Origin of the sequence: Hydrogenophaga sp. 2FB, from assembly GCF_005503365.1 — a bacterium.
Classification (GTDB): Bacteria; Pseudomonadota; Gammaproteobacteria; order Burkholderiales; family Burkholderiaceae_C; genus Hydrogenophaga.
In genome coordinates this window covers 1-57,162 of the sequence record NZ_SCML01000018.1, presented here as the reverse complement: position 1 = coordinate 57,162, position 57,162 = coordinate 1, and the positions used below count along the sequence as shown (strand labels likewise).

The window sequence follows — 57,162 nt, the reverse complement described above, 5'->3', positions numbered from 1 at the left end:
TGTCCAGCCGGTGGTCCACGCCCTCACCGCGCAGGTGCACGCCCGCGCCGTCGAGCAGCATGATCACGCGGTCCACGCCCGGGAAGGCCGAGAACGGCCCGGCTGCGGCGATGGTGGCGATGCTCACGCGCCAGTCGAAAGCGCCCAGGCCCGCACCGGGCGGTTGGCAGGCGATTTCGCGCGTGGTGCCGCCGCCGTTCTTCCACGGCATGGCGGGAAGGTCGGCCAGGCTGAAGCGCTGGAGCCTTGCTGGCGCGGCACACACCGAGGCAAGCCGGGGCGCGTTCATCACTTCACCATCGGCAGCTTCAGGCCTTGCTTTCTGGCCGTGGCGATGGCGATGTCGTAACCGGCATCGGCGTGGCGCATCACGCCCGAGCCGCTGTCGTTCACCAGCACACGCGCCAGGCGCTCGGCGGCGGCGTCGGTGCCGTCGGCCACGATCACCATGCCGGCGTGCTGCGAATACCCCATGCCCACGCCACCGCCGTGGTGCAGGCTGACCCAGGTGGCACCGCCAGCAGTGTTGAGCAAGGCGTTGAGCAGCGGCCAGTCGGAGACGGCGTCGGTGCCGTCCTTCATGCTTTCGGTCTCGCGGTTGGGGCTGGCCACCGAGCCGGTGTCGAGGTGGTCGCGGCCGATGACGATCGGGGCCTTGAGTTCCCCGTTCTTCACCATCTCGTTGAAGGCCAGACCGGCGCGGTGACGCTCGCCCAGGCCGAGCCAGCAGATGCGCGCCGGCAGGCCCTGGAAGGCGATGCGCTCGCGCGCCATGTCGAGCCAGCGGTGCGTGTGCTTGTTGTCGGGGAACAGCTCCTTGATCTTCGCGTCGGTCTTGTAGATGTCTTCCGGGTCGCCGGAGAGCGCCACCCAGCGGAACGGGCCCTTGCCCTCGCAGAACAGCGGGCGGATGTAGGCCGGCACGAAGCCGGGGAAGTCGAAGGCGTTTGCCACGCCTTCGTCGAACGCGACCTGGCGGATGTTGTTGCCGTAGTCCACCGTGGGAATGCCCATGGCCTGGAAGTCAAGCATGGCCTGTACGTGCACGGCGCAGCTCCTGGCGGCGGCCTGGGTCAGTGCGGCGTGTTGCGTAGGGTCTTGTTGCGCGGCCTTCCACTGCGCCACGCTCCAGCCCGCTGGCAGGTAGCCATTGATCAGGTCGTGGGCCGAAGTCTGGTCGGTCACCAGGTCGGGCTTGATGGCGCCCGCCTTGGCGCGGCGCACCAGCTCGGGCACGAGCTCGGCGGCGTTGCCCAGCAGGGCGATGGACACGGCTTCCTTCGCGGCGCAGTGCTGCTGGATCAACTCCAGGGCATGGTCCATGTCGCGTGCCTGCTTGTCCACGTAGCGTGTGCGCAGGCGAAAGTCGATGCTGCTCTGCTGGCATTCGATGTTCAGCGACACCGCGCCGGCCAGCGTCGCGGCCAGCGGCTGCGCACCACCCATCCCGCCCAGGCCGGCCGTGAGAATCCACTTGCCGGCCAGGCTGTTGTTGTAGTGCTGGCGACCGGCTTCGACAAAGGTCTCGAACGTGCCCTGCACGATGCCCTGGCTGCCGATGTAGATCCAGCTGCCGGCGGTCATCTGACCGTACATGAACAGGCCCTTGCGATCGAGCTCGTTGAAGTGTTCCCAATTGGCCCATTTGGGCACGAGGTTGGAGTTGGCGATCAGCACGCGCGGCGCGTTGGCGTGGGTCTTGAACACGCCAACCGGCTTGCCGGACTGCACCAGCAGCGATTCGTCGTCTTCCAGTTCCTTGAGCGAAGCCAGGATCTGGTCGAAGCAGTCCCAGTCGCGCGCGGCGCGGCCGATGCCGCCGTACACCACCAGGGCCTGCGGGTTCTCGGCGACCTCGGGGTCGAGGTTGTTCTGGACCATGCGGTAGGCGGCTTCGGTGAGCCAGCTCTTGCAGCTCAGCTCGGTGCCGCGCGGCGCACGGATGACGCGGCTGGCGTCAAAGCGGGGATCGGCGGGCATGATTTTTTCGGGAGCGTTCATCACAAGGTCTCCTGTGCAATGGGTTTGATGGACGGATCAGGAATGGCTGGGCAGGATGTCCAGCAGGACGGCGGGCAGGTCGGCCTTGAGCGCCCACAGGCGCGCGGCTTCGATGTCGGGGGCCAGGTAACGATCGCTTTCGAGGAAGGCGATTTTTTGGCGCAGCTTGCCGAATTCGGCTTCCACCAGCGGTGAGCTTTTCAGGTTTCTTTTCAGCTCGATACCCTGGGCGGCGGCCATGGCTTCGATGCCGACCACGACCGCCGTGTTGTTGACCATCTCGCCCAGGCGGCGCGCCGCGAAGGTGGCCATGGACACATGGTCTTCCTGGTTGGCCGAGGTCGGCAGGCTGTCCACGCTGGCCGGATGCGCCAGTGACTTGTTTTCAGACGCCAGTGCGGCGGCCGTGACCTGCGCAATCATGAAGCCGGAGTTCAGGCCGCCGTCGCGCACCAGGAAGGGCGCAAGGCCTGACAGTCCCGTGTCCAGCAGCAGGGCGATGCGACGCTCGGCAATCGCCCCGATTTCGCTGATGGCGAGGGCCATGATGTCGGCGGCAAAGGCCACCGGCTCGGCATGGAAGTTGCCACCCGAGATGACCTCACCGGTGTCGGTGAAGACCAGCGGGTTGTCCGATGCGGCATTGGCCTCGATGCGCAGCACGCGCGCGGCGTGCGTGAGGTTGTCCAGACAGGCGCCCATGACCTGCGGGATGCAGCGCACCGAATAGGGGTCTTGCACCCGGCCGCAGTCGGCGTGCGAAGGCACGATTTCGCTGCCTTCGAGCAGGGCGCGCACGGCGCCGGCGACGGCCATCTGGCCGGGCTGACCGCGCGCCGCGTGAATGCGCGCGTCAAAGGGTTTGATCGACCCCTGAATCGCTTCAAGCGACAGCGCGCCCGACATCAGGGCCGAGGCAAACACGTCCTCGGCGCCAAACAGGCCCGTCAGCGCCAATGCGGTGGACACCTGTGTGCCGTTGAGCAGCGCCAGCCCTTCCTTGGGACCCAGCACGAAGGGCGTCAAGCCGATGCGGCGCATGGCTTCGGCGCCGCTCACCACCTCGCCACTGGCGGTGGTGGCCTCGCCCTCGCCGATCAGCACGCAGGCCATGTGGGCCAATGGTGCCAGGTCGCCCGAGGCGCCGACCGAGCCCTTGGCCGGGATGCGCGGCATCAAGCCGGCGTTGAACAGCGCCAGCAGCGCGTCGGCCAGCTCGGGCCGCACACCCGAATGGCCGCGCGCCAGGCTCACGGCCTTGGTGGCCAGCACCAGTCGCACCACGTGGGCCGCCAGCGGCTCGCCGGTGCCCACGCTGTGCGAGAGCACCAGGTTGCGCTGCAGGTCGGCCAGGTGGTCGGCTGCGATGCGCGTGCTGGCGAGCTTGCCAAAGCCGGTGTTGATGCCGTAGACGACCTCGTCGTTGTCAAGGATGCGCTGCACCACGGCCTGCGAGTGGGCCATGTCGCCCCGCACGGCAGGATGGAGCGCCAGGCGCACACCGCCGGCCTGGATGCGGCGCAGCATGCCCAGGTCCACCTGGCCAGGCGTGAGGACCAGGTCGGCGGCACCGGTCGATGGGTGGGGCGAAGCAAAGGAAGACATGGGAACCTTTTGGAAAGAAGACAGCGCAAAGGGCTGGAAGGGCATCTTCTATAATGTATAGACAATAAAAAACCGTGACAAGTGGCCTGGAGAACGCAAGCGCTTGCGCAGCCGAGCAGAGGTCCGGCGCCCTTGGGTATCAGCCCAGGAAGAGATCGGCCAGGCGGTCATTGCCCGCCGCCTGTGCACTGGTTCCCTGGTAGGCAATCGTGCCGGCGGTCATGACCACGACGTCGTCCACAGCCTGCAACGCGCGCTGGATGTTCTGCTCCACCAGCAGCACGGTCATGCCCTCGCGTTTGAGCACCTTGAGCGTCTCGAAGATCTGGTCCACGACCGACGGCATGAGGCCGAGTGACAGCTCGTCGATCAGGAGCATCTTGGGCTCCGCCATGAGCGCGCGGCCGATCGCCAGCATCTGCTGCTCGCCGCCGCTCATGAGTCCCGCGCGCTGGCGGCGGCGCTCGGCCAGGCGAGGAAACATGGCGAAGACACGCTCCTCGGAGCGGCGCGCCTGCGCCTGGGTGCGGGTGTAGCCGCCCACGACGAGGTTCTCGGCCACGGTCAGGTCGGGAAAGAGACGCCGCCCCTCAGGCGCTATCGCGACCCCGCAACGGGTGCGATCCGCGGGGGGCATGGCGGTGATGTCGTGCCCGTCCAGCAGGATGCTGCCACCCCGCGTCTGCACACGGCCCACGATGGACATCATCGTGGACGTCTTGCCCGCGCCGTTGGGGCCCAGCAGTGCCGTGATATGGCCGCGGTGCACGGTCAGGTCGATGCCGTGCACCGCCTCCATCAAGCCGTATCCGCAGCGCAATGCTTTCAACTCAAGCATGGGCTTCTCCCAGGTACGCCCGCCGAACGTCGGGCCGCGCCATCACCTCGCTGGGGTCTCCGTGCGCCAGCAGTTGCCCGGCGTCGAGGACCAGCAACCGCTTCGCGATGCGCAACACCTCGCCCAGGTTGTGCTCCACCAGCAGCAGGGTGAGACCGTCGCTGTTGAGGCCTTGCAGCAAATCCGAGAACCGCTCGGCCTCGTGGTAGTTCAGTCCCGCCAAGGGCTCATCCAGCAACAGCAGTCGTGGCTGAAGCGCAAGCGCCATCGCCACCTGCAGCCGCTTGAGGTATCCCAAGGGCACGCTGCGCGCTGCCTTGTCGGCCGCGTCGGCAATGCCCACACTGCGCAGGCCCTCGTAGGCGCGCTCGCGGGCCCTGCTGGCGTCGACCTTCGCCAGCGCCACCCAGGGACGCCGCGTGAGGTCGTGGCCGGCGGCCAGGGTGACGTTGTCCAGCAGCGTCATCTCGCGAAACGGCCGCACGATCTGATGGGTCAGGACGCAGCCGAGCCGCGCACGTCGATGGATGGGCATGCGCGTCACATCGTGGTTCTCGAAGTGCACCGCCCCTGCGTGCGGAGCGAGAACGCCCGTCAGCAGGCGCAAGAGCGTGGTCTTGCCCGCGCCGTTCGGGCCGACCAGGCCGACGAGCTCCCCCTGCGCCACGCTCAACGACACATTGTTCACGGCCGTCATGCCGCCAAAGCGGATGGTGAGTCCCCGCGCTTCAAGCATGGCGCCCTCCTTTCGCACGCGCCCAGGCCGTGAAGCCGGCAAGCCCCTTCGGACCGAAGCGCATGACCAGCAACAGCAGCGCGCCATACACCAGCAGCTTGTAGTCGTTGACAGCGCGAAACATCTCCGGCATCAGGGTCAGGAGAATCGCACCCGTTGCCGCGCCCATCGTGGAGCCCACGCCCCCGATGGCCACCATCGCCAGCACCGAGATCGACACGACGAACCCGAACGCGTCCGGGACGATCAGCTGTGTCACGTGGGCATACACGCCACCGGCGAAACCGGCGGCGGCGGTGCCCATGAAGAATGCGGCGATCTTGTACATGGGTACGTCGATGCCAATGGTCTGGGCCTGCAGCTCGTCCTGAGCGACGCCGTCGAATGCGCGCCCCATCCAGCTGCGCCGAACGTGCAGGCTGCACGCGATCAGCACGCACGCCCCCGCGATGGCCAGCCAGGCATAGCCGCTCTTGGACAGCGGTGACGGGATGCGCGATATCCCCATTTCACCGCCCAGCCACTCCAGCTTGCGGGCGGTGCCGACGAACACGAAGCCCAACCCCATCGTGACGATGGCAAGGAAGTCTTCACGCACCCGCAGTGCGGCAAAGCCCGTGACAATGCCCAGGACGCCCGCCAGCGCGGTGCCCGCGGCCAACGCCGCGGCGAACGGCCAGCCCGCCACCGACAACATGGCCGCGCTGTAGGCGCCAACGCCATAGAACGCGGCATGGCCCAGACTGACCTGGCCGCAAAAGCCGGTGATCAGGTTCAGCCCCACGGCCAGAACGACGTTCAGCGCCGCGAATGTCGCCACCGATATGTAGTAGTCCATTGCACTCGTTCAGAAACAGGGGTTAGCGCGCCTTGCCCAGCAGACCGTGTGGTCGCACCAACAGCATGGCGATCATGAAAGCGAAGGCCACCGCGTCGCGGTCCATGACCTTGTCCAGCGTGACCGTTCCCAGGGCCTCGATCAGCCCGAACAGCAGGCTCGCCACCAGCGTCCCGGCCACATTGCCCAGCCCACCGAGCACGATGATCGCCAGGCCCTTGTAGGCGATGAGTCCTCCCATGCCCGGCTCGACGAGGTTGTTCAGCATGCCAACGAGCAGGCCCGCCAGTCCGGCCAACGCCGAGGCAACGACGAAGGTTGCCATGCGCACCCGGATCGGGTTGACGCCAAAGTTCTCGGCCATCTGTGGGTCGCTGACGGTGGCGCGCAGCCCGATGCCGAGCCGGGTGCGCGCGGCCAGCCAGGCCAGGACGGCGATCGTCACCAGCGCGCTGACGACCAACGCGATCTGCACCGCGTTGAGCATCACGCCGCCCAGCTGAATCTGGGCGTCGAACCACGGGTTGTTGTCGAACGACAGGCCGTAGGGACCGAACAGCAGGCGAAAGCCGTCTTCCATGCCGATCAACAGACCGATGGACGCGACCAGGGGCACGAACGGCGGCCGATCGAGGATGGGCTCGTAGATCACCCGGTAGATCAAGGGCCCGGCCAGGCCGGCCGAACCGACCGCGGCCAGGATGGCCAGCGCGATGCTTCCCGTCTGATTGGCCACCAGCAGGCCGCAGTAGGCGCCGAGCGTGAACACCGTGGCTTGCGCGACGTGCAGGATGCGAAGCAGCCCGTAAACAAGCGTCAGGCCCAGAGCCATCATCGCGTAGGTGCACCCCCACACAAGGCCGATGACGAGAAGGTCGAGGTAGTACATGCGTGGGTTCCTGCTTGCCCTGGGGTTCTCCTTCAGTTGGCCGGTGGTGCGAGCAGCACCGGGTCGTCGATGACGGCCAGGCGGTGGAACTCCCCACCCTTGATGACCTGAATCTGCGCGGCCTTGTACACCTCGCGCGCCGGATTCATGGTGATCGACCCGGTGGCGGTCGCCAGGCTCCTGGTTGCGGCGATGGCGTCGCGCAGTTTGGCGGGATCGTTGATGCCGACGCGGCGGATCGCATCGGCCAGCACGTTGACCGCGGTATGCGTGCTCGCGGCGACCATTTCCGCACCGACGTTGTACTTGCCCTTGTAGTCATCGATGAACTTCTTCATCGCCGGGTTGGTGCTGTCCCTGTCCAGGGTGGTGGCGATGATCACGCCTTCCGCGGCAGCCTTGGCCACGCTGATGAAGTTCATGGTGTCGAAGCCCTCGGTACCCACAATCGGGGCCCGCACGCCCGAGGCGCGCAACTGCGCAACCAGAGGCCCGCCGTTGAAGAAGTAGCCGGAGACGAAGATGACTTCAGGGTCGTCCTTCTTCACGCTGGCCACCAGCGATCCGAATTGGCGGTCGCCCATGCCGTAGCTGTATTCGCTGGCGATGGTCAGCCCCAGCGGCGCCGCCTGCTCCTTGATGCCGGCCGCCAGCGATTGACCAAAGTCGTTGTTCAGGGAGACGACCGTCAAGCGCTTCTTCTTGAGCACATCGGCCACAAGCTTGGCCACGGCACGCCCTTGCACCTCCCCCGTGAGCGTGGTGCGAAACACGTAGTCACCTGCGCGCGTGATGTCGGGATGGATCGCGTAAGCGGCGATGTAGGGAATCTTCGCGCCCTGGAAGACACCAGCGGCTGCGCGCGTCGGTCCGGAATAGCTGCCGGAGATGACGGCCTTGATGCCGTCTCCAATGAACTTGTTCGCCAGCGGTATGGCTTGCGCAGGCTGTGTCTGGTCGTCGGCAACCACCAGTTCAAGCTTGCGTCCGTTCACGCCTCCGGCGGCGTTGATCTGCTCGACCGCCAGCTCGGCCCCCTGCAGGGCTGTCTTGCCGTCCGACGCGGCAGGGCCTGTGAGGGGTGCCTGAAAACCGATGCGAATGGCTTGCGACCATGCCGACCCTCCCGCGAGCGCGGCGCTCAACGAGGCCATCAGGACGAAAAAAAACCGAAGAGAAAAGCATTTCATGTTTGCACCTTTTGCCATCAGTTCTGGCGGTAGACCAAGGGAAATTCGGGGGCATCGAACGGCGCCCCGTCGGGCAAGTCGATGTGCGGGAAGGGGGGTGAGGTCTGCCCACCGCGCACCGCCCAGCGCGCGTCGTCACCGACCCAGCGGGTGGACACGACCCGACGCCCGACGGCCGACTGGTTGGCCGGCGCGCCGTGAACAGTGCGGAAGTTGAAGGCGATGGCATCGCCCGGCCTCATGTCCCAACCACGGAGGTCGAATGCCGCGCGGTCGGCGTCGATGTCGGGCAGCTCGGCGAAGTGGCTTTCCGCGTACAGCGCCGACCCGTCAAACCGCTGAGGCTCGAAATCGGTCTTGCTCCATCCGTGCGAGCCCGCCACGCACTCCATGCAGACCTGGCGGGCCACCGGATCCAGAGGCGTCCAGAAGCTGACACTCTGCCGCCCCTCGACACAGTAGTACGGCTGGTCCTGGTGCCACGGTGTCACCAGGCTGGTGCCCGGGCGCTTGACGAGGATGTGGTCATGGAAGAAGCGCGCCGTGCGCGAGCGCATCAGTTGCGCGGCGACCATGCCGGCAGGGGACTCATGGACGAACGCGCGCAGCCCGGGAAAGCGCTCGAAGTTGCAGTAGTCCTGAAAGAACGGCGCGGAGCCGTCGTCCGACTGGTACGAGCGCTCCAGTGGACTGGGATCGGCCAAGGCGGCTTCCACCGACTCCGCCAATGGCTTCACCCATTCGGCGAACACGCCTCGCAGGAGCACGACGCCGTCCTTCTGAAACTGCTCGACCAACTGGTCATCGATCTTGAACATCTCTGGTTTCCTTCTCTATGAAAACGGCGCGCTCTCCACAAGCGCGCCCTTGCAAGCAGGCGATGGGCCGATCACGGGTGTGATGCAAGCCGCGTTCGAATTCGGGCGAGTCTATATGTATATACAAACTCAAAAATAGGGGGAAACCCTTTTTTAAAATCGAGGGGGACGGGCGGTCGGATCTGCTCCGGTGAGAAGGCTTGTTTCAGAGTGGAAACGAGCCAGAAACGTGAAATCGTGTGGCCGGCATGGCGCTGTTTTTCGCGCTGAGAGAAGCCGCGGTCACACTTTGAAACTTTGTATAGATATACTCAATTTCGCGTCGACACTTCCCCCGCAGGGGCGGGCTCAGCCACACTTCCATTCCCTCACGGATGCATCAACAGGCGATGAACAAGAAGAACCCTCAATACGAACGCATCAAGGAGCACATCACCAACAAGGTGATGTCCGGGGAGTGGCCGGTCGGCTACCGCATCCCGACCGAAGAGGCCTTCGTGGAACAGTTTTCGGTCAGCCGCATGACCGTGCACCGGGCCGTGCGCGAGCTGGTCGTCGAGGGCCTGGTGCACCGTCAGCCCGGTGCGGGCACCTTTGTCACGAACGAAAGACCCAGCCTCGACCTCGTCAAAGTCGGCAACATCGCCGACGAGGTGCGCTCCCGCGGGCATGAACACGCCAGCACGGTCCAGTTGCTGCGCCAGGAACTCGCCACCGCCAGCGTGGCGAAAGCCTTGGGCTTGAGGCCTGGCGCCAAGGTTTTCCATTCGATCATCGTCCACATGGAAAACCACTGGCCTATCCAGCTGGAAGAACGCTATGTCAACCCCAAGGCCGCACCGAACTATCTCAAGCAGGATTTCACGGCCCACACGCCCAATGCCTACCTCATGACGATGGGCCCACTGGAGCGCATCGAGCACACGATCGAGGCGGTGGTGCCCAATGCGTCCACCTGCGATCTGCTGCGCATTCCACCCACCGAACCCTGTCTGTTGCTGCACCGGCGCACCTGGTCGATGGGACGGGTCGTGACACGGGCCTGGCTCACCCACCCGGGCAGCCGTTACCGCCTGGGGGCGGTTTTTGACGAAGCCGCCGCACGGTGATGGAGCCGCGCCCAGACCCGTTCCGTGATGCCTGCCCGGACCGCGGTGCGGCTATGCTTGTCCGATGACGCTGGCTGACAAACCTATCCGACCTGGCGCAATCTCGGGCACATCGACCAAGGCGCAGCCCCCTGCCGGCAAGTCGGCCATCGCGGTATCGCTGCATCAGCGGATCCTGAGCGATATCGAGCAGCGCATCCTGAGCGGCGAATGGCCTCCCGGGCACCGGATTCCGTCCGAGCACGAGTTGACCAAGCGCTATCAGTGCTCGCGCATGACCGTCAACAAGGTGCTGACGCAACTGGCGCGCGCCAGCATGGTGGAGCGGCGGCGCAAGGCCGGCAGCTTCGTCATGCACTCGCGTTCACGCTCGGCGGTGCTGGAAATCCAGGACATCCGCGCCGAGATACTTGCGCTGGGTCTGCCCTACCGCTACGAGCTGATCAGCCGCAGCAAGCGGCGCAGCCTGCGCGCCGACATGGATGCGCTGGGGCTGGACAAGGCGGGGCCGCTGATCGAACTGCGCAGCCTGCACTATGCCGGCAACGCGCCGTTCTGCCTGGAACATCGGCTGATCAACCTGGCGGCCGTGCCGCATGCGGCCGATGAATCCTTCCGGGATGAGCCACCCGGTGCCTGGCTGGTCAGCCATGTGCCCTGGACTTCGGCCGAGCACCGCATTCGGGCCGGCGCCTCGGACGCCCTGATGGCGTCCTTGCTGAAGGTGCCATCGGGCACGCCATGCCTGATCATTCAGCGCCGTACCTGGACGGGGGACAGCCCGGTCACTTTTGTTCGGCTGGCCTACCCGGGGGAAGAGCACGAGCTGGTCGCGCATTTTTCGCCCACACAGCCCGGCAGCCACAACGCCGTGTGATCGCGCCGGGCGCAGTGTCGGTTCCGAAGCCTCAGTTTCGCTGAGGCTTTTTTTGGGCGAAAAATGTCGTGACTGCGCGTCACCCTTTCCCCTTCGACAGAAGATCGATAGCGCGCAAACCCGCGCAGGTGCAAGATAGCCTCCAGCGCGATACAGAATGCGTTTGCGTGCAGACCACGCGGTTTCGGCACTTCACACGCACTCGCACTGGATCTGCACAGGTGCTTTTCAGCAAATGGAGGAGCACACCATGGTCGAACAACGCGTTGGGGTAAAGCCGCACACGGCACGCTTGGGTGACTCACCCGGTCACCAGCGCTCCACCGGCTTTCGCCTGTCGTGGCAGGTGGTCCTGCTGCTCCTGTGCGTGGTCGCCGCGATGCTGTTGCGGCGAGAGGTGCAGACCTCGTATTGGCAAGCGCGGGAACTGAGCGGCTACGCCGCCACCCTGAGGCACCACGTCGCCCCCGGTCCCGCGGACCACATCCGGTTCCCGGCCCACGGCCCGTTCGACGAACGCATGGGCTATACCGGCATTCCCGCCTACGCCACACGCCTGCAGGAGCGCGGCTTCGAGATCGCGGAGCAGTCGCGCCAGGACGACGCCCTGCGGTCCCACCTGGAGCGCGGCTGGTTTGCCCCCTACGCGGAGAAGACCCACACGGGACTGACCGTGTTCGATTGCAGCCGGGAGTCGCTGCACGCCTTTCGTTACCCCTACCGTCGCTTCGAAAGCTTCGACAGCGTGCCGCCGGTGGTGGTGCAAGCCCTGCTGTTCATCGAAAACCGCGACCTGCTCGACCCTGCGCGCCCGCAGATGAACCCGGCGGTGGACTGGGTGCGCTTCACGCGCGCCGTGCTCGCGCAGGTGGGTAGCCACATCGATGCCGACATCGACGCGCACGGCGGCAGCACGCTGGCCACGCAGATCGAGAAGTACCGCCATTCACCCGGCGGCATCACGCACGACGCGCGCGAAAAGCTGCGGCAGATGGCCTCGGCCTCGGTGCGGGCCTACCAGCAAGGCACCGACACGCTGCCGGCACGCCGGCAACTGGTGCTGGATTACCTGAACACGGTGCCCCTGTCGGCGGCGCCGCGCCACGGCGAGGTACATGGCCTGGGCGACGGTCTGTGGGTGTGGTTCGGCACCGACTTCGGGCGCGCCATGGCCTCGCTCTCGACCAATGGCGACGGCGCGGCGGAAGACCCCGCGGCGCGTGGCCGGGTGCTGCGCCAGGCGGTGGCGCTGATGATCGCCCACCGCAGGCCCTCGTGGTACCTCGCGCAAGGCCGCCAGGACCTCGACCGCGCCACCGATGCCCACCTGCGCCTGCTGACCGAAGCGGGCATCATCGACCCCGCCTGGCGCGACGCCGCGCTGCAGCAGACGCTGGTGTTCCGCGACATGGTCAAGAACCCGCCGCTGCTGCCCTCCCCCGCGAGCAAGGGCATGACCGCCGTGCGCACCAAGCTGGCCGGCCTGCTCGGCACCTCGCTCTACGGCCTGGACCGGCTCGACGCCCAGGCCAGCACCACGCTGAACGGGAAGCTTCAGGACGCCGTCAGCACCTACCTCGGCCGCCTGAGCGACCCGGCCTTCGCCCGCACGCAACAACTGATGGGCGAGCGCCTGCTGCAACCCGACACCCTGGGCGATGTGCGCTACAGCTTCACCCTGATGGAAAGCACGCCGCAGGGCAACATGGTCCGGGTGCAGACCGACACCACCCAGCAGCCGTTCGACATCAACGAAGGCAGCAAGCTCGAGCTGGGTTCCACCGCCAAGCTGCGCGTGCTGGCGACCTACCTGGAACTGGTCACCGAGTTGCACGGCAGGCTCGCGCCGCTGGAGTCCGCGGCGCTGAAGGCCACCGACGTCAGCCCGCAGGACAGCCTGAGCCGCTGGGCCGTGCAATACCTGTCGGGCCCGAACGACCGCAGCCTGGGCGCGATGCTGGAAGCGGCAATGGACCGGCGCTTTTCCGCCAGCCCGCACGAGCCGTTCTTCACCGGTGGTGGCCTGCACAGCTTCCACAACTTCAACCGCAAGGACGACGCGCGACAACCCAGCCTGCGCGAAGCCATGCAGGCCTCCATCAACCTGCCGTTCGTGCGCCTGCTGCGCGAGATCGTGCGCCACACCATGTACCAGGAATCGGGTGGCACCGCGCGGCTGCTGGAGGACAAACTCGACCCACGCCGCGACACCTACCTGGCCCTGTTCGCCGACCGCGAAGGCCAGGCCTTCCTGCGCCGCTTCTGGCGCAAGACCGACAACCGCACCCCGCAGGAACTGCGCGCCATGCTGCTGGACGGGCTGCGTCCCGGCGCCGATCGGCTGGCCGCGGTGTTCCGCTACCTGGAGCCCTCGGCATCACCCGAAGCCCTGGGCGCGTTCCTGTCGGAGCGCATGGGTGAGAAGGCGCCCGAGGCGGCGCGCGTGGCCGAGTTGCACAAGCGCTTCGCGCTCGACGCCTTCGACTTGCCGGACCGGGGTTATGTGGCCCGCGTACACCCGCTGGAACTCTGGCTGGTGGCCTACCGCCTGCAACACCCTCAAGCCACGCTAAGCGAAGCGGTCGCCGCCAGCGCCACCGAGCGCCAGGATGTCTACCGGTGGCTGTTCCGCACACGCGCGAAGAATGCGCAGGACGCGCGCATCTACACCATGCTGGAGGTGGAGGCCTTTCTGGACATCCACCGCCGGTGGGCCCGCCTGGGCTATCCCTTCGGCCAGCTCGTGCCGTCGCTGGCCACGGCCCTGGGCAGCTCCGGGGACCGGCCCGCCGCGCTGGCCGAGCTGATGGGCATCGTCGTCAATGGTGGGGTGCGTCGGCCCACACACCGCATCGCCGACCTGCGCTTCGCCCAGGGCACACCGTGGGAAACCGCGCTGCGGCCCACGCCGGTGGCGGGTGAACAGGTGATGGCGCCCGAAGTGGCCAAGACCTTGAAGAAGGCCTTGTCGGAAGTGGTGGAAGCGGGCACCGCCCGCCGGCTCGCCGGCAGTTTCCAGTCCGCCTCGGGAGACGACCTGTCGCTCGGTGGCAAGACCGGCACCGGCGACAACCGCGTGGTGGTGAACGGGCGTGGAGGCCTCGCTCTGAACCGCACCGCCACCTTCGTGTTCTACCTGGGGCCGCGGCACTTCGGCAGCGTGACCGCCTACGTGGTCGGATCGAACGCGGCCGACTACCGCTTCACCTCCGGCCTGCCGGTGCAGATCCTGCGCTCCATGGCGCCGGTGCTGATGGCCCACCTCGACGGTGGGCCGGGAAGCGGCTGTCCGCGCGAGCCCTGATGCGCCGCCGATGCTGGCGAGCGACTGCATGCGTCGCTCCACAAACGCAAACGCCCGATGCGGTGCATCGGGCGTCATGGGCCGGGGGATTCCGGACGGTCAGCGGAAGCGCGACTGCGGCACGGTCTTGAGCTCACCCTCGACCGTCGACAGGTACTTCGCGATCTCGCGCATTTCGCTATGCGTGTACTGCTTGGCGATGCCGGCCATGATGCCGTTCGAACGGCCGACCACCTTGTTGCCTTCGACCGTGTAGGCCTTGAGCGCGAAGTACAGGTAGTCGGCGTGCTGGCCGCCAATCTTGGGGTAGCTCGGGTCGATCGGCTTGCTGAAGTTGGCGCCATGGCAGGACGCGCAGGCGCCCTTTTCGATCAGCGCGGCCGCGGCCGTGCTGGCGGTGCGGGGCGCGTCGGCCGCGGTCTTGTCGGCCTGCGAGGCGTAGAAGGCACCGAGATCGGCCATGTCCTGGTCGCTCAGCGAACCGGCGATGCCGCGCATGGTCGGGTGCTTGCGGTCGCCCTTCTTGTAGGCTGTCAGCGCCGAGACGATGTACTTGTCCGACTGGCCCGAGATCATCGGCACCTTGTGGATTTCGGGGAAACTGTTCTGGTAGCCCGGAATGCCATGGCAGCCGATGCACATCTCGGCTTTCTTGTGGCCGGCTTGCACGTCACCCGTCACACCCTGGGCGTGAGCGGCCACGGTAACCGCTGAAAACGTCGCAACGGCGACAAGGGAACGGACGATCGTGGGCAACAGTTGAATCATTTTGCAAGCACAATGAATGGATCGGCAGGTGAAAAATCAACCGCCGATTATATAGACTGGGCAAACGGCCCCTCCGCCAAAGCCCTCGGCGCGCGGGCCCCTGCCGGGTCGCGAAGGTGGCCTTCTTCTGCGCGACATCCTGTCAACCTCTCCAGCAAAGCGACCATGAAATTCCAAGGCTCTGAAAACTACGTTGCCACGCAAGACCTGATGCTGGCCGTCAACGCCGCCATCACGCTCAAGCGCCCGTTGCTCGTCAAGGGCGAGCCCGGCACCGGCAAGACCATGCTGGCCGAGGAAGTGGCGACCGCCCTGAAGCTGCCGTTGCTGCAGTGGCACATCAAGAGCACCACCAAGGCGCAACAAGGCCTGTACGAGTACGACGCGGTCAGCCGCCTGCGCGATTCGCAGCTGGGCGACGAGCGCGTCAAGGACATCCACAACTACATCGTCAAGGGCGTGCTCTGGCAGGCGTTCACGGCGGACGCACCCGTCGCCCTGCTGATCGACGAAATCGACAAGGCGGACATCGAATTCCCCAACGACTTGCTGCGCGAACTCGACCGCATGGAGTTCTACTGCTACGAAACGCACGAGATGATCCGCGCCAAGCACCGCCCGCTGGTGTTCATCACCTCGAACAACGAAAAGGAACTGCCCGACGCCTTCCTGCGCCGCTGCTTCTTCCACTACATCAAGTTCCCCGAAGCCGAGACGATGCAGCGCATCGTCGACGTGCATTTCCCCAAGCTCAAGAAGGAACTGCTGGCCGCGGCCATGAAGACCTTCTACGACGTGCGCAACCTGCCCGGCCTGAAGAAAAAGCCCAGCACCTCGGAGTTGCTGGACTGGCTCAAGCTGCTGATGGCCGAAGACATTCCGCTGGAAGCCCTGCAAAGCGCCGACAGCAAGGTCAGCGTGCCGCCGCTGGTGGGCGCGCTGCTCAAGAACGAGCAGGACACCACGCTGTTCGAGAAGCTCGTCTTCATGAACCAGCGCAACCGCTGAGCCCACCATGGACAAGCAGATCCGAAACGCGCTGAAAGAAGGCCTGGCCGACGCGTCGGGCTTTGTCATCGGCTCGTTGGCCGGCTGGGCCTTGGGCAAACAACTCGGGCTGGATTTTTTCGCCGCACCCGATGCCTTCGGCTGGCGCGAGATGGCCGGGCTGGCGCTGATCGCCCTGGGCTGCGGCGTCGGCAAGATCGTGGCGCGCCGCCTGATCACGCCCCGCTCCTCCAACTGATCGCCCCGCCATGGCCTTTGTCGAGCCCGTCACCCTGCGCGCCCACGGCATTGCCCTGGTGCCGCTGTCGCTCGACCACGAGGCGGGCCTGCGCGCTGCGGCCGCCGACGGCGAACTCTGGACGCTGCGCATCACCTCGGTGCCCGAACCCGAGCAGGCGCGTGCCTACATCGAGTCGGCCCTGCAGATGCGCGCCGACGGCACGCGTTTCGCCTTCGCCGTCACCGACGAGGCCAGCGGCCAGGTGCTGGGCAGCACGAGCTACCACGACATCCTGCCGGCCGTGAAACGCGTGGAGATTGGCTACACCTGGTACGCCCGCCGCGTGCAGCGCACGCACGTCAACACCACCTGCAAGCTGCTCATGATGGGCCACGCCTTTGACACGCTGGGCTGCCACGTGGTGGGCTGGCGCACCGACAACTACAACTTCGCCTCGCAAAAGGCGATCGAACGCCTGGGCGCGAAAAAGGACGGTGTCATCCGCGGCCACGCCCTGCGCCGCGACGGCACCATCCGTGATACGGTGATGTACAGCATGCGCGCGGGTGAGTGGCCCGAGGCCAAGGCGCAACTGCTGTACCTGCGCGGCCGGCACGACTGACTCTGGGAGATCACCATGCTGATCGATTTCTTCTACACCCTGCGATCGGCCAAGCTGCCGGTCTCGGTCAAGGAATACCTCACGCTGCTCGAAGCGATGCAGGCCGACGTGGTCGGTCCACGCAACCCCGAAGCGTGCTCCATGGACGACTTCTACTTCCTCGCGCGCACCGCGCTGGTGAAGGACGAGAAGCACTACGACAAGTTCGACCGCGCCTTCGCCGCCTATTTCAAGGGCGTGGAGATGATCGCGGACTTCACCAAGCCCATTCCCGCCGACTGGCTGCGCCAGGAGATGGAGCGCATCCTCTCCGAAGAGCAGAAGGCCAACGCGCCCAAGATGGATTGGGACGAGCTCATGGAGACGCTGCGCAAGCGCCTCGAGGAGCAGAAGGAACGCCACGAGGGCGGCAGCAAATGGATCGGCACCGGCGGCACCTCGCCGTTTGGCAACAGCGGGCAGAACCCGCAGGGCGTGCGCATCGGTGGCAAAGGCGGCAACAAGAGCGCCGTGAAGGTGTGGGAGCAGCGCGCCTACCGCGACTACGACGACACGCAGGAACTGGGCACGCGCAACATCAAGGTGGCGCTGCGCCGCCTGCGCAAGTTCGCGCGCGAGGGCCACGATCTCGAGCTCGACCTGCCCGACACCATCCGCGCGACCGCGGCCAACGCCGGCTACCTGGACATCAAGATGATCCCGGAGCGGCACAACAACGTGAAGGTGCTGCTGCTCATGGACGTGGGCGGCACGATGGACGAGCACATCCAGCGCGTGGAAGAGCTGTTCTCGGCGGTCAAGAGCGAGTTCAAGCACCTGGAGTTCTACTACTTCCACAACTGCGTCTACGACTTCATGTGGAAGAACAACCGGCGCCGCTACGCCGAGAAATTCCCGACCTGGGACATCATCCGCAAGTACAACAAGGACTACAAACTGATCTTCGTCGGCGATGCCACGATGAGTCCTTACGAAATCTTGCAACCGGGCGGCAGCGTCGAATACAACAACGAAGAGGCCGGCGCGGAGTGGATTCAGCGCCTCACGCACGCGTTTCCCAAGTTTGCGTGGATCAACCCGGAACCCCAAGGGGTGTGGCAGTATCGACAGAGCATCAGTGTGATTCAGCAACTGATGGGCCAGCGCATGTACCCGCTGACCTTGAAAGGGCTGGAAGACACGATGCGCATGCTGTCGAAATAACCGCCGAATGAAATTTCCCCTTCCGGGCCGTGCCCCATGGGCATGGCCGATCCTGTTGTGCGCGAGCTTGACGACCTGGGCGTGGCCGCTCACCGCGCACGCCCAGGAGACCGCCCCCGCCCCGGTGGCGGCCGATGCGCAGGCCGACACGGACGACAGCGACGCCCCCCGCCCACGCAACGCGCAACAGCGCGCGGCCACGGCACCCCGCTTCGAGATCGACATGCAGGCCCCGGAGGCCATCGGCGCCTTTCTGCTGCGCCACATGGAGGTGCAGCGCTACCGCGAGCTGCGCAACCTCGACGCCAACGAGCTCGGGCGCCTGCTCGTGCTGGCGCCGGCGAATGTGCGCGAACTCCTGGCCACGCTGGGCCATTTTTCGCCCACGGTGGAGGTGATCGCACCACCAGGCCTGGGTGAGGCAGCCACCGACGCCGGCAATGGCGACCGAGCGCTCCGCAACGCATTTCTGGGCACCATCGTCGTGAAGGTCGAGCCCGGGCCGGTGACGCAGGTCGCGCTGGTCAACGTGTCTTTCGTGGGCGACATCGCCAACGCGCCCGAGGCTGCCGCGCAACGCGCCGACATCCAGCACGAAGCGGGTCTGATCGCCGGCTTGCCTTTCTCCCAGGCCGACTGGGACCGCACCAAGACCGCCGCCTTGCGCGCCCTGACCGCCAAGCGCTACCCGCTGGGCCGGGTGCAGAACAGCCTGGCCGACATCGACGCCGAGGCGAACCAGGCACGGCTTTACATCGAACTCGACTCCGGCAAGGCCATGCGCATGGGCGACGTCGTGGTGCAAGGCGCCGAGCGCTACGACGCCATCACCGCCCAGCGTCTGGTGCGCCTCTCCGGCCTCACCGAAGGCAGCGACTACGACCTCGAAAAGCTGCAGGACGCGCAGCGCCGCCTCGCCGAGACCGGCTACTACGACTCGGTGTTCGTCTACGCCGAACCCACCACCGACGGCGAAACGCTGCCGGTGCAGGTGCAACTGCGCGAGGCCAAGCGCCAGAAGGTGGTGATCGGCATCGGCGGCAGCACCGACAACGGCGCGCGCCTGTCGCTGGAACACACGCACAACAGCGTGCCCGGCATCGGCTGGCGCGTGGTGAGCAAGCTGCAGCTCGAACGCGACGACCAGCTCGCCAGCACCGACTGGAGCTCTACCCCCAACGACGACGGCTGGCGCAAGATCTTCGGCGGGCAACTCGCCAAGCAGATCGACGAGTTCACCACCACCAGCAGTCAGCGCCTGCGCGTGGGGCAAACGCAGTTGGGCGTCGAGTACGACCGCAGCTTCTACTTGCAGTACGACCGCGCCCACGTCAAAAGCGGCTTGCTGTCGGCCGCCGCGCAGGAGGATGCGAAGTCGTCCATCACCCTCAACTACGCCTGGACGCGGCGCCGTTTCGACGACCTGGTGTTTCCGAACCGCGGCTACGGCCTCTCGGTCGAGGTGGGCGCGGGCTACACGCTGGGCAATGACCGCCAGCCGTTCGCCCGCACGCAGGCGCGCTGGCTCACCTACTGGCCGCTGGGCGCGATCGCCCGCGCCGCCGACCCGGTGCCCGGTCAGGCGCGCGACGTGAGCGCGCCCGGGCGTCGCACCGAGCTGGGCCGGCTGGCGCTGCGCGTCGAAGGCGGCGCGGTGGTGGCGCGCGATTCGGCCCCCATTCCCGACACGCAACTCTTCATCACCGGTGGCGACAACACCGTGCGCGGCTACGGCCTGCGCGACATCGGCGTGCCGCGCGCCGACGGCACCATCGGACCCGGCCGCTACAAAGGCGTGGTGAGCCTGGAATGGCAGCGCCCGATCTGGAACAGCGACCGGCGTTCGAATTGGGAGAATGTGCTCTTCATCGACGGTGGCGCCATTGCCAACAAGGCCGGCGACCTCAAACCCGTGTGGGGCGTGGGCACTGGTATCCGCTACAACAGCCCGGTGGGCCCGCTGCAGCTGGACCTGGCCTACGGTCTGGAGGTCAAGCGCTTCCGCATCCACCTCAACGTGGGCTTCACGTTCTGACCGCGCGCATGAGCAGCACCGACCCCGACACCACCCGCCCGCCGCCCTCGCGCATCGGCCGCGTGGTGCGCTGGGTCTTCGGTGGCCTGGCCGCGCTGGTGTTGCTCGTCGTGGTGGGTGTCGGCTTCTGGGCCGCGTCGCCGGGCTCGTTGGCGCAGGCCATCGGCTGGGGCCAATCGTTCATGGCGAAACAGGGGCCAAACGCTGGCACCCTCGATGTCGCTGACGTGCAGGGCAGCCTGCTGCGCGGCGGCCAGATCGCGCGGCTGCAATGGCAGCGCGACGGCCTGAGCGTGGTGGCCACGGACACGCGCATCGGCTTGAGCAAATGGTTCTGGGCCGATGCCCTGCTCGGGCGCGGCGTGCGGCTGTCGCAGCTCGACATCGGCCGTTTGCAGATCGACGACCAGCGCCCGCCCGCGCCCGACGAGCCACCCGAACCGCTGCAACCGATCACACTGCCACTGCCGGTCACCCTGCCGTGGTCCATCGGCGAACTCGTGCTGGCCGGGGAATCGCCGCTCACGTTCAGCGGCATGAAGGGCCAGTACCGCTACCGCCCGGCCGACAGCGTCTGGAACCTCGGTGTGGCCGACGCGCACCAGTTCGATCTGGACAACGTGCAAGTCGCCGGCGGCCGCTACCAGGCCAAGGCCGTGTTGGGCGCGCAAGCCCCGATGCCGCTGCGCGTGGACGCCAGCGGCGAGGTGCAGACCACCGTGCCCGGTGGCGAGGCCGTGACACTGCAGGCCCTCGCCAACATCACCGGCACCCTGGCCACCACCGACGCCGCGCTGGACGCGACCGCCAGCGTGAAGGCCGTCGGCGGAGCGGCCCCGGCCGACGCGCCCACGCTCGATGGCAAGGCGCGCCTTCGGCCCTGGGGCGCGCAGCCGATCGAGTCGGCCGACATCACCATGGAGCGGATCGACCTGCATGCCTTCTGGCCGCAGGCGCCGGTCACGCTGCTCGGTGGCACGGTGAAGGCGCAGCCCGAGGGCGAGGCCTGGCGCGCCGAGGTCCGCTTGGCCAACGCGGGCAGCGGCCCGGCCGACCGGCAACGCCTGCCACTGGACACACTCAACGTCGACCTCGAACAACGCGGCCCACGCTGGACGCTCACGCAGCTCGACGCCCAGCTGGGCGGCGGCGCGGTGCAAGGCCAGGGCTGGTGGGAGCCCGCGAGCGGCGCGCAAGCTTCGCCGCTGGGCCAGTGGCAGGGCGACATCAAAGCGACCCGCGTCAACCCCGCGCAACTCTGGAGCAGCATCGCGCCCGCCGCGCTCGACGGCACCGTCACGGCGCGCACGGTGGACGCCAACACGCCACGCGCGGCCATCGACCTCAGCGCGCGCGTGCAGCCCTCGCGCGCGCAGCCCCGGGATGGCGCGCTGGCCGGTGTGCGGCTGCGCGAACTGGATGTGAAAGGCCGCTGGCGGCCCCACGCCGACAACGCCTCGCAAGGCGTGCTCGAACTTCGTGAAGCCCGTCTGAACGCCGCCGACGCCACGCTCGACGTCAAGGGCGCGTTCGACACCGTGGCGCGCAGCTTCGACGGCCGGGTCGCGCTGCAGCTGCCCGGCGCGCAGGCCGACTGGAAAGGCAAGACGGCGCACGCCCAGGGCCAGGGCGACCTGGACCTCAACCTCGGCGACGCGAGCCGCGTGCTCGCCTGGGTGCGCAGCCTGCAAACCCTGCCCGTGGTCGGCCCGCAGATCCGCACCGCGCTCGACAGCCAGCCCGGCCTGCAAGCCGAGGGCAGCGCCCAACTCAACGCCGATTGGCAAGGAGGCCTGGGCGTGTTCGGCTACCCGCCGCCCGCCGCCGGCGCCACCACTGCCGCGCCGCCGCGCCTGCAACTCGGCCTGAACGCGCCGCGCCTGCGCATCACGCACCAGGTTGCCACCGGCAACCCCGAGATCCCCACCGCCACACAAGACATCCACCTCAGCGCGCTCAAGCTGCAGGCCAACGGCCCGCCCGAACGCCTCGCCCTCAGCCTCGCGGGCCAGGCCGAGCAAGGCCCGTGGCGCGCCACACTCGACACGGAAGGCGTGCTGCAACTGGGCAATGCACGCCAGCCCGACATCGACACCGGCCGCCTCGAACTCGGCCGGCTGAAACTGCAGGCCACCGACAGCGCCCGCCCCGACCGCACGGTGGAATGGACGCTGGAGAGCGTGGCCGCGCTGGCCGTGCAATGGCAGGGCGCGCGCAGCGATACGCTGCAAGTGCAGGCCGACCCCGGCCAACTGCGGTTGCAACCCGTGTTCCGCCGCCGCGCCGCGCCCGCGGCCACCGCCACTGTCGCCGTCTCCGCGGCCACTGCCGCCGCGGCCGCCGCCACACCCACCGTCACCACGCCCATGACACTGGCCTGGGACCGCATCACCTGGCGCGCCGGCGCGCTGGACACGCGCGGGCGGCTCACCAGCCTGCCGCTGTCCTGGGTGGACGCGCTCGCCACGCCCCAAGGCGCGCGCCATGGGCCCTTGAGCGAATCCGGCCTGGGCGGCGACGTGGTGTTCGACGGTGCCTGGGACCTCTCCCTGCCCGCCGACGCCAACGCACCGCCACGCCTCACCGCCCAACTCCAGCGGCGCAGCGGCGACCTCTCGGTGCAGACCGATGGCAACTTCGACGAGAACACGCCGTCCACCCAGCGCCTGCAGACCGGCATCCGCACGGCACAACTCGACATCGAAACGCAAGGCAGCAACGTGCTCGCCCGCCTGCGCTGGGACAGCGAACGCCTGGGCCAGGCCAGCGCCGACATCGGCACCACGCTCAGCCCGCCCAACGCCGACCAGAGCGCCTGGCACTGGGCCGAACAAGCGCCCTTGCGCGGCACCCTCAAGGCGAGCCTGCCGCAGCTGGGCGTGTGGTCCGCGCTGGCACCACCGGGCTGGCGCGTGCGCGGTTCGCTCGGCGCCGACCTCACGCTCGGCGGCACGCGCGACAAGCCCCTGCTCAACGGCTCGCTCAACGCCGACGACCTCGCGCTGCGATCGCTCGTCAACGGCATTGCCTTCTCGCGCGGGCAGTTGCGCGCCACGCTGGCGGGCGAGCGCATCACCATCGAGCGCTTCTACCTGCAAGGCGCTGGGGGGGTGGAGAACGGCGGCACCTTGCTGGCCACGGGCAGCACCGAATGGCGCACGGTGACGGTGGATGGCCAGCCGCGCCGCCAGCCCTACATCAGCCTGCAGGCCACGGCCACGAAGCTGCGCGTGTCCAACCGCGCCGACCGCCTGCTCACGCTCTCCGGCCAGTTGCAGGCCGAGCTCGCCGGCACGGCGTTGCAGTTGCGCGGCCAGCTCACCGCCGACAGCGCCTTGTTCGTGCTGCCCGACGAATCCACGCCCAGCCTGGGCGCGGACGTGGTGGTGCGCGGCACCGAGCGGCCACTGGAAGACCCGAACGCCTTTCGCGTGCAACCCGATGTGCTGGTCGACCTGAACCTGGGCGAGAACTTCGAGGTGCGCGGCCAAGGCCTGCAGACACGCCTGAGCGGCCAACTCAACGTGCGCAGCACGCCCGCCTCCCCCGCGCCGCGCGTGATCGGCGAAGTGCGCACCGTGCGTGGCACCTACCGCGCCTACGGCCAGCGGCTCCTGATCGAAACCGGTGTGCTGCGCTTCAACGGGCCGTACGACAACCCCACGCTCGACATCACCGCCGTGCGCCCCAACACCACGCAGCGCGTGGGCGTGCTCATCAGCGGCAGCGCGCAGGTGCCGCGCGTGCGGCTGTTCTCCGACCCCGAGTTGCCCGACAGCGAGAAGCTCGCCTGGCTGGTGCTGGGCCGCCCGGCCAGTGGCGCGGGCGCGGAAGCCGCGGTGCTGCAACAGGCCGCGCTGGCGCTGCTGTCGCGCAACGGCAGCAACCTCGATGGCGGACTGGCGAGCGCGTTCGGCCTGGACGAACTGTCCTTCGCCGGCAATGCCACGAACGCGGATGGCACCACCACGGCGGCCGCGCTCACGCTGGGCAAGCGCCTGTCCAACAAGCTGTACCTCACCTACGAAGCCAGCCTGGCGGGCGCGATGGGCACGGTGTCGATGTTCTACGACCTCTCGCGCCGCGTGACGGTGCGGGCGCGGGCGGGTGAAGAGAACGCGATCGACCTGATCTTCACCACGGCGTTTGACTGACCTTCGCACCCTGCCACCTAGAATTCCCGCCGTGCGCGCCCTCTTCCTGACGTTCCTGCTGACCTTCCTGCTGCTGCCGCAGTTCGCCTTGACGGCCACGCTGCCCGATGGCGCCGCGGGGGCGCACGCCACCTTGTCATCGCACGACGCCGGCGCGCGCCACGACACCCGCTGCAACGGGCACACGAGCACATGCCTGGAGCTCGATTGCAGCACCTGCCATGCGCATGGCGCGGCCATGGCACCCACCGCCAGCGTGCCACAGTGGCTGGCGCTGGGCACCGCGCCCATCACGGCCACCGAGCGCCGCCACACCCCGCCGTGGCACGAGCGCCCCTACCGGCCGCAGTGGACCGCCCTGTCCGAGCAGGGCTGACCCGACACCACCGGCCCGCCCTGCGTCGGGCGCGCACCCCTCCCCGATCGCCACGTCCGCAGCGCACCGCCGCTGGCGGATGCCCTTCGTTTTTCCTGCTGGAAGGAATCCCTGATGTCTGTTCACGCCGCTGCCTGGCGCTGGCTCGTCGCGGCCTGGCTGATCGCGATGGCCGCGACCCTGGGCGCACTCTTCATCGGCGAAGTCATGGGCATGACGCCCTGCCTGCTGTGCTGGTACCAGCGCATCGCCATGTTCCCGCTGGCCGCCATCCTGGGCATGGCCGCGTACCTGGAAGACCGGCGCGGCGCGCTCTACGCCTTGCCGCTGGCCATCGTCGGCCTGGGCTTCGCGGCGTACCACAGCGCGCTGGTGCTGCAGTGGGTGCCCGTGTGGTGGCTGCCCTGCGGCGCCGGTCCGTCGTGCAGCAACCAGGCGCTCACCCAGCTCCACGGCGTGCAACTGCCCTTCCTGTCCCTGGTGGCTTTCCTGGCCATCACCGCCTGCCTCTGTATCCACCTTCGAAAGACCCGGCCATGAACGCCAAGAAAATCTCCATCGTCCTGCTGCTGGCCGCGCTGGCCGCCGCCTTCTTCATCGGCATGAACACCTTCCGGCAACAGGAACAGGCCGCGCAGGAAACCATTGTTCGCGCCGAAGCCACGCGGCTGGTGCGCATGCACTCGCCCGTGCTGGGGGCGCAGAACGCGCCGGTCACCGTGGTCGAGTTCTTCGACCCCGCGTGCGAAGCCTGCCGGGCCTTCTACCCCTTCGTCAAGCAGCTGTTGGCGCAGTACCCCACGCAGGTCAAGGTGGTGATCCGCTACGCGCCGTTCCACAGCGGCTCGGACCAGGTGGTCCAGTTGCTGGAAGCGGCGCGCCGCCAGGGGAAATACGAAGCGGCGCTGGAGGCCGTGTTGGCGGCCCAGCCGGTCTGGGCCGACCACCACCAGCCCCAGCCGGCGCTGGCGTGGAATGCGCTGGAAGGCCTGGGCCTGAACATGCCACAGGCCAAGGCCGACGCGCAGCGCCCCGAGATCGCGGCGGCGCTGGCGCAGGATGTGGAAGACCTGGGCGTGCTGCAGGTGAGCAAGACGCCCACCTTCTTCGTCAACGGCCGCAGCCTGCCCAGCTTCGGGCCAGAGCAGCTCGCGGCGCTGGTGGCCGATGAAGTGCGCCGGGCAACGCCCTGACGCCTGGCTGGACCGAGGTCAGGCGACCTGGGCCACCTTCGACTGGTTCGCGGCTTCCGCCACGTGCGCGCGGATCTCGCTCTCGGCCGTGGCAAAGGCCTGCGCCTTCGCTTCGTCACCCATGGCCACACCCTCGGCGCGCACGAAGCGCACGTCGGTGATGCCGAAGAAGCCGAGCACCGTCTGCAGGTAGGTTTCCTGGTGCTCCATCGCGCGGCCACCGTCGCTGGTGGAGTACACGCCGCCGCGGCTGAGCACCACGATCACGGTCTTGCCACCGGCCAGACCCACGGGGCCCTTCTCGGTGTACTTGAAGGTGCGGCCGCCTTGCGCCAGGCGGTCGATCCAGGCCTTGAGCTGGGTGGGAATGGTGAAGTTGTAGAGCGGCGCACCGATCACGACCACATCCGCCGCCAGGAACTGGCTCACCAGGGCTTCGGACAACGCGTTTTCCTGGCGCTGCGCCTCGGTGGCCGCGGCCTGGCCGGTGCGAAAACCCAGCGCGTCCGCGCTCAGGTGGGGCGGCGCGTCGGCGGCCAGGTCCAGGCGTTGCACTTGCGTGCCAGGATGGGCGGCCACCCACGAGGCCACCGTGCGGGCCGTGAGTTGGCGGGAAACGGACTGGTCACCGGTGATGGCGGAATCGACGTGAAGCAGTTGCATGGAAATCTCCAGAAGGTGGGAGCCACGCTGTGTGGCCATGGATAGATTGTGATTTCGCACCCAATTTCTGATAAGTCAGGCAATTCGCGACAGATCGTTCCATAATCAGGACAATAAATCGGCTAGAACCGCCCCCCACCATGCAAGACCTGAACGACATGCTCCTGTTTGCCGAAGTCGTCGAGCGCGGCGGTTTCGCGGCGGCCGGCCGCGCGCTGGGCATGCCGAAGTCGCGCATCTCGCGCCGCGTGGCCGCGCTGGAAGCGGAACTCGGCGTGCGCCTGCTGCAGCGCACCACCCGCAAACTCTCGCTCACCGACGTGGGCGAAACCTACCTGCGCCACTGCCAGGCGCTGCGCGAATCGGCGCAGGCCGCGGCCGATGCCGTGGCCGAGGTGCAGACCGAACCGCGCGGCACGATCCGCGTGGTGTGTCCAGTCACGCTGGCGCAAACGGTGCTGGGCGGCGTCATGCACATCTACCTCGCGCGCCATCCGCAGGTGCGTGTGGAGATGGAGGTGAACAACCGGGTGGTCGATCTCGTGAAGGAAGGCGTGGACGTGGCGCTGCGCGTGCGCCTCACGCTGGAGGAAAGCGGCAGCCTGGTCATCAAGCGGCTCGACGATGCGCGTTCCGTGCTGGTGGCCAGCCCCGCACAGCTGGCCCGCCAGGGCACACCCGTCACGCTGGAAGAAGTGAGTCGGCTCGACAGCGTGGCGATGTCCACCACCGACGGCGTCGTCAGCATCCGGCTCACCAACGCGCAGGGGCGCGAAGCCGTGCTGCGGCACACGCCGCGCTACGTTGCAGACGACCTGCTCGCCCTCAAGCTCGCGGTGCTCGGGGGGGCAGGCATGTGCTGGCTGCCCGACTACATGTGCGAAGAAGAACTGCGCAACGGCCAACTGGTGCGCGTGCTGCCCGACTGGACCACACCGGTGGGCGTGGTGCACGCGGTGTTTCCGTCGCGCCGGGGCATGTCACCGGCGGTGCGCAGCTTCCTGGATTTCCTGGGCGAGTACGTGCCCGTGTGCGGCAACCTGCAACGCAGCGCCGCGGCGTCGCGCACACAGCCCCCGACGGTCCATCCGGACGCCTTGTCGCCGTCCTAGGCTGTGCAGGAAACACAGCGCCGCCGCAATCCTCAAGCCGTCGGTTATGCCGGCACGGTCGACAGCTCAAGCTCGCGCAGCACCTCACCCACCGCCTCCACGGCACCGCCCATGCCGCGCGGCCCGAGCTGGCCCATGCAGCCGACACGGAACGTCTCGAGCGTCGTCAGCTTGCCGGGGTAAAGGATGTAGCCGCGCGCCTTCACCGCCTCGTAGAACGGCTTGAACGCGTACCGCGGGTTCGTTGGCGCGTGGAACGTGACGATGATGGGCGCCTGGATCTCGGGCCTGAGAAAGCTTTTCAGTCCCAGCGCCGCCAGACCGTCGATCAGCTCGCGGCAGTTCTGCGCGTAGCGCGCACCGCGCGCCGCGAGACCGCCTTCCTCCACGTACTGCGCCAGTGCCGCGTCGAAGGCCGCCACGATATGCGTGGGCGGCGTGAAGCGCCATTGCGTGGTCCGGTTCATGTAGACCCACTGGTCGTACAGGTCCATCGCCAGCGAGTGGGCGTTGCCCTCGCTGCGCTGCAGTGGTTCGCGCCGCACGATCACGAAGCCCATGCCCGGCGGGCCTTCGAGGCATTTGCCGGACGCGGCAACCACCGCGTCGAACGGCGTCTTGCGCGCGTCGATCTCGATCGCGCCGAAGCTGCTCATCGCGTCGATGATCAAGCCCTTGCCATGGCGCGCGACGACCAGCGCGATGTCGTGCAGCGGGTTCAGGATGCCGGTGCTGGTCTCGCAATGCACCAGCGCGACGTGGGTGATCGACGGATCCTGTTGCAGCGCGCGGTCGACATCCTCGGCGCGGACCTGCGCATCCTCGGCATAGTCGATCGTCGTGACCTTGCGGCCGAGCACCTTGCAGATCTTCGCGATGCGCTGGCAGTACGCGCCGTTGCTCGGCACCAGCACGTGGCCTTCGACGCGTGGCACCAGCGTGCCGATCGCCGCTTCGACCGAGAAGGTGCCGCTGCCCTGCATCGGCACGCATTCGTGCGTGCCCTCGCCGTGCACGATGGCGAGAAGCCCTTCGCGGAGGCGCGCCGTGATGGCGTTGAAATCGCTGTCCCACGATCCCCAGTCGCGCAGCATGCTCTGCTTGGTGCGCGCGGAGATGGTGAGTGGGCCGGGGGTGAGGAGGAACGCAGGGGTGGTCATCGAAGGTCTCCAGAAGGTGGTTTGTCGATTCAGGGATCAGCGGCGCCCGGCGGAACGCCAGGCTTGTGTCTTCAGCAGCAGCACGCGGGTCGCGAGCGAATACAACAGGCACACCGCGACGGAGGTGAGCACGATCAGGCTCGCGAGCGCGGCGGCCGGGCCGATCTCGCCGGCCCCATCGAGGTTCATGATCGCCACCGAGGCGAGCACGGTGTCGGGCGAATACAGAAACACGACACCGGACAAACTCGCCAGCGAGACGACGAAGAAGTAGCGCGCGATGTCGAGCACCGCCGGCAGGCACACCGGCAAGGTGACGCGGAAGAAGGTCTTGTAGAACGGCACCTTCAGCGACGCCGACACGGCCTCGAACTCGTTGTCGATCTGCTTGAGCGCCGTCACCGCCGTCAGGTGGCTCGAGGTGTAGTAGTGAATGATCACCGACAGCACCAGGATCGGCATCGTCGCGTAGAGGAAGTTCAGCGGGTTGTCCGGGTGGTTGAAGAACATGATGTAACCCAGGCCCAGCACCAGCCCCGGCACCGCCATCGACAGCATCGCCAGCAGGTGGATCAGCGGGCGTGCCAATTCCAGGCCGCGCGTCTTCTCCATCAGGTAGGCGCCGATGAACACGGTCAGCGATCCGAACACCGCCGCGTAGGCGCCGAGCTTCACGCTGTTGGTGTAGGCGGATGCCAGGTCGCTTTCAATCAAGGCGAACTTGTAGTGGTGCAGGGTCAGCGACAGGTCGTACGGCCAGAGCTTGATGAACGAAGTCCACAGCGCCATGCCGACGACCGACAGCAGCAGCACGCAGACGAGCACGCAGTACGCCGTCATCAGCGCGTCGAAAGTGCGGTGGGCTTTCGGCGCATACGGCACCGACCTCGCCGACAGCTGCGCCCGCAGCTTGCGGCGCACGCGCGAGTCGATCACGAACGAGAAGATCGACGGGATCAGCAGCAGCAGCCCGACCACCGCGCCGCGGCCGAAATTCTGCTGGCCCACGACCTGCTGGTAGACATCGACCGCCAGCACGTTGAAGTTGCCGCCGATCACCTTGGGCGCGCCGAAGTCGCTGATCACGTAGGTGAAAACGACGGTGCCCGCGCTGATCAGGCCGTACTTGCAGGACGGCAAGGTGATGGTGAAGAACTTGCGCAGCGTGGAGGTGCCGAGCGAGTCGGCCGCTTCGTAGAGCCGGCCGTCCGCCAGCGACAGCGCGGTCAGCAGGATCATCAGCGCGTGCGGGAAGGTGTTGTAAACCTCCGAGATGATGACGCCGGGCGCGCCGTAGATGGTGCTCAGGCCGAACCAGCCCAGCAGCGGCTTCAACACGCCCTGGTTGCCGAACCACTGGATGAAGGCGATCGCCGACAGCAGCGACGGCGCCAGCAGCGGAATCAGCGCGATCAACCGGAACGTGCCCTTCAGCGGTGCGCAGCTGCGCGTCAGCGCATAGGCAAAGATGAAGGCCATCGGCAACGAGATCAGCACCACGGTGGCGGCGACCCAGACCGAGTTCCAGATCGCGCTGAGCAGCGCCGGCGTTTTCAGGTAAGTGGCAAAGTGCACGAAGCCGATGAAGTTGCCGTTGTTGTCCTGCACCGCGCGCAGGAAGATGGCCACCATCGGCGCAAGCAGAAACACGACCAGGAAAGCCACCACCGCGAGCAGCACCCCGCGCGCGATCAGGTCGTCGCGCGACAGCCGCAGGCTCGGCGTGCCGCGTGGCGCGGGCAGACTGGCGGCGGTGCTCATTGCGCTGCTCCCTTGGCATCGAAGACACGGATGCGGTCGCTGCGCAGCGCCAGTTCGAGCCGAGCGCCGACATGCACACCCAGATCGTGCAACTGGTTCAGCGAGAAGTAGATCGCCAGCGGCTGGCCGTCGAGCTCGTCGATGCACATCTCGGCCATGCACGAGCCACCGAGGAATTCGACCTTGCTGACCCGGCCCCAGACGCGATTCGCCGCGCCCTCGAGCGCGCCTTCGACGGCGCGATCTTCCGGGCGCAGGTACAACCGCACCGATTCACCGGGCGCGTGGGTGCTGCAGTCACCGGCGCATTGCAGTTCGAGGCGGCCAACACGAAAGCGCCCGCCGCCGAGCGCCACCGCGGGCAGCACGTTGACCTTGCCGACAAAGTCGGCCACGAACGGCGTCGCCGGCCGTTCGTAGATGTCGTGCGGACTGCCGACCTGCTCGATGACGCCTTGGTTCATCACCACGATGCGGTCGGCCATCGACAGGGCTTCTTCCTGGTCGTGTGTGACCATCACCGTCGTCACGCCGAGCTGCTGCTGCAGCCGACGGATCTCGCCGCGCAGGCGGATGCGCTCCAGCGCGTCGAGCGCCGACAGCGGTTCGTCGAGCAGCAGCAGGCGCGGCGAGGTCGCCAGCGCACGGGCCAGTGCGATGCGCTGCTGCTGGCCGCCGGACAACTGGCCCGGGTACTTGTCGCCGGACGTGGCGAGGCCGACCAGCTTCAGCAGTTCGTCGACACGCGCCTTGACCTCCGCTTTCGGCCGTTTGCGGTTCACCAGTCCATAGGCGACGTTCTCCGCGATGCTCAGGTTCGGGAACAATGCGTACGACTGAAACACGATGCCGTAGTCGCGCTTGACCGGCGGCAGCCAGGAAATATCGCGCCCGTTCTGCACGATGCGCCCGCCGGTCTGCGTCTCCAGCCCGGCGATGATGCGCAGCAGCGTCGTCTTGCCGCAGCCCGACGGGCCCAGCAGGCACAGCATCTCGCCTTGGCGCACTTGCAAATCGATGTGCTGCAGGGCGACGAACTGGTTGTCGAAGCGCTTGTGCACGCCTTCGATCGCCAAAGCAGTTGCGGTGGTTGTGGTGGTGGTTTCGCGCACCGCCTCGTGGGCCAGCGCGCCTTGAAAAGCCATGTCCATAAGATCCCCTTGAAGGGGCGCGGCGGTGGTTGCCGCGCCTCGCTGCTCGATTTACTTCGGTTCGGACTTGGCGTTGTAGCGCTTGTTCCACTCGGTCAGGATGGTCTCGCGGTTCTTCGCGGACCAGCCAAAGTCGTTCTTCACCAGCATCTGCTCGTAGTTGGCCGGCATTGCGGGATTGGGCTTGTGCACGTCCTTGTGCAAGACGATCGCGAAGTTCTTCTGGTACAGCTCGTTGGCTTCCTTGCTGGCCGACCAGTCGGCGAGCTTCTTCGCCGCGTCCATGTTCTTCGAGGTCTTCATGACGGCGGTCGCCTCGATGTCCCAGCCCAGCCCTTCCTTGGGGAAGATGATGTCGATCGGCGCGCCCGTGGACTTGACCTGTACCGCGCGGGTATCGAGCGAGATGCCGATGACGAACTCACCGGCGCCAGCCTGGCGGCACGGCTTGGAGCCTGAATGCGTGTACTGCGCAATGTTCTCGTGCAGTGCGTCCATGAACTTCCAGCCTTCGGCTTCGCCGTACAGCTGCAGCCACGCGGTGACGTCGAAGTAACCGGTGCCCGACGACGCCGGGTGGGGCATGGTGATCTGGCCTTTGTAAATCGGCTTCGCCAGGTCTTTCCAGGCCTCGGGCTTGGGCAGGCCGCGCTTCTGCGCTTCGACCGTGTTGAAGCAAACCGTCGCACCCCAGACATCCATGCCGACCCAGCTTGGCGGCTTGCTGGCGTCGGAGTACTTCGGGTTGAGGTCCTTGAAGCCCTTGGGCTCGTACTCCGCCAGCATCTTCTCGTCTTTCAGGATGGCCAGGCTGCTTGCGGCCACACCCATCACCACATCGGCCTGCGGATTGGCCTTCTCGGCCATCAGCTTGGCGGTTATGACACCCGTCGAGTCCCGCACCCACTTGATCGTGATGTCGGGGTTCGCCTTCTCGAAGCCCTCCTTGTAGGCCTTGAGCTGGTCGGTTTCGAGAGCCGTGTAGACCAGCAGGTTGGTGGCGGCGGTGGCGGTGCTCGCCAGACCAGCCGCGGCGATGACGCCGGAAAGAACGCGAATCAGCAAATGTTTCATCGATGTCTCCTGGGGTTGATCCGACGTTCGAAGCATCGGTGTCGCAAATGTAGATCGCTGAATGCCGACTGTCAACTGCAAACTGTTGACAATTTGCGCTTTGCATGCTTCAATGAAGACATGGCAATCAAAACCGACGCGAATACCGCAATGATGAAAAACCCGAATCTGAGCGCACTGCAGGTGGTGCAAGCGCACTCGCTGCCCGGCCTGGTCCAGACCGAGGTCGAGCAGCTGATCCTGCGCGGCGAACTGGGCGTCGGCCAGCGCATCAACGAAAGTGATCTCGCCACCCGCTTCGGCACCAGCCGGGGCCCGGTGCGCGAGGCGCTGCGCGCGCTCGAGGAGTGCAGACTGGTGCGCTCCGAAAAGAACCGCGGCGTTTTCGTGCGCGAGATCTCGATCGCCGAGGCCGACGAAATCTACGATGTGCGCGAAGCGCTCGACGAGCTGATCGGCCGCCGCCTCGCGCAGAAGATCACCGCGCCCCAACTCGAGGCCCTGAAGGCGCTGCTGGTCGAGATGGACGACGCGACGCAGCTCAAGGACGTCAAGCGCTACCACTCGCTGAACCTGGAGTTCCACGACGCGCTGGTCGACTTCGTCGGCAACGAGCGGCTGGCCGATACCTATCGCCGGCTGACCAAGGAGCTGCTGCTGTTCCGCCTGCGCGGCTTGCAGGACGGCGGCGGCTTCGCCGTCTCCAACGCCGAACACAAGGCGGTCGTCAAGGCCATCGCGTCACGCGACCCCGAGCGTGCCGGGCGCGTGCTGCGCGAGCATGCGGCCGACAGCCGTGCCCGCATGCACAAAGCGGCCGACAAAGCCGTGGCCGGCAACGGCACCAACACCTATGCGAAATGACCAAGGAACGATCATGAAGTCACCGATCACCGTCAACAACCGAAGCTATCGCTGGATGGACCAACCGGTGGTCGTCGTCTGCGTCGACGGCTGCCAGTACGAGTACATCACCGCGGCCGTCGAGGCTGGCGTCGCGCCGTTCCTCGGGCGCCTGCTCGACGGCGCCGGCACCAGCTACCTGGCCGACTGCGTGATCCCGAGCTTCACCAATCCGAACAACCTGTCGATCGTCACCGGCACGCCACCGGCCGTGCACGGCATCTGCGGCAACTACTTCTACGACCGCGAGCGCGGCGAGGAAGTGATGATGAACGACCCGCGCTATCTGCGCGCCGGCACCATCCTCGCCGCCTTCGCCGACGCTGGCGCCAAGGTCGCGGTGATCACCGCAAAGGACAAGCTGCGCAAGCTGCTCGGCCACCAGATGAAGGGCATCTGCTTCTCGTCGGAGAAGGCCGACCAGCTGACGCTGGCCGAGAACGGCATCGAGAACATCGTCGAGCGCGTCGGCATGGCGGTGCCCTCGGTGTACAGCGCGGCGCTGTCGGAGTTCGTGTTCGTCGCCGGCGTCAAGCTGATGGAGCGCGAGCGCCCCGACCTGATGTACCTGTCGACCACCGACTACATCCAGCACAAGGCGGCGCCCGGCACACCGATCGCCAACGACTTCTACGCGATGATGGACAAGCACCTCGCGCGTCTGGACGAGCTGGGCGCGACGATCGTGCTGACGGCCGACCATGGCATGAACGCCAAACACGGCGCGGACGGCCAGCCGAACGTGATCTACCTGCAGGACGTGCTCGACGGCTGGCTCGGCAGTAAGCGTTCCCGCGTCATCCTGCCGATCACCGACCCCTACGTCGTGCACCACGGCGCGCTCGGTTCGTTCGCGCTCGTCTACCTGCCCGAGGGCAGCGACGAAGCGGCGATCCGCGAGCGCATCGCGGCACTGCCCGGCATCGAGAGCGTGCGTTCGCGCGCCGCCGCGGCCGAGCACTTCGAGCTGCCGCCGGACCGCATCGGCGATCTGGTCGTCGTCTCGCGCCAGGACACCGTGATCGGCACCAGCGTCGCGCGGCACGATCTTTCGGGGCTCGAAGTGCCGCTGCGTTCGCACGGCGGCGTGTCGGAGCAGAAGGTGCCGTTGATCGTCAACCGCAAAAGGTCGAGCGCCGACGGCGCGCGCCGCTGGCGCAACTTCGATGCCTTCGACCTCGGTCTGAACCTGTCCCGCTGAACTCCCAGGAGCATTCACCCATGTCCGCCGTTCTTGCACCGTCCCGTTCCGTGATCCACGAATCGCTGCGCATCGCCGGGGAGAAGGTCGCCCGCGACCGCGTCATCGAAATCCACCATCCGTACACCGGCGAACTCGTCGCCACGGTGCCGAAGGCGACGCTCGAGGACGTCAAGCGCGCGCTGCGCATCGCGCGCGACTACCGTTCCAGGCTCACGCGGCACGACCGCTATCGCATCCTGATGAAGGCGGGCGAGATCGTCGCGTCACGGCGCGACGAGATCGCTCACCTGATCACGCTCGAATCCGGCCTGTGCCTGAAGGATTCGACCTACGAAGTCGGCCGCGCGTCCGACGTGCTGCTGTTCGCCGCCAACCAGGCGCTGGTGGACGACGGCCAGGTGTTTTCCTGCGACCTCACCGCGCATGGCAAGAGCCGCAAGGTGTACACCTTGAAGGAACCGCTGCTCGGCGCGATCACCGCGATCACCCCGTTCAACCATCCGTTGAACCAGGTGATCCACAAGGTGGCACCGGCGGTGGCGACGAACAACCGGATCGTGCTCAAACCGAGCGAGAAGACGCCGCTGGCCGCCTATGCGTTGGCCGACATCCTGTATGAGGCCGGCCTGCCGCCGCAGATGCTGTCGGTGCTCACCGGCGACCCGGCCGAGATCGCCGACGAGCTGCTGACCAGCCCCGATGTCGACCTCGTCACCTTCACCGGCGGCGTCGCGATCGGCAAGTACATCGCCGCCAAGGCGGTCTACAAGCGCCAGATCCTGGAGCTGGGCGGTAACGACCCGATCATCGTCATGGACGACGCCGATCTTGAGGAAGCCGCCACGCTGGCCGCCGCCGGCTCGTACAAGAACTCGGGCCAGCGCTGCACCGCGGTCAAGCGCATCCTGGTGCACGAGAAGGTCGCCGACCGTTTCGTCGAGCTGCTGGTGGAAAAAACAAAAGCAATCCGGTACGGCGACCCGCTCGACCCGAAGACGGACATGGGCACGGTGATCGACGAGGCGGCCGCCATCCGCTTCGAGGCGGTGGTCAACGAAGCGATCGCCGACGGCGCCAAGCTGTTGGTGGGCAACGTTCGACGCGGCGCGCTCTACTCACCGACGGTGCTCGACCACGTGAAGCCTGAGATGACGGTGGTGCACGAAGAAACCTTTGGGCCGGTGTCGCCGGTGATCCGCTTCAAGGACCTCGACGAAGCGATCCGCATCGTCAACGGCACGGCCTATGGTCTGTCGTCGTCGCTGTGCACGAACCGGCTCGACATCATCACCCGTGTGATCCAGGAACTGCATGTCGGCAGCGTCAACGTGCGCGAGGTGCCGGGCTACCGCCTGGAGATGACCCCGTTCGGCGGTATCAAGGACTCGGGCCTGGGCTACAAGGAAGGCGTGCTCGAGGCGATGAAGAGCTTCTGCAACACCAAGACCTATTCGCTGCCATGGTGACCTTTCGCTCGACCGAGGACGGCCTGCGGTGGATCGAAACGCTGTTCGATCGGCTCGGTCACCGCGCCTACAGCGGTGAGCCGGTGACGCAGCTCGAGCACGCGCTGCAGAGCGCGGCATTCGCCGAGGCCGACGGCGCGGCCGAGCCGCTGGTGGCCGCCGCGCTGCTGCACGACATCGGCCACCTGGTCAACGACCTCGGCGAGTCGCCAAGCGAGCGCGGCATCGACGACCTGCACCAGTTCCACGGTGCAAAGTGCCTGCGCCCGCTGTTCGGCCGCGACGTGACCGAACCCATCCGCCTGCACGTGCAGGCCAAGCGCTATCTGTGCGCGGTTCGGCCCGGCTATCTGGACGCGCTGTCGGCCGACTCGCAGCGCAGCCTGCTCCTGCAAGGTGGCGTGTACGGCGCCGCGGAGGCAGAAGCCTTCGGCCAGACCGCGTATGCGGCGGACGCCGTGCGGCTGCGCCTGTGGGACGACACGGCCAAGGTGGCGGGCCTCGCGACGCCCGACCTTGCGCACTATCTGCCGCTGCTCGCGCGCTGCGCGCGGGCCACACCCGACTTCACACAGGAGATTGCACCATGCTGATCGGTATCCCGAAAGAGATCAAGAACCACGAGTACCGCGTCGGCCTGACGCCGTCGTCGGTGCGCGAGCTGACCGCTGCCGGTCACGGCGCCCTCGTCGAGCGCAACGCTGGCGCCGGCATTGGCGCGGCCGATGCCGACTACGGGCTGGCTGGCGCCACGATCGTCGACAGCGCCGAGGAGGTGTTCGCGCGCGCCGAGATGATCGTCAAGGTCAAGGAGCCGCAAGCGCTGGAACGCGCCCGCCTGCGGCCCGGCCAGGTGCTGTTCACCTACCTGCACCTCGCGCCGGACCCGCAACAATGCAAAGAGCTGGTCGACAGCGGCGCGTTCTGCATCGCCTACGAGACCGTGACACAGAACGCCGGCGGCCTTCCGCTGCTGGCGCCGATGTCCGAAGTCGCCGGCCGCATGTCGATCCAGGCTGCGGCACACAGCCTCGAACGCGCGCACGGCGGGCGCGGCATGCTGCTCGGCGGCGTACCGGGCGTCGCGTCGGCGAAGATCGTGATCCTCGGCGCCGGCGTGGTCGGCTCGAACGCCGCGCAGATGGCAGTCGGTACCGGCGCGCAGGTCGTCGTCATCGACCGCAACGTCGACGCGCTGCGCCGCATGGACCGCCTGCTCGGCGCGCGCGTGATGACCATGTTCTCGAACAGCGACAACGTCGAGGAGCAGGTGCTGTCGGCCGACGTCGTCATCGGCGGTGTGCTGATCCCGGGCGCCGCGGCGCCGAAGCTGGTGTCGCGCGAGCTGCTCGCGCGCATGAAGCCCGGCTCGGTGGTGGTCGATGTGGCGATCGACCAGGGCGGCTGCTTCGAGACCGCCAAGGCGACCACGCATGCCGAGCCAACCTATGTGGTCGACGGCGTGGTGCACTACTGCGTCGCCAACATGCCAGGCGGCGTGCCGCGCACCTCGACCTACGCGCTCAACAACGCGACCCTGCCGTTCGTGCTGGCGCTCGCCAACAAGGGCTGGAAGGCGGCACTGAGCGACGACCCGCATTTGTGCAACGGTCTCAACGTCGCCGACGGCAAGGTCACCTGCCGCGAGGTGGCGAACGACTTGCACTACACCTACCACGCGCCGCAATCCTTCCTGGCGGCCTGACCCCATGTCGCAACGCCCCTTTTGGCTCGCGCAGGCGTTGGCCGCCGAAGACGCCGCACCGGCGCCCCCATTCGACGGCGCCACGCGCGCTGGCCTGTGCATCGTCGGCGGCGGTTTCACGGGACTGTGGACCGCGATTCGCGCCAAGCAGCAGCGCCCCGAGCTCGACGTCGTCGTGCTCGAGGCCGATGTCTGTGGCGCTGGCGCCAGCGGGCGCAACGGCGGCTGCGCGCTGACCTGGTCGACCAAATTCTTCACCCTGCAGCGGCTGTTCGGCGACGCCGAGGCACGGCGTCTGGTGCGTGCGTCGGAGCAGGCCGTGCTGGACATCGAGGCCTTCTGCATCGAGCACGGCATTGAATGCGAATGGCGGCGCGACGGCACGCTGTTCACGGCCACCTCGGCGGCGCAAGTCGGCGCGTCCGACGCGGTGGTCGCCGCGCTGAACGAGCGCGGTATTAACTCCTGGCACCGCCTGCCGACCGAGGAGTTGCAGCGTCGCGCCGGCTCGGCAGCCCACCTCGAAGGCTGGTTCTCGCCGCTGTCGGCCACCGTGCAGCCAGGCAAGTTGGTACGTGGCTTGAGGCGCGTCGCGCTATCGCTGGGCGTGCGGTTGCACGAACACACGCCGATGCTCGCGCTGGAGGAGCGTTCGCCACCGGTGGTGCGCACGCCGCGCGGCACGGTGACCGCCGATCGGGTCGTGATCGCGATCAACGCCTGGATGGCATCGACCTTCCGTGAGTTCGAGCGCAACATCGCGATCGTCTCCAGCGACATGGTGATCACCGAGCCGGCGGCGCCGGCACTAGCCGCCAGCGGTCTCGACGGCGGCATCTCGGTGCTGGATTCGCGCATCTTCGTCCACTACTACCGCAGCAGCGCCGACGGCCGGTTGATGCTCGGCAAGGGCGGCAATACCTTCGCCTACGGCGGGCGCATGGCACCCGTGTTCGACCAACCATCGCCGTACCGCGATGACCTGACGCACCGCCTGCACGGCTTCATGCCTGGCCTGCGCGACATCCCGATCGCCGCCAGCTGGAACGGCGCGTCCGACCGCTCGGTGACCGGCCTGCCCTTCTTCGGCCAGCTGCGCGGCCGGGCGGACGTCTACTACGGCTTCGGGTACTCGGGCAACGGCGTTGCGCCCAGTCGCATGGGCGGCGAGGTGCTGGCCTCGCTCGCGCTCGGCCTCGACAACGAATGGACACGCAGCCCACTGGTGAGCGGCCCGCGCGGGCGTTTCCCGCCCGAACCGATCCGCTTTCTCGGCTCGATGATCGTGCGCAACGCGGTGCGTCGCAAGGAAGCCGCTGAAGATGGCGGGCGGCGGCCGCTCACGCTCGACGTCGGTCTGTCGCGCTTCGCCGCCGCCGCCGGCAAGGCGGACAAGGCTTGAGACGTGTGCCGCCGTCAGCCGCATGACGCTCACCTGGCCGGTCGCGCTGGCGGTGCTGTTCGCGGCACTGCTGCACGCGTCGTGGAACGTGATGGTCAAGCGCAGCACCGACGCACCGGCCGACCTGGCGCTGCTGACGCTCGGCGCCAGCGTGCTGGCGGCGCCCTGGCTGCTCTGGCTGCCCTTGCCCGCGCCGGCCGCCTGGCCATTTCTCATTGCGTCGAACCTGATCCATGTGGGCTACTACGCGACGCTGCTGGCGACGTACCGCCACGCCGATCTCGGCTTCGGTTATCCGATCATGCGCGGCAGCGCGCCGCTGCTGGTCGCGCTGGTGGGCGCCTTCGCGCTCGGCGAGATGCCCAGCGGCCTGGTCTGGGCGGGCATCGCGCTGATCTCCGGTGGCGTCGTCAGCCTGGCTTTTGCCCAGGGCTGGCGCGCCGGCGCCGGCCGCGCAACACTGTTCGCGCTCGCCAACGCAACGATGATCGCCGCCTACACGCTGGTCGACGCCGCTGGCGCGCGCTCGGCCGGCACCGCGATCAGCTACGTGCTCTGGATGTTCTTTCTCGAAGGGCTGCCGTTCGCCGCCTTCATGCTGTGGCGGCGCGGTCCGGCTTTTGTCGCGCATGCGCGCAAGCGCTGGCGCAGCGCGCTCGCCGGTGGTGCCTGCTCGGCCTTGTCGTACGGCATCGCGGTGTGGGCCATGACGGTGGCGCCGGTGGGCGCCGTCGCGGCGCTGCGCGAAACCTCGGTCGTCTTCGCGCTCGGCCTAGGCGTGCTGCTGCTCAAGGAACGCTTGAATTCCGGGCGTTGGCTCGGTGTGGCCGCCGTGCTCGCGGGCGCCATGGCCTTGCGCGCCTGACTTGTCCAGATCTTCTTCGGGTGACCCCATGAACCACAACTTCCCACGCCACAGCGCCACGCTCGACCACGCCGAACGCGACGAGTTCGTGCCCTTCGTCCACGAACTGGCCGCCATCGGCACGGCCATCATCCGCCGCCACTATCTGCAAGGCACGGCGATCGAACTGAAGGGCGACGACACGCCGGTGACCGCGGCCGACCGCCGGGTCGAGGAAGTGATGCGCCTGCTGATCGCGCAGCGCTATCCGGACCACGGCATCCTCGGCGAGGAATACGGCATGCAACGGCCCGACGCACGCTACCGCTGGGTGCTCGACCCGATCGACGGCACGAAGGCCTTCGTCTCCAACTGCTTCATCTTCGGCACCCTGATCTCGCTGCTGCGCGACGGCCGGCCGATCCTCGGAGCGATCGCGCATCCGCTGACCGGGCATGTGCTGGTCGGGCTGGGCGGCGGGCCGACGCTGCTCGGCGACCGCGTCATGCGCACGCGCCGCTGCGCGCGCCTTGAGGACGCGACGCTGCTGACGACCAGCCACTGGGAGATGGTCGATCACCGCGTCGGCCCGGCCTTCGAACCGCTGTCGCGGCGCGCGCGGCTGTACCGCAGCTGGGGCGACTGCCACGGCTACTTCCAGGTCGCCACCGGCGGTGCCGACCTGATGATCGACCCGGTGCTGAAGAGCTGGGACATCTGCGCGCTGGTGCCGGTGATCGAAGGCGCGGGCGGACGCGTGACCGGCATCGACGGCGGCGATCCGCTGACGGCGAGCGACCTGCTGGCCAGCGGAGACCCGTCGCTGCACGCCGAGGTGCTGCGTCTGCTGGCCACGCCGTGACGCGCCGCTGGCCATGCGTCGATGCGGCCCGCGCGCACGACGCGTCCGCGCGCGTGCCGTTCTTCATCGACGGGCACAGCGTCGGCTCGGTGGCGCGGACGCACCTGTACGCGTTGAGCGGCGCCGATGCGCTTCGCGTCGAGGCCGGCGGCGTGCACCTCACCGCGCCCCGCGACCTGCGCGACGCGCTGCTGGCCACGCTGAACGAACGCCTGCGGGACGCCGGCCTGATCCGCGGCTGGCGCGCCGAGACCTATGCGATCGTCGGCGCGAGCCACGGGTCCGAACCGCTGGCGCTGATCGAGCGTGCGGCCGCGCGCTTCTGGGGCACGTTGACCTTCGGCGCGCATGCCAACGGCTATGTCGCCGGTGGCGACGGTCGGCCGGCGCAGTTGTGGATCGCGCGCCGCGCCGCGAACAAGACCACCGATCCGGGCAAGCTCGACAACCTCATCGGCGGCGGCGTGGCTTGGGGCGAGACGCCGCTCCAGGCGCTGGTGCGCGAGGGCGATGAAGAAGCAGGACTCGATGCTGCCCTGGTGCGGCAGGCGGTCGCGGCCGGCACCGTCGACGTGTGCCGCGACGTGGCCGACGGCCTGCAGCGCGAGCGCATCTTCGTCTTCGACCTCGCGCTGCCGGCGCACGTGCGGCCGGTCAACCGGGACGGCGAGGTGGCGGAGTTCAGCCTGCTGGCCACGCGCCACGCGCTGGCACGGGCGGCGACGGCGGACGACATGACGGTTGACGCGGCGCTGGTGACGCTGGACTTCGCGCGGCGCCACGGGCTGGTCGACGGCTGAACGGCGCTCCATCCGCTACTGGCCATGGCAGACTTTTTGAGCCACAACGAGGCCTGAAAAACCGCCGTCGGTTGCTGCGACTAAAATCCACCCGCCGCGGCCATAGTTCAATGGATAGAACGGGCCCCTCCTAAGGGCCAGATAGGGGTTCGATTCCCTTTGGCCGCACCACCGTCATGGCTTGCACCACCAGCATGCCCTCGCCCCTGCCCATCAGCACACTCGTTCGGCACCTGCGAGGCCTTGGTCTGCGCGCGGAGGACGTGGTCATGGTTCACGCCTCGCTCAAGGCGGTGGGCCCGGTAGACGGCGGCGCCACCGGCATCGTGCAGGCGCTGCGCGACAGCATCGCCCCCGGTGGCACGCTCATGGCCTACGTGTCGTGGGACCGCTCGCCCTACGAAGAGACACTCAACGGCGCCACGCTCGATGCCGCGGCACGCGACGCCTGGCCCGCGTTCGACCCGCGCAACGCCGGCACCGAACGCAGCTTTGGCCTGCTCAACGCCTTCATCTGCCAGACACCGGGCGTGCTGCGCAGCGCGCATCCCGACGCCAACATGGCGGCCATCGGTGCGAAGGCGCGTGAGCTGATCGCCGACCACCCGCTGCACGAAGGCTACGGCCCGGGTTCGCCGCTGGCGCGCTTCGTGGCCCTGGGTGGCAAGGTGTTGCTGCTGGGCGCGCCGCTCGATGCGGTCACCGTGCTGCACCACGCCGAAACACTTGCGGACATTCCGGGCAAGCGCCGCGTGCGTTACGAACAGCCCGTGCTCGACGCGCAAGGGTGCAAGGTATGGCGCTTCGCCGAGGAGTTCGACACCAACGGCATCCTCGATGCCTTCGCCCAGGAAGGGGCGATGGACTCGGTGGAAACCATGGCGCGCGCCTACGTTCCACTGGGCCGCCATCGCGAGGGGCGTGTGGGCCACGCCGACTGCCACCTGTTCGATGCGCAGGACATCGTGCGCTTTGGCAAGGCCTGGCTTGAAGAGCGCTTCGGGCTCCTCAGCGCAACATCGCGTAGCCCACTCCGATCGCCGCCGCCAACCCCACCACATCGGCGAACAGCGCACACGCCAGCGCGTGCCGCGCGTGCTTCACACCCACGCTGCCGAAGTACACCGCCAACACGTAGAAGGTGGTTTCGGTCGAGCCTTGCACGATGGCCGCGAGGCGTCCGGCGAACGAATCGACACCGTGGGTCTGCATCACGTCGATCATCAGTCCGCGCGCGCCCGAGCCCGACAGGATCTTCATCAGCCCCACCGGCAAGGCCGGCAGGAAGTCGGTGTTCCAGCCCATCGCGGCCACGCCCGCGCCAATGCCCGCCATCAGGAAGTCCATGCAGCCGGCCGCGCGGAACACACCGATGGCGATCAGGATGGCGATGAGGTACGGCACGATCTGGATCGCCACGCCGAACCCTTCCTTGGCGCCGTCGATGAAGGCGTCGTACACATTCACGCGCCGCCATGCGCCGGCCAGCAAAAACAGCGCCACCACGCCCAGGATCACACCCGCGCCAGTCGCACCGGCAACGCGCGCGGCCTGCTCGGCGGGCAGCCGGGCCAAGGCGGTCACGGCCCACGCCAGCAGCCCACCGACGACCAGCACCGGCAGCAGAAAGCGCGGCCGCCACAGCGGCAGGCGCTGGCACACCGCCACGGCCAGCACGCCGGCCAGCAGCGAGATGAAGGTGACCAGCAGCACCGGCAGAAAGATGTCGGCCGCGTTGAAACCCGCGCCCAGGCCCTGCTTGAGCGCGATGCTCTGGCGGATGGCGATGACCGAGGTCGGAATCAGCGTGAGGCCGGCCGTGTTCATCACCACGAACATGATTTGCGCGTTGCTCGCGCTGCCCGGCTTCTCGGTGTTGAGCGTCTGCAGCTCGCGCATGGCGGTCAGGCCCAGCGGCGTGGCCGCGTTGTCCAGCCCCAGCAGGTTGGCCGAGATGTTCATGGTCATCGCGCCCTGCGCGGGGTGGCCCTGCGGCACGCCGGGAAACAGGCGCCGCAGCAGCGGGCCGGCGATGCGCGCGAGCAGTTCGATCATGCCGGCGCGCTCGCCCACCTTCATCAGCCCCAGCCACAGCGCCATCACACCGGCCAGGCCGAGCGAAATCTCGAAGCCCGAGCGCGCGCCGTCGAACAGCGCGGTGAGCAGCGCCTGAAGAATGCCGTCTTCCCCCAGCACCCAACGCACGATCGCGGTGGCGAACGCCACAGTGAACAAACCGATCCAGACCCAGTTCAACGCCATGGACAGCGATGGTAGCCGTTCACCGCCCATCGGCGCATGATTCGAACGGTGTCGAAATCATGCGGCTTCATACGTCATCAAGTGACCAGCGACACCATGACACGGCACGCCGGTTCATCACCCACCCTTTTCAGGAGATATCGATGTCCACACAACTCTGCGCCTACCTGTCCTACAACGGCGATTGCGCCGAAGCGATGAAGTTCTATGCCAAGTTGCTCAACGCCAAGCTGGAAGCCCTGATCACCTACGGCGAGATGCCCGGCGGCGACCCGGTGCCAGCCGAGCACGCCGGCCGCATCATGCACGCCTACCTGGTGCACCCCGACTTCGCGCTCATGGCCGGCGACGCGCCACCCGGCGTGCCCTTCTCCGGCATCCAGGGCGCGATGATGGCGATCACCTTCCCCACCGTCGCCGAGGCCACGCGCGTGTTCAACGCCCTGACCGAAGGCGGCAAGGTGACCATGCCCTTGGCTGAAACGTTCTGGGCCGACACCTTCGGCATGGTCACCGACCGCTTCGGCACGCCGTGGGGCATCAACGGTGGCCCCAGGGAGATGCCCAAGGGCTGATCACGGCCTCAGAGCTGGCCTTCGGTCAGCGTGTCGAGCTGGAAGCGGCCGCTGCGGTCCCACAGCCAGGTGTCGACGTACTGCACCCGCCCGAGACCGGGCGGCGAGGGGAACGGCGAGGCCTGTTGCACGAGGCGCGTGATCTCGGCCATCACTTCAGGCGCATGGCTGGGACCGCGCAGCCAGCGCAAGGAGCCGACGCGGCCACCCAGGTGGATCTCGATCTCCAGCACACCGATCGCATAGAGCATCGCGGGCAACTGCCCCCGGTAAATGCGATCGGGGTACTTGCGGTAGATGTGGGAAGCCGCCTCGCGGCGGTAGGCCGCGCTCGCGGGCGCCTGGCCAGGCAAGGGCCTGGAGATCGGCGAGAGGGAACAACCGGCCACGAGGGCAGAGGCCGCGGTCGCGGCAGCCAAGGTCATGAACTGGCGGCGTTCGTCTGGAACAGGAGCGTGTCGAGGGTTCATCGCGGCATTAAAGCAGTGGGCACCGTGAGGCACAAGTGCCGCAACACCCCTTTACTCAGCGCTGCCTCAAGGTCCGACTGAGCAGGATCACCGGCACCAGCCCGACCAGCACCAGGGTCAGCGCCGGCAGCGCCGCCTCACCCAGGCGCTCGTCGCGCGCCAGCTGGTAGGTCACCACGGCCAGCGTGTCGCTGTTGAAGGGGCGCAGCACCAGGGTGGCGGGCAGCTCCTTCATCACGTCCACGAACACCAGCAGCAGCGCGGCGGCGGTGGAGCGTTTGAGCAGCGGCCAGTGCACACGCGTGGCCAGGCCGAGGCCGGTGGCGCCGAGCATGCGGGCGGAGTCGTCCAGGCTGGCGGGCATGCGCGCATAACCGCTGTGCACCGACTGCAGGGCCACCGCCGTGAAGCGCACGAGATACGCCCAGACGATGCCGATCGCGGTCGCGGTGACCCAGTACCCCACGCTGGATTCGGGCCGCACCGATTGCACCCAGCCCACCGGCAACAACAGGCCGACCACGATCACGGCGCCGGGCACGGCATAACCCAGGCTGACGAGCTGCACCACACCGCGCGTCACCTTGCCTGGCCGCGCGCGTTGCGCGAACGCCAGCGCCAGCGCAATGGCGGTGGCCAGCGCGGCACCCAGGCCAGCCAGCCACAGGCTGTTGCGCGTCCATTGCACGAACGAGGTCCAGGGCAGGTCGTCCCAGCCACCGATGAGGGGACGCAGCATGAAGAGCACGGGCAGGACGAAACCGAAGGCGATCGGCACCACGCAGACCGTGATCGCGAGCGCCACGCGGCTACCCCGCAGGCGCACGGGTTGGGCTTCGGCGCTGGCGGCGCGCTGGCCGCGCAGCGTGGAAAAGCGCATGCGGCGTTGCGCGCGGTGCTCCAGCCAGAGCAGCAGCGACACGGTGGCCAGCAGGATCGTGGCCAGCTGCGCCGCGGCCATGCGGTTGTCCATGGACAGCCAGGCCTTGTAGACACCGGCGGTGAAGGTCTGGATGCCGAAATAGCTGGACACACCGAAGTCGGCCAGGGTTTCCATGAGTGCGAGCGCCACGCCCGCGGCCACGGCCGGGCGCGCCAGGGGCAGCGCGATTTCGCGGATGCGCCGCGCCAACGGGGCGCCGAGCAGGCGCGCGGCTTCCATCAACTGGGCCGCGCGTTCGGAAAGCGCCGTGCGTGCCAGCAGGTACACGTACGGGTAGAGCGAGAACGTGAACACCCAGACCGCGCCGGGCGTGTTGCGCACTTCGGGGAACACACGGCCGCTCAGGCCGAAGCCCTCGCGCAGCCAGGTTTGCAAGGGACCGCCGAACTGCAGGAAGTCGGTGTACGCGTAGGCCACCACATAGGCCGGCATGGCCAGCGGCAGCAGCAGGGCCCATTCGAAGAAACGGCGGCCGGGAAAGTCGAACAGCGTGACCGCGCTCGCGGTGCCCATGCCCACCACCGCCACGCCCACCGCCACGCTCACGCACAGCACCAGCGTGGTCAGCGTGTAGTCGGGCAACACGGTTTGCGCCATCTGGCCCAGCACGTCCTGCGCCACCGCGTCGAACTGGAACCACGACGCCCCCAACGACAGCACCGGCAACGAGAGCAGCAGGGCAAGCAGGATCAAGAGGGCCGGGGCCAACCAACGTCGCATGGGCAAGGGTCTCGGGCGTTAGCCCACGTCAATACAAATGAGAATTGTAGTTATCTACAATGACCCGCCTATGTTCCTCAATGTCTCTCAGCTCAGCGTGCGCTACCCCGGCCTGGCGCACGCGGCGGTCGATGGTGTGTCGCTCGGGCTGCGCGCGGGCGACATCGGTGTGCTGATCGGCCCCTCGGGCTGCGGCAAGACCACGCTGCTGCGCGCGGTGGCGGGCCTGGAGCGCGCCAGTGGCGGCAGCATCACGCTTGATGGCGAGACGGTGAGCGACGAGACGCAGCACATGCCGGCCGAAGAGCGCCGCATCGGCATGGTGTTCCAGGACTACGCCTTGTTCCCGCACCTCGACGTGGGCAAGAACATCGCCTTCGGCATCCACCGCCTGCCGCGCGCCGAGCGCGAGGCGCGGGTGGCCGAGGTGCTGGCGCTGGTGGGCCTGGCCGGTATGCAGTCGCGCTTTCCGCACGAGCTTTCTGGTGGACAGCAGCAGCGTGTGGCGCTGGCGCGCGCGCTCGCGCCGCGCCCGCGCCTGTTGTTGCTGGACGAACCGTTTTCCAACCTCGACGTCGACTTGCGCGAACGTTTGGCGCACGAGGTGCGCGGCATTCTGAAAGCCGCTGGGGCGACCGCCCTCTTCGTCACGCACGATCAGCTGGAAGCCTTTGCCATTGGCGATGTCATCGGCGTGATGCACGAAGGCCATCTGCACCAGTGGGACGACGCCTACGCGCTGTACCACCGCCCGGCCACGCGCTTCGTGGCCGAGTTCATTGGCCATGGCGTGTTCGCGCCGGCGCAGATTTCGAAGAATGGCAATGGGGTGTTGGTGCAGACCCCGCTGGGGCCGCTGCAGGACGTGGAGGAATGCCCGCTGCCGTCGGCCTACGAGGCGGGTTTGTGCGACGTGTTGCTGCGCGCCGACGACATCGTGCACGACGACAACGCGCCAGTGAAGGCGCAGATCTTGCGCAAGGCGTTCCGGGGTTCGGAGTTTCTCTACACGTTGCGCTTGGCCAGCGGCGAGGTGCTGATGACGCACGTGCCCTCGCACCACAACCACGCGGTGGGCGAGTGGATCGGCATCCGTGCCGAGGTAGACCATGTGGTGACGTTCGAGCGGGGTTCGGGTGCGAGTTCACCGCCTGCGCCGAGTGCGGGGCGGGCGGCGTTGGAGTGAGCTTTGCCCCTTCCCCCACCCGGGGGAGGGAGCAGGAGGGGAAGTCCGCTCCTGATCCCGACCCCGATCCCGGACCCGCTTTCCGCCGTGAGGCCGGGCTGAGCAGCGCAGGGGTGCGGGGAAAAAGAAGTTCGCGTGTTTGAGCGAAGCGAGTTTGCGAACTTCTCCCCGCACACCGAGCAGCGCAAGGAACCCCGAAGGGGCCCGGACTTCGGCTCGCCTTTTCTTTGCCCTTACTTTCTTTTGGCGAAGCAAAAGAAAGTGAGTCGGCCGCCGGGCCGAGACCCGGCTTGCCACGAAAGAAACCCCATCACTTCAAAAAGGGGGTCAAGGCACCCTCACCCCAACCCTCTCCCGCAAGCGAGAGAGGGCGTAAGACACGAGTCCATCCAGCAGCAACACGGCAACCAGCACCGCACCCGTGAGCGGAAACGCCAACGCCACCGCACACATCACCACCGCCCCACCCTTCCACAGCGGCACATCCTTCGGCAACGGCGGCGCCACCAGACGCCAGCTTCCCGAGGGTCGGCGCTTCCACCACATCACGACGCCGCTCACACAGAGGAACACGATGGCCAGACAGAACAGCACGTTGAGGCACGCGTTCCACAACCCCAGGTCGCCCTGGTGCAGCGCAATGCCCACCGCCATGCCTTTGGCCAGCAGCGGGTAGTCGGCGAACGCGGCTTCGGCCAGCACGCGGCCGCTGTAGCGGTCCACGTGCACCGTGCGGTCCTGTGTGGGGTTGCCCAGATCACCGCTCATGGTGTCGGCGGAAATGGAGAACACACCGGTATCCCCTTGCGGAAACTGAATGTGGTGCTGGCCCTGGAAACCCAGTTCCCTGGCCAATGCCACCATGGCGTCGATGTTCACCGACTGGCCCGAGGGCGCTCCCGCGGCATCGGACGCCGGCAGCGGCGTCTGCTCCAACCCCCACGGCACTTCGTGCAGACCCGCGGTGTTCAGGCTGGCGTGCGTCGCGTCCGACTGCGGCACCGCGTCCCACTTGGCCGCCGGGAAGGTGCCCCAGGGCTGCGCGAACTGCGCGCCCCACACCCCCGTCCACGACAGACCCGTGAGCAGGAACGTGAGCAGCAATGCGCTCAGCCAGAAACCCACGCTCGCGTGCAGCGAGCGCCACCACAGCCGCCCCTTCAGGCGCAGGTCGGGCACCAGCACCTGCGCCCAGCGCGTGCCGCCGCGCGGCCACCAGAGATACAGACCGGTCACGATCATCACGATGCCCAGGCCCGCGGCGACTTCGATCAGGCGGTCGCCCACATCCCCCAGCAGCAACGTGCCGTGGATCTTCTCGGCCCACGCGAAGACCGTTTTTTCCTTGTCCACGAGTTGCAGCACCTGCGCGGTGTACGGGTCCACCGCCACGGCTTCGGTAACGCCATCGCGCACCACCACGAACCAGCTGGCCCGGTCGTCGGTCGGCGGTGCGATGTATTCGCGCAGCGCCGCTTGCGAGCGCAGTTCGAGCACCGCCTGCGCCTGCGCGCTCACCGGCAGCGGCGCGTGGTTGGGCACGTTGACCGTCACCACTGGCCCGAAGCGCGTCTGGAAGCCGGTGAAGAACACCATGACCAGGCCCGTGATCGCGAGCATGAGCAGAAACGGCACGACGTAAAGCCCTGCGTAGAAGTGCCAGCGCCAGGCGATGGCATGAAACCGGGACGGCCTCGTCCCCGCATCCTCGTCGGAAGCGCGTTGTGCGGTGGTCATGGCCGCCTCAGTGTTTGTGCTGGTTGTGGTTTTCGGCGGCGGCAGCGGGCGGCGCTGCGCCAGCCCCTGCGCCCAGCGGGCGCGCCGTGGCCTTCACCTCGAGCGTCGAGCGCTGGCCGTCCTTGCCTTCGAGCACAAAGGTCAAGGGCACCACGTCACCGGCTTTCACCTGGCCTTTGAGGTCCATCATCATCACGTGGTGACCTCCGGGCTTGAGCTCCACCAGCTTGCCAGCGGGCAGCGCCAGGCCGGTGTTCAGCTCGCGCATGCGCATCACGTCCTTGTCCATCGCCATTTCATGGATCTTCACCACGCCCGCGATGGGCGACCTGACCTCGACCACGCGCGCGTCGGTCTCGGCGGTGAGCTGCATGTAGGCGCCGGTGGATTTCTGCTGCGCGACGGTGGCGCGCACCCAGGCGTCCTTCACGTCGACGGGAGCGGGCGCTTGCGCCCAGGCGCTGGCGGTGACGGCCAGCAAGGTGGAGATGAGCAGTTGTTTCATGGAAACACCCATTGATAAAAGAGGAGATGGATCGGGGCTTGTTCGTCCACTGCTCGGCAGGCGCGCGGACTCAAGCCAAAAAAACGCACGTCCCATGAGAGGCGTGCAAACCGCAAGGCAGATCAGGCCTGCGGCGGAGCGCGCGACAGCGCGGTAGGCCACGGTGTGGCAGGTGTGGCCGAGCGGATCGGCGCTTGAGGCGGTTCGGCGCGGCTGGCGACCAGGTGATCCTGTGCCCACGGGGCAGGCGGCAAGCCGATCGCGCCCTGCAGGCTGCACCAGGGGCAGTGGCGCGCGGCATCGGTGATGGCTTTTTTGCCATCGGAGGTGTCGTCCAGCGCATCGGCCTGCACCCAGACCATGCCGCTGGCGCTGCACACCTGCACCCAATCGGGGCCGCCCTTCGCGGTCACCACCGCCTGCGCCACGGTGGGCGCGAGCGCACCGAGCAGCATGGCGAGCATGGCCAGCCAGGCGGCGAATCGGTGGGGGGTGCGGGTGAACGGCATGGTCTGCCAGTTTATCAGCGGGGCGCCGCGTCAACTGCGTGACGCATGGCTGCGCACCCTCCGTACTACGATCCACCCCACACCCCACAACGGAGACAGACATGCTCACCCTCTGCGGCTTCTCGGCCAGCAACTACTTTATTACCCCCAACTCTCACCGTATACTTTGACCTAGCACTCAGCCTAATGCACCCCACGAACCCGTTTGGAGGGATTGTTTCGCACGTTTAACTTTAATCTTGCACCCTATACTTCAATACATGCGGTGACGAGCTGCTATGAATCACCGCAAAAAATGCTTTGGACAAATTGCGGACCTCAGTTTGTTGAATCAACACTATTCCTCCTTCGCGCTGCAGGAGCAGCTTGGACCTCGACTCATTACCCAACTCAGGTCAGCACAAACATGCGAAGGCCCCTGACGTAGACGACACCAATGTTCTGTCGTGTGTGCCACCACTTGTGACCTTTGGAATTAATCGATGTTCGTCGCAACACGTGCAAGGGTCATCGTTGACTCAACCGGCGCGGCCAGTGAAATCGTAGCGGTGCTGACTCCAGAGGGCGTTTTGCTCCCTTTGGTGAATTACTTCCGCTTTTACGCAACGACCAGAAGTGTGCCTTGGCAACAGAAAGTTGCTCACGGCGTAGTGCTGTTTATGGAATACATGGTGGCCAATCCGCACGAAATGGATCGGCAACTAATGTTCCAGAACTTTGTATTACGGTTGAGTACCGGAACCTTCAACGAGAAGACGCGGCTGGATCCAAGCGGTCTTGGTTGGACGGTACGCAAACCTGATGTGGTCAGCAGCATCGTCCACTCGCTAACAAACTTCTTCAAGTACCTCAAACGCGATCGACCCTTCCACGAGCAGCTCAACCCAGCCTACAGCAAGACGCCATTCGACCAAATGATCGACCACGCGGCATACATCTATCGGCGGGAAGCCGCAATGCTGGGGCACACTTGGTTAGGCAGCGTCCGCGAAAGCCTTGCGCCGAGTGTGAAGGCTGCAAAGCGCCCGAAAGTCATCCGCAAAAACCCACCGGCATTCCCTGAATCGAAATTCGAGGAACTGCTGGTTAAGGGGTTCTTAGGGGGGGCAAATCGCGACTACCGGGGCGCATGTATCACGCTATTGATGCACGGGGCCGGCTTCCGTGAATCCGAGCCCTTTCACCTCTATGTGCAAGATGTCTTCCCCACTCCCGGAGATCTGAGGAGCAGCACCGTACTCATTCACCATCCGACGCACGGGGAACCGCCATCAGATTGGACTTCGAGTCAAGGGCGACCTTCGAGCGCGAACCGAGAGCAGTACCTGGCACAGTGCTACGGTCTTAGGCCTCGGCATTTGCTAGCCGGCAAGTTGAGAGCGGGATGGAAGAATCCGCTGCTCGATGAAAGCTACTTTATGAGAGCGCACTGGTTCACCGAGCAATACGGAAATTGGTTCAGTGAGCTCTGGGACGGCTATATGCGCCAGTTGGTCAATGTTCCGCGCAGCCATCCTTGGGCCTTTGTAAATCTCAGCCGTGAGCCAATCGGCGCTCCATACAGCCTTTCGCAATTCAACAAGGCTCATGCTGCAGCCTGTAAACGCATAGGGTTAGAGGTAGCCAAGTCCTTGGGTACCACACGGCATGGACACCGACACGCGTATGGACAACGCGCACGGGCGGCCGGTGTTGATTCTGCCTACATCAAGATCTTCATGCACCACAAATCGCTAGAAGCCCAGCAAACCTACACGGTGCCCAGCCCAGCTGAGATTGCCCACGCAATCGCGGATGGCATGAAAAAGCTTGAAACCAAACATCTTTTGCCGAAGAGCTACTTGGCAGACGCATTGGAAGATGGAGTAGAAGCACATACGCTTAGTCCATCCGGGATGAGTGGTAATGCGTGGACTGAACTGCAACAGAAGCTGCAAAACATCAAACAAGGCGCATGACAGCCTAAGGATTTAATGTGACCGATTCCGGTACAACCGCCAAAAATGCTTTGTCCAGAAACAAACACGATAGGGAGCCTTTGTCAGAGAACATTGGAAATAAAAACGAAGCGGATATCCCGAGTGCAAGAGATACGAGTTTATCCGCTGCCTCAAAACGTATGAGTCGGGTCAAGGGATCCTCCCGCAAAAATGACCCCGAACTCAATTGGGTCGCTGCCATGTACCCAGAGCATCAAGAGGTATTGCGACCGTGGGTTGCGGCAGCTCAATCCTGGTTCGAAGCTGGCAACAAACCGCTTTCCCGAACTCTTAAGGCACTAAGTAACTTTGTGGAGCTTTACCTTCTACGAATACTGGCTCCCAAGGGCTTGCCGATTGATGTCGAAGGATTTCTATCGCTAGCCTACTCAAATTCAATCATTAACGATACAAAAGAATCACAGGTAGATGGCATACGGAGTAAGCGTGCATCAAAGACGCAGACGGAAACCATTACTAATCCAGCATCGTCAATACCCTCGCTTTTTGAAATTTTAGTCCCGAGTAGTAAAACTGAAGCGAGGTCTCAAAACAATAAAATCCACGAGTTTCTTAACTTTGTTTTGCAGTCGAGGTTCGGTGCAGAATTGATGGAGGATGGTCGAATGGGAACCCCGAAAGGCCTGGGCAACCCCATACCGTATGTAGACGCCGATGGTAGGGTTCTTTTAACTAAAAACTTTCGCCGGGATAACGATCCAGCACTGACATGGGTAGGGCAACAGCTTCCAGAGTTGGGTGCATGGCGGAAACTTGCAGTGAGTTGGCTTAGCAAGCAAAAAGGGGATCAAGGAACAAGGCTTGCAGCACTCTCGAAATTCTTTACACACTTCCTCACCCCGAACAGAAGTGCTGTACTCGATCCGAAAGTGGCACTATCGCGTTCTACTCAGTTACCGGATTTCTTTGATGTGCTTGTCGCTGGTGGGAAAGGCATTGGCAACCGCACACGTAAAGGCGGCGCAACAACGACTAATACGATCCAAAACAATTACATTGCCGATTTCATCGACTGGGTGCTTTTGAGTGATGAGCATGGTTATTCATCAATGGACGACCATGAAAGGCGCCGTGTATCTCCTGCTTACCACAACTTCGTGACCCGTCGCTCATTGGAAGGCATGAAAAGACACGATTCCAGTGTCCGCCATGCCTTGCCTTACGGGATCATTCAAGAAGCAAAAAAAATCCTGATTCAGGGACCAAACTTTCGTGATTGGACTTGGGCGCAAACTCTTCTTGGAGCGCAGGAGGGTGAATGGGGAAGGCCGGGCCTAGACTGGTTCGAGGTGCCTGAAGCTTTGGTCGACAGCCTTGATCCAGACTGTGTCTTTAAAAGAATGAAGTTGCACTCCGGTCGATCCGTTGTGAAGATGTGGTCACCGGTCCGCTATGTAGCACTTGCGATCAAACTAATGGTTCCGCTCCGAACTGTACAAGTTCGCGTCTTGGACTCAGGTGAGGCAGACACCTGGCGCTTCGAACAGTCCCAACATGGAAAACAAGGGTGCTTGGGGAAATGGGTGCTCAATACCTCAAAGCTCGCGCAAGGTGACATCAAGAAGCCTTTGTCCTGTGGAGTGATATCACGCTGGGAAGACACATACAAAGGTGAAATCGGAACTCACCTGTTCATCAACACCAATAAGACGAATGACCGGCTTCAAGGAGGATCTGCTAAGGGGTATCACACTGCTTGGCCGCAAAATCCCGATCAACTTGAAGATGTGTATTACTGGATAACTAAATTGCGAGACTGGCAGCAAAAATACAATCCAGTTAGCAGCCGTACGCCTTGGACCCAACTGCAGGGAAAAGGGATCATTCAAGAGAAGGATATGGGAACATTATCCTCCCATTCCGAAACTTGCTTTCTTTTCCGTACACCCGAAGTTGTTCCCCACCCGCATCTGCCACTTAAAGATAGTCAGATGGTAAACGTTTGGGCAAGACTTCTGAAATCTCTTCAGGATCGGTTAAAGCAACAAGGCATAACCCAAGCAGACGGCTCGCCCACGCAGCTTGTCAAATGTCGAACCCGATCTATGTTTAGTAAGGACCTGGGGAAATCTTATTTTGTTGAAAGCCTTACTCCACTATTCGACCTTCATGGTCTTCGAGTATCTTTAATCACCTGCCTCGCTTGGGACGGGGAGGTTCCATTTGGAATCTTGCAGAAGCTAGTGGGCCACAGTCGATTGCCAATGACTTTATATTATTTCAAGCCCGGTCAGCGCCAAGTGCATCAGGTCCTTCAAGCGGCGCAAGAGCGACTCAAGACAAAAGCTCAGGCTTCAATCGTAGATTGGCTGAGAAACGGTGAACATAAAGAGTTGGAAAGAAGGGCCATTGCCGTCAACTCCGAAACTCTTCGAAAGGCGATTCCAATAAGTCCGACGAATCGCAATGCAGCTGGCTGGATGGAGATGGCCGATGGAGTGTGCTTGGCAGGTGGCAATACGTCGGCAGATGTAGTCAACGCCCAAACGCCCGGGTGTCACAACGGTGGACCCAACATAGGAAACCCAAATAAACCTGTCCATGGCGAAGTTCCAGGTGGCGCCCGTAACTGCCCTCGCTGCCGGTGGTTCGTCACCGAACCGCATCATCTGCCCGCATTGGTAGCTAGGTTCAACAACACGGCATTTCACTTCGATCAGGCCGGGTTGAACGTGGCGAAGCGTAACCACGAACTCGAGGCACTGCGCAAGCGACGCGCCGAGGCCGAAAAAGTAGGCGCCCCGTTTTTTGACCAAAGTCTCCTGAAGAGCGCTGAGCGCTTATTGGAGTTGCACATCAAGACCTTTGATGAACGGTGTAATGATCTGGGCTCGATATGGCTGCTGATCAAGCGAGCAATCGACATACTCAACTCGGAAATCGAAGGACATGCGCTTATTCTTGCTACCGACATGACAGGCCTTGAGGTAGCGATAGAGGAGCCAGAAGGTGAACTTCTGCAATTGGCATGGGTGTGTGAGAACGTCGAGGTGTTTCCAGACCTAAACCCAGGTACAGCTGTTTTGCGGCGTACCCAATTGCTCGATCTCGCCTTGGAGCGCGAAGGGCTTCCTACGGTCTTCATGCGCTTGAATCCTGAAGAGCAGTTGAAGGTCGGTAACGCTTTCATGCGGCGTCTTAGCGAGCGTATGAATCCCGATGACCGCTGGATTGGGATGAGAAAGGTCACGGAGCACATGGAGGCTGGGCACAGCCTGATCGGCTTGCCGGGTGTCCATGATGCACTGCAGGCGGTCTCAGGGACCAGCGTAACTCTTTCGCTCAGCGGATCGAACCTAAAGTTGGGCGCGACATCTGGAGCAGCGGAATGAGAAAGGAGGTGGTCTCCTCGACAATTCATCCCGATCTGGTTTTAGAGGGCCTCTTAGCTCGCACGAATCGCAGTGACAAACGAAAGAACCTTTTGAGTGTGCATGAGGTATGTCGTGCCCATCACAAGATCGGATCCAAGGACTTTTCCTTGGCAACGATTGGCAAGGTAGTGACTGCCGCTGGGGTCCTCAAAGCTGGAGTGTTAAAGACAAGGCAAAGCCAAGATTACCGGGAACTCATTTTGGGATGGGCCGCCTATGCAGGGCCAGTTGAGATCAAAAAAGGGCCGCGCGTCGAGTACAGGGACGACGCCCCAAAGTGGCTAATGAATATTGAGGACCCCGCTGCGCGATCTGCGGTTCAAAGCGTCATCATTGAGCGCGATAGGCTCAGACTCCAGCTCAATACGCTCAAGGCTCAATCGCAAATCGTCGTCGACATGCGACCTATACCGGCAGAGCTATATCACGGTGATCGAGAGATAGCGCAGTCGCTCCCTGCCACAGCTCGCCTAAACGACTTAGAACGTGAAGCCATCTTTGAGGCGGCGTCCTCTGAATTCTTAGCAGGCGAAGGTTGGTGCGAAGGTGATCATGGCGCAGTCGTAAATGAACGCGGTAGGACGGTCTACCGAGTTGGTTACCTATCTGGACTGCGCAAAATGCTCAGAGGTGGGTGAAGGACGGGGCATTTCGGCGATGCAGCATGTATAGTGCAACGATCCTTTAGTATTTCGGTCACTTCTGGAATTTGATTTCTCGTGGACAGCGGGAACGGTTGAACTTGGACACCTGGATCTGCTCTTTTGGACACGCGCAATTTGATGGAGCAAGGCAGCGATTCTGCGGCTCCCAGTTGCCATGTAGGTTGCCCAGGCGGGTGCGAGGCCGGATGGACTTCGGCAACCGGCCCCAAGTAGTCGTCCCTGAAGAATCCCCAGAGCCCGCGTAGGCACTGGACTTTGGGGTGATTGCGGATGGCCGGAACTCCCGGTTTGAATTCCAATAGAGGCTGTTTTCTGGGAGTTCTGC

General features: G+C 65.8%; 48 protein-coding genes, 1 tRNA gene and 1 pseudogene (1 of these 50 only partly in view). 29 read left to right on the top strand and 21 right to left on the bottom strand.

The window, feature by feature from the left end; translation table 11 throughout:
* From FFS09_RS12505 to FFS09_RS12465, 9 genes are all read right to left on the bottom strand, one after another.
* Nucleotides 1–289, bottom strand: partial view of a HutD/Ves family protein gene (locus tag FFS09_RS12505; protein ID WP_137919213.1) — the beginning only. Its footprint begins 335 nt before the window's first position; 289 of the gene's 624 nt are visible here — the first part of the coding sequence; its start codon is at nt 287–289; its stop codon lies beyond the left edge, outside the window.
* Nucleotides 289–2,001: a urocanate hydratase gene (hutU, locus tag FFS09_RS12500; RefSeq protein ID WP_137919212.1), complete on the bottom strand. Its 1,713-nt coding sequence runs from the start codon at nt 1,999–2,001 to the stop codon at nt 289–291. The genes FFS09_RS12505 and hutU overlap by 1 nt, the downstream gene beginning before the upstream one ends.
* Before the next feature lie 36 nt (nt 2,002–2,037).
* Nucleotides 2,038–3,606, bottom strand: a complete 1,569-nt coding sequence (gene hutH / locus FFS09_RS12495; protein ID WP_137919211.1) for a histidine ammonia-lyase — start codon at nt 3,604–3,606, stop codon at nt 2,038–2,040.
* Between the two features lie 139 nt (nt 3,607–3,745).
* Complete coding sequence (locus FFS09_RS12490) at nt 3,746–4,444, bottom strand: ABC transporter ATP-binding protein (RefSeq protein ID WP_137919210.1); 699 nt, start codon at nt 4,442–4,444, stop codon at nt 3,746–3,748.
* On the bottom strand, nt 4,437–5,180 hold the full coding sequence (locus FFS09_RS12485; protein ID WP_137919209.1) for an ABC transporter ATP-binding protein: 744 nt from the start codon (nt 5,178–5,180) through the stop codon (nt 4,437–4,439). The genes FFS09_RS12490 and FFS09_RS12485 overlap by 8 nt, the downstream gene beginning before the upstream one ends.
* Nucleotides 5,173–6,018: a branched-chain amino acid ABC transporter permease gene (locus tag FFS09_RS12480; RefSeq protein WP_137919208.1), complete on the bottom strand. Its 846-nt coding sequence runs from the start codon at nt 6,016–6,018 to the stop codon at nt 5,173–5,175. Before FFS09_RS12480 ends, FFS09_RS12485 begins: the two co-directional genes overlap by 8 nt.
* 22 nt (nt 6,019–6,040) lie before the next feature.
* Nucleotides 6,041–6,907, bottom strand: coding sequence for a branched-chain amino acid ABC transporter permease (locus FFS09_RS12475; protein WP_137919207.1), 867 nt, complete (start codon nt 6,905–6,907; stop codon nt 6,041–6,043).
* Between the two features lie 32 nt (nt 6,908–6,939).
* Nucleotides 6,940–8,061, bottom strand: coding sequence for an ABC transporter substrate-binding protein (locus FFS09_RS12470; RefSeq protein WP_252374343.1), 1,122 nt, complete (start codon nt 8,059–8,061; stop codon nt 6,940–6,942).
* 53 nt (nt 8,062–8,114) lie between these two features.
* Complete coding sequence (locus FFS09_RS12465; RefSeq protein WP_137919205.1) at nt 8,115–8,915, bottom strand: phytanoyl-CoA dioxygenase family protein; 801 nt, start codon at nt 8,913–8,915, stop codon at nt 8,115–8,117.
* Between the two features lie 389 nt (nt 8,916–9,304).
* Between FFS09_RS12465 and hutC (FFS09_RS12460) the strand changes: the two genes are divergently transcribed.
* The 3 genes from hutC (FFS09_RS12460) to FFS09_RS12450 all read left to right on the top strand — a co-directional run bounded on the left by hutC (FFS09_RS12460) (nt 9,305) and on the right by FFS09_RS12450 (nt 14,205).
* Nucleotides 9,305–10,024, top strand: a complete 720-nt coding sequence (gene hutC / locus FFS09_RS12460; protein WP_252374342.1) for a histidine utilization transcriptional repressor HutC — start codon at nt 9,305–9,307, stop codon at nt 10,022–10,024.
* A gap of 64 nt (nt 10,025–10,088) precedes the next feature.
* A complete protein-coding gene (gene hutC / locus FFS09_RS12455) occupies nt 10,089–10,901 on the top strand; it encodes a histidine utilization transcriptional repressor HutC (protein WP_137919203.1) in 813 nt (270 codons plus the stop codon).
* Nucleotides 10,902–11,151: 250 nt separating this feature from the next.
* A complete protein-coding gene (locus FFS09_RS12450; protein WP_137919202.1) occupies nt 11,152–14,205 on the top strand; it encodes a transglycosylase domain-containing protein in 3,054 nt (1,017 codons plus the stop codon).
* Nucleotides 14,206–14,304: 99 nt separating this feature from the next.
* Here FFS09_RS12450 and FFS09_RS12445 read toward each other — a convergent pair whose 3' ends face one another.
* Nucleotides 14,305–14,973 carry a c-type cytochrome gene (locus FFS09_RS12445; RefSeq protein ID WP_137919201.1) on the bottom strand — a complete coding sequence of 223 codons (669 nt, stop codon included), beginning with the start codon at nt 14,971–14,973 and terminating at the stop codon, nt 14,305–14,307.
* Between the two features lie 165 nt (nt 14,974–15,138).
* Here FFS09_RS12445 and FFS09_RS12440 point away from each other — a divergent pair, with 165 nt between their 5' ends.
* From FFS09_RS12440 to FFS09_RS12400, 9 genes are all read left to right on the top strand, one after another.
* Nucleotides 15,139–15,981, top strand: a complete 843-nt coding sequence (locus FFS09_RS12440) for an AAA family ATPase (protein ID WP_137919200.1) — start codon at nt 15,139–15,141, stop codon at nt 15,979–15,981.
* Nucleotides 15,982–15,988: 7 nt separating this feature from the next.
* A complete protein-coding gene (locus FFS09_RS12435) occupies nt 15,989–16,219 on the top strand; it encodes a hypothetical protein (RefSeq protein ID WP_137919199.1) in 231 nt (76 codons plus the stop codon).
* 10 nt (nt 16,220–16,229) lie between these two features.
* Nucleotides 16,230–16,823: a GNAT family N-acetyltransferase gene (locus FFS09_RS12430; RefSeq protein ID WP_137919198.1), complete on the top strand. Its 594-nt coding sequence runs from the start codon at nt 16,230–16,232 to the stop codon at nt 16,821–16,823.
* Nucleotides 16,824–16,838: 15 nt separating this feature from the next.
* A complete protein-coding gene (locus FFS09_RS12425; protein ID WP_137919197.1) occupies nt 16,839–18,026 on the top strand; it encodes a vWA domain-containing protein in 1,188 nt (395 codons plus the stop codon).
* A 7-nt stretch (nt 18,027–18,033) separates the two neighbouring features.
* Nucleotides 18,034–20,061, top strand: a complete 2,028-nt coding sequence (locus FFS09_RS12420) for an autotransporter assembly complex protein TamA (RefSeq protein ID WP_137919196.1) — start codon at nt 18,034–18,036, stop codon at nt 20,059–20,061.
* Nucleotides 20,062–20,069: 8 nt separating this feature from the next.
* The gene (locus FFS09_RS12415; protein ID WP_137919195.1) at nt 20,070–24,215 is read left to right on the top strand and encodes a translocation/assembly module TamB domain-containing protein; all 4,146 of its coding nucleotides are present in this window, start codon (nt 20,070–20,072) and stop codon (nt 24,213–24,215) included.
* A 31-nt stretch (nt 24,216–24,246) separates the two neighbouring features.
* Nucleotides 24,247–24,591: a hypothetical protein gene (locus tag FFS09_RS12410; RefSeq protein ID WP_137919194.1), complete on the top strand. Its 345-nt coding sequence runs from the start codon at nt 24,247–24,249 to the stop codon at nt 24,589–24,591.
* A 114-nt stretch (nt 24,592–24,705) separates the two neighbouring features.
* Nucleotides 24,706–25,131 (top strand): disulfide bond formation protein B, encoded by a 426-nt coding sequence (locus FFS09_RS12405; protein WP_137919193.1) that lies wholly within the window; start codon nt 24,706–24,708, stop codon nt 25,129–25,131.
* Nucleotides 25,128–25,784 (top strand): DsbA family protein, encoded by a 657-nt coding sequence (locus FFS09_RS12400; protein ID WP_137919192.1) that lies wholly within the window; start codon nt 25,128–25,130, stop codon nt 25,782–25,784. Before FFS09_RS12405 ends, FFS09_RS12400 begins: the two co-directional genes overlap by 4 nt.
* An 18-nt stretch (nt 25,785–25,802) precedes the next feature.
* Here the strand turns inward: FFS09_RS12400 and FFS09_RS12395 are convergent, their stop codons facing one another.
* Nucleotides 25,803–26,447 carry an FMN-dependent NADH-azoreductase gene (locus FFS09_RS12395; protein WP_137919191.1) on the bottom strand — a complete coding sequence of 215 codons (645 nt, stop codon included), beginning with the start codon at nt 26,445–26,447 and terminating at the stop codon, nt 25,803–25,805.
* A 140-nt stretch (nt 26,448–26,587) separates the two neighbouring features.
* On the opposite strand from FFS09_RS12395, the gene FFS09_RS12390 reads away from it, so the two are divergent.
* On the top strand, nt 26,588–27,559 hold the full coding sequence (locus FFS09_RS12390) for a LysR family transcriptional regulator (protein WP_137919190.1): 972 nt from the start codon (nt 26,588–26,590) through the stop codon (nt 27,557–27,559).
* Between the two features lie 44 nt (nt 27,560–27,603).
* On the opposite strand, the gene FFS09_RS12385 is transcribed toward FFS09_RS12390, so the two are convergent.
* Genes FFS09_RS12385 through FFS09_RS12370 form a run of 4 tightly spaced genes read right to left on the bottom strand, consistent with a single transcriptional unit; the run spans nt 27,604 to nt 32,705 of the window.
* Nucleotides 27,604–28,719 (bottom strand): 2-aminoethylphosphonate--pyruvate transaminase, encoded by a 1,116-nt coding sequence (locus tag FFS09_RS12385; RefSeq protein WP_137919189.1) that lies wholly within the window; start codon nt 28,717–28,719, stop codon nt 27,604–27,606.
* Between the two features lie 36 nt (nt 28,720–28,755).
* Entirely contained in the window at nt 28,756–30,480 is a 1,725-nt protein-coding gene (locus tag FFS09_RS12380; protein WP_137919188.1) for a putative 2-aminoethylphosphonate ABC transporter permease subunit, read from the bottom strand.
* On the bottom strand, nt 30,477–31,625 hold the full coding sequence (locus FFS09_RS12375; protein ID WP_137919187.1) for a putative 2-aminoethylphosphonate ABC transporter ATP-binding protein: 1,149 nt from the start codon (nt 31,623–31,625) through the stop codon (nt 30,477–30,479). Before FFS09_RS12375 ends, FFS09_RS12380 begins: the two co-directional genes overlap by 4 nt.
* A 57-nt stretch (nt 31,626–31,682) precedes the next feature.
* Nucleotides 31,683–32,705 carry a putative 2-aminoethylphosphonate ABC transporter substrate-binding protein gene (locus tag FFS09_RS12370; RefSeq protein ID WP_137919186.1) on the bottom strand — a complete coding sequence of 341 codons (1,023 nt, stop codon included), beginning with the start codon at nt 32,703–32,705 and terminating at the stop codon, nt 31,683–31,685.
* Nucleotides 32,706–32,825: 120 nt separating this feature from the next.
* Here FFS09_RS12370 and FFS09_RS12365 point away from each other — a divergent pair, with 120 nt between their 5' ends.
* The 11 genes and pseudogenes from FFS09_RS12365 to aac(3) form a co-directional block, all read left to right on the top strand.
* A complete protein-coding gene (locus FFS09_RS12365) occupies nt 32,826–33,569 on the top strand; it encodes a phosphonate utilization associated transcriptional regulator (RefSeq protein WP_252374341.1) in 744 nt (247 codons plus the stop codon).
* Nucleotides 33,570–33,582: 13 nt separating this feature from the next.
* On the top strand, nt 33,583–34,809 hold the full coding sequence (gene phnA, locus FFS09_RS12360; protein ID WP_137919185.1) for a phosphonoacetate hydrolase: 1,227 nt from the start codon (nt 33,583–33,585) through the stop codon (nt 34,807–34,809).
* 20 nt (nt 34,810–34,829) lie between these two features.
* On the top strand, nt 34,830–36,278 hold the full coding sequence (gene phnY, locus FFS09_RS12355; protein WP_137919184.1) for a phosphonoacetaldehyde dehydrogenase: 1,449 nt from the start codon (nt 34,830–34,832) through the stop codon (nt 36,276–36,278).
* A complete protein-coding gene (locus FFS09_RS12350; protein ID WP_137919183.1) occupies nt 36,272–36,871 on the top strand; it encodes a phosphonate degradation HD-domain oxygenase in 600 nt (199 codons plus the stop codon). The genes phnY and FFS09_RS12350 overlap by 7 nt, the downstream gene beginning before the upstream one ends.
* A complete protein-coding gene (gene ald / locus FFS09_RS12345) occupies nt 36,865–37,983 on the top strand; it encodes an alanine dehydrogenase (protein ID WP_137919182.1) in 1,119 nt (372 codons plus the stop codon). The genes FFS09_RS12350 and ald overlap by 7 nt, the downstream gene beginning before the upstream one ends.
* Before the next feature lie 4 nt (nt 37,984–37,987).
* A complete protein-coding gene (locus tag FFS09_RS12340) occupies nt 37,988–39,385 on the top strand; it encodes an FAD-dependent oxidoreductase (RefSeq protein ID WP_137919181.1) in 1,398 nt (465 codons plus the stop codon).
* A gap of 22 nt (nt 39,386–39,407) precedes the next feature.
* The gene (locus tag FFS09_RS12335; protein ID WP_137919180.1) at nt 39,408–40,250 is read left to right on the top strand and encodes an EamA family transporter; all 843 of its coding nucleotides are present in this window, start codon (nt 39,408–39,410) and stop codon (nt 40,248–40,250) included.
* A 28-nt stretch (nt 40,251–40,278) separates the two neighbouring features.
* Complete coding sequence (locus FFS09_RS12330; RefSeq protein ID WP_137919179.1) at nt 40,279–41,091, top strand: inositol monophosphatase family protein; 813 nt, start codon at nt 40,279–40,281, stop codon at nt 41,089–41,091.
* Nucleotides 41,088–41,891, top strand: coding sequence for an NUDIX hydrolase (locus FFS09_RS12325; RefSeq protein WP_137919178.1), 804 nt, complete (start codon nt 41,088–41,090; stop codon nt 41,889–41,891). The genes FFS09_RS12330 and FFS09_RS12325 overlap by 4 nt, the downstream gene beginning before the upstream one ends.
* 96 nt (nt 41,892–41,987) lie before the next feature.
* Nucleotides 41,988–42,062: transfer RNA gene (locus FFS09_RS12320), tRNA-Arg, on the top strand.
* Nucleotides 42,063–42,085: 23 nt separating this feature from the next.
* Nucleotides 42,086–42,952 (top strand): annotated as a pseudogene (gene aac(3) / locus FFS09_RS12315) (aminoglycoside 3-N-acetyltransferase); the annotation flags it as partial.
* On the opposite strand, the gene FFS09_RS30885 reads toward aac(3), so the two are convergent.
* Nucleotides 42,900–44,153, bottom strand: coding sequence for a spore maturation protein (locus FFS09_RS30885; protein WP_212745094.1), 1,254 nt, complete (start codon nt 44,151–44,153; stop codon nt 42,900–42,902). The pseudogene aac(3) and the gene FFS09_RS30885 overlap by 53 nt on opposite strands.
* Before the next feature lie 143 nt (nt 44,154–44,296).
* Here FFS09_RS30885 and FFS09_RS12305 point away from each other — a divergent pair, with 143 nt between their 5' ends.
* Nucleotides 44,297–44,728 (top strand): VOC family protein, encoded by a 432-nt coding sequence (locus tag FFS09_RS12305; protein WP_137919176.1) that lies wholly within the window; start codon nt 44,297–44,299, stop codon nt 44,726–44,728.
* An 8-nt stretch (nt 44,729–44,736) separates the two neighbouring features.
* Here FFS09_RS12305 and FFS09_RS12300 read toward each other — a convergent pair whose 3' ends face one another.
* Both FFS09_RS12300 and FFS09_RS12295 read right to left on the bottom strand, forming a co-directional pair.
* On the bottom strand, nt 44,737–45,198 hold the full coding sequence (locus FFS09_RS12300; RefSeq protein WP_137919175.1) for a twin-arginine translocation signal domain-containing protein: 462 nt from the start codon (nt 45,196–45,198) through the stop codon (nt 44,737–44,739).
* Between the two features lie 55 nt (nt 45,199–45,253).
* Nucleotides 45,254–46,861 (bottom strand): ABC transporter permease, encoded by a 1,608-nt coding sequence (locus tag FFS09_RS12295; RefSeq protein WP_137919174.1) that lies wholly within the window; start codon nt 46,859–46,861, stop codon nt 45,254–45,256.
* Nucleotides 46,862–46,931: 70 nt separating this feature from the next.
* Between FFS09_RS12295 and FFS09_RS12290 the strand changes: the two genes are divergently transcribed.
* Complete coding sequence (locus tag FFS09_RS12290; protein ID WP_137919173.1) at nt 46,932–48,047, top strand: ABC transporter ATP-binding protein; 1,116 nt, start codon at nt 46,932–46,934, stop codon at nt 48,045–48,047.
* Between the two features lie 327 nt (nt 48,048–48,374).
* On the opposite strand, the gene FFS09_RS12285 is transcribed toward FFS09_RS12290, so the two are convergent.
* The 3 genes from FFS09_RS12285 to FFS09_RS12275 form a co-directional block, all read right to left on the bottom strand.
* A complete protein-coding gene (locus FFS09_RS12285) occupies nt 48,375–49,784 on the bottom strand; it encodes a PepSY-associated TM helix domain-containing protein (protein WP_137919172.1) in 1,410 nt (469 codons plus the stop codon).
* A gap of 7 nt (nt 49,785–49,791) precedes the next feature.
* Nucleotides 49,792–50,289, bottom strand: coding sequence for a copper chaperone PCu(A)C (locus tag FFS09_RS12280; RefSeq protein ID WP_137919171.1), 498 nt, complete (start codon nt 50,287–50,289; stop codon nt 49,792–49,794).
* A gap of 122 nt (nt 50,290–50,411) precedes the next feature.
* Nucleotides 50,412–50,798, bottom strand: coding sequence for a DUF2946 domain-containing protein (locus FFS09_RS12275; RefSeq protein WP_137919170.1), 387 nt, complete (start codon nt 50,796–50,798; stop codon nt 50,412–50,414).
* Between the two features lie 482 nt (nt 50,799–51,280).
* On the opposite strand from FFS09_RS12275, the gene gmtY reads away from it, so the two are divergent.
* The 3 genes from gmtY to gmtX are packed head-to-tail and all read left to right on the top strand — an operon-like array spanning nt 51,281 to nt 56,810.
* Complete coding sequence (gene gmtY, locus FFS09_RS12270; RefSeq protein ID WP_137919169.1) at nt 51,281–52,756, top strand: gamma-mobile-trio recombinase GmtY; 1,476 nt, start codon at nt 51,281–51,283, stop codon at nt 52,754–52,756.
* A 17-nt stretch (nt 52,757–52,773) separates the two neighbouring features.
* Entirely contained in the window at nt 52,774–56,130 is a 3,357-nt protein-coding gene (gmtZ, locus tag FFS09_RS12265; RefSeq protein ID WP_137919168.1) for a gamma-mobile-trio integrase GmtZ, read from the top strand.
* Nucleotides 56,127–56,810, top strand: coding sequence for a gamma-mobile-trio protein GmtX (gmtX, locus tag FFS09_RS12260; RefSeq protein ID WP_137919167.1), 684 nt, complete (start codon nt 56,127–56,129; stop codon nt 56,808–56,810). Before gmtZ ends, gmtX begins: the two co-directional genes overlap by 4 nt.
* The last annotated feature ends 352 nt before the right edge of the window (nt 56,811–57,162 follow it).

Bases quoted from the DNA above. Each gene is read 5' to 3' on its own strand.
- FFS09_RS12340 (WP_137919181.1), top strand. From the start codon at position 37,988: ATGTCGCAACGCCCCTTTTGGCTCGCGCAGGCGTTGGCCGCCGAAGAC.
- FFS09_RS12480 (WP_137919208.1), bottom strand. From the start codon at position 6,018: ATGGACTACTACATATCGGTGGCGACATTCGCGGCGCTGAACGTCGTT.
- FFS09_RS12395 (WP_137919191.1), bottom strand. From the start codon at position 26,447: ATGCAACTGCTTCACGTCGATTCCGCCATCACCGGTGACCAGTCCGTT.
- FFS09_RS12380 (WP_137919188.1), bottom strand. From the start codon at position 30,480: ATGAGCACCGCCGCCAGTCTGCCCGCGCCACGCGGCACGCCGAGCCTG.
- FFS09_RS12400 (WP_137919192.1), top strand. From the start codon at position 25,128: ATGAACGCCAAGAAAATCTCCATCGTCCTGCTGCTGGCCGCGCTGGCC.
- FFS09_RS12420 (WP_137919196.1), top strand. From the start codon at position 18,034: ATGAAATTTCCCCTTCCGGGCCGTGCCCCATGGGCATGGCCGATCCTG.
- FFS09_RS12465 (WP_137919205.1), bottom strand. From the start codon at position 8,915: ATGTTCAAGATCGATGACCAGTTGGTCGAGCAGTTTCAGAAGGACGGC.
- FFS09_RS12335 (WP_137919180.1), top strand. From the start codon at position 39,408: ATGACGCTCACCTGGCCGGTCGCGCTGGCGGTGCTGTTCGCGGCACTG.
- ald (WP_137919182.1), top strand. From the start codon at position 36,865: ATGCTGATCGGTATCCCGAAAGAGATCAAGAACCACGAGTACCGCGTC.
- FFS09_RS12370 (WP_137919186.1), bottom strand. From the start codon at position 32,705: ATGAAACATTTGCTGATTCGCGTTCTTTCCGGCGTCATCGCCGCGGCT.
- FFS09_RS12330 (WP_137919179.1), top strand. From the start codon at position 40,279: ATGAACCACAACTTCCCACGCCACAGCGCCACGCTCGACCACGCCGAA.
- FFS09_RS12440 (WP_137919200.1), top strand. From the start codon at position 15,139: ATGAAATTCCAAGGCTCTGAAAACTACGTTGCCACGCAAGACCTGATG.
- FFS09_RS12350 (WP_137919183.1), top strand. From the start codon at position 36,272: ATGGTGACCTTTCGCTCGACCGAGGACGGCCTGCGGTGGATCGAAACG.
- phnA (WP_137919185.1), top strand. From the start codon at position 33,583: ATGAAGTCACCGATCACCGTCAACAACCGAAGCTATCGCTGGATGGAC.
- FFS09_RS12290 (WP_137919173.1), top strand. From the start codon at position 46,932: ATGTTCCTCAATGTCTCTCAGCTCAGCGTGCGCTACCCCGGCCTGGCG.
- FFS09_RS12365 (WP_252374341.1), top strand. From the start codon at position 32,826: ATGGCAATCAAAACCGACGCGAATACCGCAATGATGAAAAACCCGAAT.
- hutH (WP_137919211.1), bottom strand. From the start codon at position 3,606: ATGTCTTCCTTTGCTTCGCCCCACCCATCGACCGGTGCCGCCGACCTG.
- FFS09_RS12450 (WP_137919202.1), top strand. From the start codon at position 11,152: ATGGTCGAACAACGCGTTGGGGTAAAGCCGCACACGGCACGCTTGGGT.
- phnY (WP_137919184.1), top strand. From the start codon at position 34,830: ATGTCCGCCGTTCTTGCACCGTCCCGTTCCGTGATCCACGAATCGCTG.
- gmtX (WP_137919167.1), top strand. From the start codon at position 56,127: ATGAGAAAGGAGGTGGTCTCCTCGACAATTCATCCCGATCTGGTTTTA.
- FFS09_RS12285 (WP_137919172.1), bottom strand. From the start codon at position 49,784: ATGACCACCGCACAACGCGCTTCCGACGAGGATGCGGGGACGAGGCCG.
- FFS09_RS12385 (WP_137919189.1), bottom strand. From the start codon at position 28,719: ATGACCACCCCTGCGTTCCTCCTCACCCCCGGCCCACTCACCATCTCC.
- FFS09_RS12405 (WP_137919193.1), top strand. From the start codon at position 24,706: ATGTCTGTTCACGCCGCTGCCTGGCGCTGGCTCGTCGCGGCCTGGCTG.
- FFS09_RS12445 (WP_137919201.1), bottom strand. From the start codon at position 14,973: ATGATTCAACTGTTGCCCACGATCGTCCGTTCCCTTGTCGCCGTTGCG.
- FFS09_RS30885 (WP_212745094.1), bottom strand. From the start codon at position 44,153: ATGGCGTTGAACTGGGTCTGGATCGGTTTGTTCACTGTGGCGTTCGCC.
- FFS09_RS12295 (WP_137919174.1), bottom strand. From the start codon at position 46,861: ATGCGACGTTGGTTGGCCCCGGCCCTCTTGATCCTGCTTGCCCTGCTG.
- FFS09_RS12375 (WP_137919187.1), bottom strand. From the start codon at position 31,625: ATGGCTTTTCAAGGCGCGCTGGCCCACGAGGCGGTGCGCGAAACCACC.
- FFS09_RS12275 (WP_137919170.1), bottom strand. From the start codon at position 50,798: ATGCCGTTCACCCGCACCCCCCACCGATTCGCCGCCTGGCTGGCCATG.
- FFS09_RS12300 (WP_137919175.1), bottom strand. From the start codon at position 45,198: ATGAACCCTCGACACGCTCCTGTTCCAGACGAACGCCGCCAGTTCATG.
- FFS09_RS12470 (WP_252374343.1), bottom strand. From the start codon at position 8,061: ATGGCCTCGTTGAGCGCCGCGCTCGCGGGAGGGTCGGCATGGTCGCAA.
- FFS09_RS12435 (WP_137919199.1), top strand. From the start codon at position 15,989: ATGGACAAGCAGATCCGAAACGCGCTGAAAGAAGGCCTGGCCGACGCG.
- hutC (WP_137919203.1), top strand. From the start codon at position 10,089: ATGACGCTGGCTGACAAACCTATCCGACCTGGCGCAATCTCGGGCACA.
- FFS09_RS12305 (WP_137919176.1), top strand. From the start codon at position 44,297: ATGTCCACACAACTCTGCGCCTACCTGTCCTACAACGGCGATTGCGCC.
- FFS09_RS12475 (WP_137919207.1), bottom strand. From the start codon at position 6,907: ATGTACTACCTCGACCTTCTCGTCATCGGCCTTGTGTGGGGGTGCACC.
- FFS09_RS12485 (WP_137919209.1), bottom strand. From the start codon at position 5,180: ATGCTTGAAGCGCGGGGACTCACCATCCGCTTTGGCGGCATGACGGCC.
- hutU (WP_137919212.1), bottom strand. From the start codon at position 2,001: ATGAACGCTCCCGAAAAAATCATGCCCGCCGATCCCCGCTTTGACGCC.
- FFS09_RS12415 (WP_137919195.1), top strand. From the start codon at position 20,070: ATGAGCAGCACCGACCCCGACACCACCCGCCCGCCGCCCTCGCGCATC.
- gmtY (WP_137919169.1), top strand. From the start codon at position 51,281: ATGTTCGTCGCAACACGTGCAAGGGTCATCGTTGACTCAACCGGCGCG.
- hutC (WP_252374342.1), top strand. From the start codon at position 9,305: ATGAACAAGAAGAACCCTCAATACGAACGCATCAAGGAGCACATCACC.
- FFS09_RS12425 (WP_137919197.1), top strand. From the start codon at position 16,839: ATGCTGATCGATTTCTTCTACACCCTGCGATCGGCCAAGCTGCCGGTC.
- FFS09_RS12390 (WP_137919190.1), top strand. From the start codon at position 26,588: ATGCAAGACCTGAACGACATGCTCCTGTTTGCCGAAGTCGTCGAGCGC.
- FFS09_RS12430 (WP_137919198.1), top strand. From the start codon at position 16,230: ATGGCCTTTGTCGAGCCCGTCACCCTGCGCGCCCACGGCATTGCCCTG.
- FFS09_RS12280 (WP_137919171.1), bottom strand. From the start codon at position 50,289: ATGAAACAACTGCTCATCTCCACCTTGCTGGCCGTCACCGCCAGCGCC.
- FFS09_RS12490 (WP_137919210.1), bottom strand. From the start codon at position 4,444: ATGCTTGAGTTGAAAGCATTGCGCTGCGGATACGGCTTGATGGAGGCG.